53 protein-coding genes and 1 tRNA gene (2 of these 54 cut by a window edge) are annotated in these 56,741 nt (G+C 61.4%); 23 read left to right on the top strand and 31 right to left on the bottom strand.

All coding sequences use genetic code 11. The features are described 5' to 3' along the window. The 7 genes from queG to ACR0NJ_RS16105 form a co-directional block, all read right to left on the bottom strand. A protein-coding gene (gene queG, locus ACR0NJ_RS16135; RefSeq protein ID WP_480818153.1) for a tRNA epoxyqueuosine(34) reductase QueG crosses the window boundary here: on the bottom strand, positions 1–853 show its 5' portion. 185 nt of this gene lie to the left of the window's left edge; 853 of the gene's 1,038 nt are visible here — the first part of the coding sequence; its start codon is at positions 851–853; the stop codon falls past the left edge of the window. A gap of 72 nt (positions 854–925) precedes the next feature. Further along, positions 926–1,591, bottom strand: coding sequence for an FtsZ-binding protein FzlA (gene fzlA / locus ACR0NJ_RS16130; protein ID WP_480818152.1), 666 nt, complete (start codon positions 1,589–1,591; stop codon positions 926–928). Positions 1,592–1,649: 58 nt separating this feature from the next. Further along, positions 1,650–2,384, bottom strand: coding sequence for a monofunctional biosynthetic peptidoglycan transglycosylase (gene mtgA, locus ACR0NJ_RS16125; protein WP_480818151.1), 735 nt, complete (start codon positions 2,382–2,384; stop codon positions 1,650–1,652). Between the two features lie 39 nt (positions 2,385–2,423). Then, positions 2,424–3,386 carry a Hint domain-containing protein gene (locus ACR0NJ_RS16120; protein WP_480818150.1) on the bottom strand — a complete coding sequence of 321 codons (963 nt, stop codon included), beginning with the start codon at positions 3,384–3,386 and terminating at the stop codon, positions 2,424–2,426. Positions 3,387–3,571: 185 nt separating this feature from the next. After that, positions 3,572–8,104, bottom strand: coding sequence for a glutamate synthase large subunit (gene gltB, locus ACR0NJ_RS16115; protein WP_480818149.1), 4,533 nt, complete (start codon positions 8,102–8,104; stop codon positions 3,572–3,574). Beyond that, on the bottom strand, positions 8,101–8,535 hold the full coding sequence (locus ACR0NJ_RS16110; protein ID WP_480818148.1) for a GFA family protein: 435 nt from the start codon (positions 8,533–8,535) through the stop codon (positions 8,101–8,103). The genes gltB and ACR0NJ_RS16110 overlap by 4 nt, the downstream gene beginning before the upstream one ends. A 22-nt stretch (positions 8,536–8,557) precedes the next feature. Beyond that, positions 8,558–9,991 (bottom strand): NAD(P)-dependent oxidoreductase, encoded by a 1,434-nt coding sequence (locus tag ACR0NJ_RS16105; protein WP_480818147.1) that lies wholly within the window; start codon positions 9,989–9,991, stop codon positions 8,558–8,560. Positions 9,992–10,221: 230 nt separating this feature from the next. Between ACR0NJ_RS16105 and ACR0NJ_RS16100 the strand changes: the two genes are divergently transcribed. Next, positions 10,222–11,025, top strand: a complete 804-nt coding sequence (locus ACR0NJ_RS16100; protein ID WP_480818146.1) for an undecaprenyl-diphosphate phosphatase — start codon at positions 10,222–10,224, stop codon at positions 11,023–11,025. Here the strand turns inward: ACR0NJ_RS16100 and ACR0NJ_RS16095 are convergent, their stop codons facing one another. Then, entirely contained in the window at positions 11,026–12,009 is a 984-nt protein-coding gene (locus tag ACR0NJ_RS16095) for a complex I NDUFA9 subunit family protein (protein ID WP_480818145.1), read from the bottom strand. Positions 12,010–12,210: 201 nt separating this feature from the next. Between ACR0NJ_RS16095 and ACR0NJ_RS16090 the strand changes: the two genes are divergently transcribed. Continuing rightward, positions 12,211–12,297: transfer RNA gene (locus ACR0NJ_RS16090), tRNA-Leu, on the top strand. Between the two features lie 71 nt (positions 12,298–12,368). Here the strand turns inward: ACR0NJ_RS16090 and ACR0NJ_RS16085 are convergent. The 11 genes from ACR0NJ_RS16085 to ACR0NJ_RS16035 form a co-directional block, all read right to left on the bottom strand. Next, complete coding sequence (locus ACR0NJ_RS16085; RefSeq protein WP_480818144.1) at positions 12,369–12,821, bottom strand: SRPBCC family protein; 453 nt, start codon at positions 12,819–12,821, stop codon at positions 12,369–12,371. A 107-nt stretch (positions 12,822–12,928) separates the two neighbouring features. Beyond that, complete coding sequence (locus tag ACR0NJ_RS16080) at positions 12,929–13,735, bottom strand: XdhC family protein (RefSeq protein ID WP_480818143.1); 807 nt, start codon at positions 13,733–13,735, stop codon at positions 12,929–12,931. 12 nt (positions 13,736–13,747) lie between these two features. After that, on the bottom strand, positions 13,748–14,938 hold the full coding sequence (locus ACR0NJ_RS16075; protein WP_480818172.1) for a vWA domain-containing protein: 1,191 nt from the start codon (positions 14,936–14,938) through the stop codon (positions 13,748–13,750). Continuing rightward, entirely contained in the window at positions 14,938–15,804 is an 867-nt protein-coding gene (locus ACR0NJ_RS16070) for an AAA family ATPase (protein WP_480818142.1), read from the bottom strand. Before ACR0NJ_RS16070 ends, ACR0NJ_RS16075 begins: the two co-directional genes overlap by 1 nt. A 101-nt stretch (positions 15,805–15,905) precedes the next feature. After that, positions 15,906–18,323, bottom strand: coding sequence for an aerobic carbon-monoxide dehydrogenase large subunit (locus ACR0NJ_RS16065; RefSeq protein WP_480818141.1), 2,418 nt, complete (start codon positions 18,321–18,323; stop codon positions 15,906–15,908). Continuing rightward, positions 18,320–18,814 carry a (2Fe-2S)-binding protein gene (locus ACR0NJ_RS16060; RefSeq protein ID WP_480818140.1) on the bottom strand — a complete coding sequence of 165 codons (495 nt, stop codon included), beginning with the start codon at positions 18,812–18,814 and terminating at the stop codon, positions 18,320–18,322. The genes ACR0NJ_RS16065 and ACR0NJ_RS16060 overlap by 4 nt, the downstream gene beginning before the upstream one ends. A 12-nt stretch (positions 18,815–18,826) precedes the next feature. Then, entirely contained in the window at positions 18,827–19,660 is an 834-nt protein-coding gene (locus tag ACR0NJ_RS16055) for an FAD binding domain-containing protein (protein WP_480818139.1), read from the bottom strand. Positions 19,661–19,799: 139 nt separating this feature from the next. Continuing rightward, positions 19,800–20,888 (bottom strand): MHYT domain-containing protein, encoded by a 1,089-nt coding sequence (locus tag ACR0NJ_RS16050; protein WP_480818138.1) that lies wholly within the window; start codon positions 20,886–20,888, stop codon positions 19,800–19,802. 83 nt (positions 20,889–20,971) lie between these two features. Then, complete coding sequence (locus ACR0NJ_RS16045) at positions 20,972–22,453, bottom strand: heme biosynthesis HemY N-terminal domain-containing protein (protein ID WP_480818137.1); 1,482 nt, start codon at positions 22,451–22,453, stop codon at positions 20,972–20,974. 10 nt (positions 22,454–22,463) lie between these two features. After that, positions 22,464–23,756 carry a COG4223 family protein gene (locus ACR0NJ_RS16040; RefSeq protein WP_480818136.1) on the bottom strand — a complete coding sequence of 431 codons (1,293 nt, stop codon included), beginning with the start codon at positions 23,754–23,756 and terminating at the stop codon, positions 22,464–22,466. A gap of 54 nt (positions 23,757–23,810) precedes the next feature. After that, the gene (locus ACR0NJ_RS16035) at positions 23,811–24,524 is read right to left on the bottom strand and encodes a uroporphyrinogen-III synthase (RefSeq protein WP_480818135.1); all 714 of its coding nucleotides are present in this window, start codon (positions 24,522–24,524) and stop codon (positions 23,811–23,813) included. A 96-nt stretch (positions 24,525–24,620) separates the two neighbouring features. Here ACR0NJ_RS16035 and tsaD point away from each other — a divergent pair, with 96 nt between their 5' ends. From tsaD to ACR0NJ_RS16010, 5 genes are all read left to right on the top strand, one after another. After that, on the top strand, positions 24,621–25,718 hold the full coding sequence (gene tsaD, locus ACR0NJ_RS16030; RefSeq protein WP_480818134.1) for a tRNA (adenosine(37)-N6)-threonylcarbamoyltransferase complex transferase subunit TsaD: 1,098 nt from the start codon (positions 24,621–24,623) through the stop codon (positions 25,716–25,718). Then, entirely contained in the window at positions 25,715–26,674 is a 960-nt protein-coding gene (locus tag ACR0NJ_RS16025; RefSeq protein WP_480818133.1) for an NAD(P)H-dependent glycerol-3-phosphate dehydrogenase, read from the top strand. Before tsaD ends, ACR0NJ_RS16025 begins: the two co-directional genes overlap by 4 nt. Position 26,675: 1 nt before the next feature. After that, the gene (locus ACR0NJ_RS16020) at positions 26,676–26,945 is read left to right on the top strand and encodes a YciI family protein (protein ID WP_480818132.1); all 270 of its coding nucleotides are present in this window, start codon (positions 26,676–26,678) and stop codon (positions 26,943–26,945) included. Beyond that, complete coding sequence (locus ACR0NJ_RS16015) at positions 26,945–27,367, top strand: EVE domain-containing protein (protein ID WP_480818131.1); 423 nt, start codon at positions 26,945–26,947, stop codon at positions 27,365–27,367. The genes ACR0NJ_RS16020 and ACR0NJ_RS16015 overlap by 1 nt, the downstream gene beginning before the upstream one ends. Before the next feature lie 161 nt (positions 27,368–27,528). Further along, a complete protein-coding gene (locus ACR0NJ_RS16010; protein ID WP_480818130.1) occupies positions 27,529–28,827 on the top strand; it encodes a hypothetical protein in 1,299 nt (432 codons plus the stop codon). A 214-nt stretch (positions 28,828–29,041) separates the two neighbouring features. On the opposite strand, the gene ACR0NJ_RS16005 is transcribed toward ACR0NJ_RS16010, so the two are convergent. Next, complete coding sequence (locus ACR0NJ_RS16005; protein WP_480818129.1) at positions 29,042–29,383, bottom strand: DUF2853 family protein; 342 nt, start codon at positions 29,381–29,383, stop codon at positions 29,042–29,044. 212 nt (positions 29,384–29,595) lie between these two features. Here ACR0NJ_RS16005 and ACR0NJ_RS16000 point away from each other — a divergent pair, with 212 nt between their 5' ends. Continuing rightward, positions 29,596–30,243 (top strand): DUF899 family protein, encoded by a 648-nt coding sequence (locus ACR0NJ_RS16000; protein ID WP_480818128.1) that lies wholly within the window; start codon positions 29,596–29,598, stop codon positions 30,241–30,243. 7 nt (positions 30,244–30,250) lie between these two features. Here ACR0NJ_RS16000 and ACR0NJ_RS15995 read toward each other — a convergent pair whose 3' ends face one another. From ACR0NJ_RS15995 to ACR0NJ_RS15985, 3 genes are all read right to left on the bottom strand, one after another. Next, positions 30,251–30,997 carry an extensin-like domain-containing protein gene (locus tag ACR0NJ_RS15995; RefSeq protein WP_480818127.1) on the bottom strand — a complete coding sequence of 249 codons (747 nt, stop codon included), beginning with the start codon at positions 30,995–30,997 and terminating at the stop codon, positions 30,251–30,253. A gap of 13 nt (positions 30,998–31,010) precedes the next feature. Continuing rightward, positions 31,011–32,399, bottom strand: a complete 1,389-nt coding sequence (ahcY, locus tag ACR0NJ_RS15990) for an adenosylhomocysteinase (RefSeq protein ID WP_480818126.1) — start codon at positions 32,397–32,399, stop codon at positions 31,011–31,013. Between the two features lie 104 nt (positions 32,400–32,503). Beyond that, on the bottom strand, positions 32,504–32,818 hold the full coding sequence (locus ACR0NJ_RS15985) for a hypothetical protein (RefSeq protein WP_480818125.1): 315 nt from the start codon (positions 32,816–32,818) through the stop codon (positions 32,504–32,506). 208 nt (positions 32,819–33,026) lie between these two features. Here ACR0NJ_RS15985 and ACR0NJ_RS15980 point away from each other — a divergent pair, with 208 nt between their 5' ends. After that, positions 33,027–33,614 (top strand): HD domain-containing protein, encoded by a 588-nt coding sequence (locus tag ACR0NJ_RS15980; RefSeq protein ID WP_480818124.1) that lies wholly within the window; start codon positions 33,027–33,029, stop codon positions 33,612–33,614. Between the two features lie 109 nt (positions 33,615–33,723). Here the strand turns inward: ACR0NJ_RS15980 and ACR0NJ_RS15975 are convergent, their stop codons facing one another. Then, on the bottom strand, positions 33,724–34,278 hold the full coding sequence (locus ACR0NJ_RS15975) for an ActR/PrrA/RegA family redox response regulator transcription factor (protein WP_050604676.1): 555 nt from the start codon (positions 34,276–34,278) through the stop codon (positions 33,724–33,726). An 87-nt stretch (positions 34,279–34,365) separates the two neighbouring features. Next, positions 34,366–34,983, bottom strand: a complete 618-nt coding sequence (locus ACR0NJ_RS15970; protein ID WP_480818123.1) for an SCO family protein — start codon at positions 34,981–34,983, stop codon at positions 34,366–34,368. Positions 34,984–35,074: 91 nt separating this feature from the next. Here ACR0NJ_RS15970 and regB point away from each other — a divergent pair, with 91 nt between their 5' ends. The 8 genes from regB to trxA all read left to right on the top strand — a co-directional run bounded on the left by regB (position 35,075) and on the right by trxA (position 46,889). Next, positions 35,075–36,472: a sensor histidine kinase RegB gene (gene regB, locus ACR0NJ_RS15965; protein WP_480818122.1), complete on the top strand. Its 1,398-nt coding sequence runs from the start codon at positions 35,075–35,077 to the stop codon at positions 36,470–36,472. Positions 36,473–36,539: 67 nt separating this feature from the next. Beyond that, on the top strand, positions 36,540–38,036 hold the full coding sequence (locus ACR0NJ_RS15960) for a PAS-domain containing protein (protein WP_480818121.1): 1,497 nt from the start codon (positions 36,540–36,542) through the stop codon (positions 38,034–38,036). A gap of 41 nt (positions 38,037–38,077) precedes the next feature. Further along, the gene (tsaE, locus tag ACR0NJ_RS15955) at positions 38,078–38,551 is read left to right on the top strand and encodes a tRNA (adenosine(37)-N6)-threonylcarbamoyltransferase complex ATPase subunit type 1 TsaE (RefSeq protein WP_480818120.1); all 474 of its coding nucleotides are present in this window, start codon (positions 38,078–38,080) and stop codon (positions 38,549–38,551) included. After that, on the top strand, positions 38,548–39,552 hold the full coding sequence (locus ACR0NJ_RS15950) for an aminoglycoside phosphotransferase family protein (RefSeq protein WP_480818119.1): 1,005 nt from the start codon (positions 38,548–38,550) through the stop codon (positions 39,550–39,552). The genes tsaE and ACR0NJ_RS15950 overlap by 4 nt, the downstream gene beginning before the upstream one ends. After that, entirely contained in the window at positions 39,549–40,235 is a 687-nt protein-coding gene (locus ACR0NJ_RS15945) for a nucleotidyltransferase family protein (RefSeq protein ID WP_480818118.1), read from the top strand. Before ACR0NJ_RS15950 ends, ACR0NJ_RS15945 begins: the two co-directional genes overlap by 4 nt. Further along, a complete protein-coding gene (gene addB, locus ACR0NJ_RS15940; protein WP_480818117.1) occupies positions 40,228–43,152 on the top strand; it encodes a double-strand break repair protein AddB in 2,925 nt (974 codons plus the stop codon). The genes ACR0NJ_RS15945 and addB overlap by 8 nt, the downstream gene beginning before the upstream one ends. Beyond that, positions 43,149–46,508, top strand: a complete 3,360-nt coding sequence (gene addA / locus ACR0NJ_RS15935; protein ID WP_480818116.1) for a double-strand break repair helicase AddA — start codon at positions 43,149–43,151, stop codon at positions 46,506–46,508. The genes addB and addA overlap by 4 nt, the downstream gene beginning before the upstream one ends. Positions 46,509–46,568: 60 nt before the next feature. Next, positions 46,569–46,889: a thioredoxin gene (gene trxA, locus ACR0NJ_RS15930; RefSeq protein ID WP_480611835.1), complete on the top strand. Its 321-nt coding sequence runs from the start codon at positions 46,569–46,571 to the stop codon at positions 46,887–46,889. Between the two features lie 129 nt (positions 46,890–47,018). Here trxA and ACR0NJ_RS15925 read toward each other — a convergent pair whose 3' ends face one another. Continuing rightward, positions 47,019–47,213 carry a DUF1127 domain-containing protein gene (locus ACR0NJ_RS15925; protein ID WP_480818115.1) on the bottom strand — a complete coding sequence of 65 codons (195 nt, stop codon included), beginning with the start codon at positions 47,211–47,213 and terminating at the stop codon, positions 47,019–47,021. A 197-nt stretch (positions 47,214–47,410) separates the two neighbouring features. Here ACR0NJ_RS15925 and hslV point away from each other — a divergent pair, with 197 nt between their 5' ends. After that, positions 47,411–47,968: an ATP-dependent protease subunit HslV gene (hslV, locus tag ACR0NJ_RS15920; protein WP_480818114.1), complete on the top strand. Its 558-nt coding sequence runs from the start codon at positions 47,411–47,413 to the stop codon at positions 47,966–47,968. Here the strand turns inward: hslV and ACR0NJ_RS15915 are convergent. Next, complete coding sequence (locus ACR0NJ_RS15915; RefSeq protein ID WP_480818113.1) at positions 47,960–49,201, bottom strand: MFS transporter; 1,242 nt, start codon at positions 49,199–49,201, stop codon at positions 47,960–47,962. The two genes, hslV and ACR0NJ_RS15915, sit on opposite strands and share 9 nt — an antisense overlap. Positions 49,202–49,372: 171 nt before the next feature. Between ACR0NJ_RS15915 and hslU the strand changes: the two genes are divergently transcribed. The 3 genes from hslU to ACR0NJ_RS15900 all read left to right on the top strand — a co-directional run bounded on the left by hslU (position 49,373) and on the right by ACR0NJ_RS15900 (position 53,098). Then, positions 49,373–50,680 (top strand): ATP-dependent protease ATPase subunit HslU, encoded by a 1,308-nt coding sequence (gene hslU, locus ACR0NJ_RS15910; protein WP_480818112.1) that lies wholly within the window; start codon positions 49,373–49,375, stop codon positions 50,678–50,680. A 100-nt stretch (positions 50,681–50,780) separates the two neighbouring features. Further along, the gene (locus ACR0NJ_RS15905) at positions 50,781–51,881 is read left to right on the top strand and encodes an alpha/beta hydrolase (RefSeq protein ID WP_480818111.1); all 1,101 of its coding nucleotides are present in this window, start codon (positions 50,781–50,783) and stop codon (positions 51,879–51,881) included. Continuing rightward, a complete protein-coding gene (locus tag ACR0NJ_RS15900) occupies positions 51,878–53,098 on the top strand; it encodes an MFS transporter (protein ID WP_480818110.1) in 1,221 nt (406 codons plus the stop codon). The genes ACR0NJ_RS15905 and ACR0NJ_RS15900 overlap by 4 nt, the downstream gene beginning before the upstream one ends. Here ACR0NJ_RS15900 and ACR0NJ_RS15895 read toward each other — a convergent pair. From ACR0NJ_RS15895 to ACR0NJ_RS15885, 3 genes are read right to left on the bottom strand one after another with little or no spacing between them, the layout of a single operon-like run. Beyond that, a complete protein-coding gene (locus ACR0NJ_RS15895; protein ID WP_480818109.1) occupies positions 53,095–53,682 on the bottom strand; it encodes a Smr/MutS family protein in 588 nt (195 codons plus the stop codon). The genes ACR0NJ_RS15900 and ACR0NJ_RS15895 overlap by 4 nt on opposite strands. Beyond that, entirely contained in the window at positions 53,682–54,722 is a 1,041-nt protein-coding gene (gene mltA, locus ACR0NJ_RS15890) for a murein transglycosylase A (RefSeq protein WP_480818108.1), read from the bottom strand. Before mltA ends, ACR0NJ_RS15895 begins: the two co-directional genes overlap by 1 nt. Next, entirely contained in the window at positions 54,719–55,378 is a 660-nt protein-coding gene (locus tag ACR0NJ_RS15885; RefSeq protein ID WP_480818107.1) for a Tim44/TimA family putative adaptor protein, read from the bottom strand. Before ACR0NJ_RS15885 ends, mltA begins: the two co-directional genes overlap by 4 nt. A gap of 108 nt (positions 55,379–55,486) precedes the next feature. On the opposite strand from ACR0NJ_RS15885, the gene ACR0NJ_RS15880 reads away from it, so the two are divergent. Both ACR0NJ_RS15880 and secB read left to right on the top strand, forming a co-directional pair. Beyond that, positions 55,487–55,978, top strand: a complete 492-nt coding sequence (locus tag ACR0NJ_RS15880; RefSeq protein WP_480818106.1) for an FxsA family protein — start codon at positions 55,487–55,489, stop codon at positions 55,976–55,978. 64 nt (positions 55,979–56,042) lie between these two features. Beyond that, complete coding sequence (gene secB, locus ACR0NJ_RS15875; protein WP_480818105.1) at positions 56,043–56,543, top strand: protein-export chaperone SecB; 501 nt, start codon at positions 56,043–56,045, stop codon at positions 56,541–56,543. Positions 56,544–56,567: 24 nt separating this feature from the next. On the opposite strand, the gene dnaQ is transcribed toward secB, so the two are convergent. Then, a protein-coding gene (dnaQ, locus tag ACR0NJ_RS15870; protein ID WP_480818104.1) for a DNA polymerase III subunit epsilon crosses the window boundary here: on the bottom strand, positions 56,568–56,741 show its 3' end. The gene runs 549 nt beyond the window's last position; 174 of the gene's 723 nt are visible here — the last part of the coding sequence; its start codon lies beyond the right edge, outside the window; its stop codon occupies positions 56,568–56,570.

The following is a 56,741-nucleotide window of genomic DNA, read 5'->3' as shown; positions in this document are numbered from 1 at the left end:
ACTCTGCATCGCTCAGAACCGCCAGCTCCGCCAGCAACGGTGCTTTCAGGTCATCCCGCGCGACATACCGCATATCACTGGCGGCAACCGCAAACTTGTTCCAGGGACAGGCGGCCAGACAATCGTCGCAGCCGTAAATCCGGTTGCCGAGCTTCGCCCGCAAGTCTTCGTCAACCGGCCCTTTATGTTCAATGGTCAGATACGAAATACAGCGCCTTGCGTCCAACTGATAAGGCGCCGGAAACGCATCCGTCGGGCAACTGTCCAGGCACGCCCGGCACGAGCCGCAATGATCCACCTCAGCCATATCCGTCGGCAAGTCCACAGTGGAAAAAACAGAGCCTATGAAGGCCCAATTACCCCAATCCCGGCTGACAAGATTGGTATGCTTCCCCTGCCAGCCCAGCCCCGCAGCATGACCCAACGCCTTTTCCGGCACCGGCGCGGTATCGACAAACACCTTAACCTCACCCCCGGCTTCCGCAATCAACCACCGCGCAAGCCGCTTCAGCCGTTTTTTGACCAGATCGTGGTAATCCTTGTTCTGCGCATAAACCGAGATCGCCCCCCGCTCCGGATGCGCCAACACCCCGGTCGGATCATGCTCGGGCGTATAACTCTCGGCCAGCATGATCACCGACTGCGCCTCGGGCCACAGCACCGCCGGATCGCCGCGCCAATAGGTCCGCTCTGCCATCCACCCCATCTGCCCATGATAGCCCGCCTGCAAAAACGCCTCCAACCGCGCGGGCACCTCAGGCACATCCCAAGGACGGCATATCCGGCAAGCCACAAACCCCTCGGAAAGGGCCTGTTGCACAAGCCTTTCCTTCAACTCCGATCCGCTCTTCATCTGTCCACAAATATCCTCGGGGGGAAGCGCGCCTGCGCGATGGGGGGCAGACAGCCCCCCCCCTCTAACCTATCAGAAATCCAGATCGGCGTAATGGGGCGGGGGTCGGAACCCCGGCACCTGATCCGCCAGGATCGAGCGGAACGCAGGCCGCGACTTAATCTTGGCGTACCAATCCTTCACCGCCTGCGAGCGGTTCCAGTCCACATCCGAGATGTAATCCAGCGCCGACAGATGCGCGGCTGCCGCGAAATCGGCCAGCGTCATCTGATCCCCCACCAGCCAACGCCGGTGGTCCAGCAGCCAGGCCATGTAATCCAGATGGTACTTAATCGCCCGCGCGCCTTCCTTGACGTTCTTGCTGTCCGGATAGCCCTCACCCGTCACCTTCTTGTTCACCCGCTCATAGAGCAGCTTCGAGGTAACCTCGTGGTGGAACTTGTCGTCGAACCAGCCGACCAACCGGCGCACTTCGAACCGCGCCTCGGGGGTCTTGGGCATCAGGGGCGGCTCCGGGCGGGTTTCCTCGATATACTCACAGATGGCGGTGCTTTCCGACATCGTATGCCCGTCCAGCCGAAGCACCGGCACTTTGCCCGCCGGATTGCGGCGCAGGAAATCGGGGTCCTGCTCCCAGTACCTTTCCTCGACCAGCTCAACCTCGATCTTCTTTTCCGCCAGCGACAGACGGACCTTGCGGCAGTAAGGGGAGAGGGGGACGTGAAACAGACGCGCCATGAGCTTCCAATCGAACCAATGAGTACTCTTCTGCTTTAGCCTTGGCAGGGCGGTGGTTTCAATCCTCGAAACAATCCGCGCGACCATCTGCGCGGATGGTGGCCGCCCCGTCCAGAATCGACGCAGCCCGACGACGGGTCCGAACCGATGGGTCCGTGACCGACCGATTGCGGGGCGAGGGCAAAATGGCCGCGATCCGCGCCGCCTGGACCGAGGTTAATTTTGCCGCGCTCGTGTTGAAGTTCTTGCTGGCCGCTGCTTCGACCCCGAACAGCCCGGTGCCGGTTTCGGCCACGTTCAGATAAACCTCAAGGATACGCTGCTTGCTCCAGAAGATTTCGACAACCGGCGTGATCGAGGTTTCCAGCGCCTTGCGCACCCAACTGCGGCCCTGCCACAGGAACACATTCTTCACCACCTGCTGCGTGAGGGTCGAGGCACCGCGACTGCCGCCATCCTCCAGCGCGTCCCGGATGGCTTCGACGTCAAACCCCCAATGCAGGCAAAAATTGGCATCCTCAGCCGCCACCACCGACCGCGCCATGATCGGAGAGATCTCTTCAATCGGCACCCAATCCCGCTCGACCTTGCCCAGACGCCGCCATTCGGACCAGATTGTATGGGTGATCGGCGGGTTCACAACGGAATACAGCAGCACGAGCGCCACAACAAAGACCACTACGCCAAAAACACCGCGCATCACCCAGCGGCGAACGCGTTTCACCAATGGGATTTTCCTGCTGGATGCCTTACTTTTTTTACCGCGAGATTTGCGGGCTGCCTTCTTTGCCATGGTCCAGCTATACGACGGGCTACGCGGGTTTGAAACGGCTTAAATCGCGATGGCGCGCGCCTCGCGCGGGTGCACGACGGGGCGGGCGGTTTCCGGCAGGACCGGGTCGCGGGCACGCAATTCCGGGAACAGGCGGAATATTTCGGCCTGCACCTCACGCTCGGGCCGCGAAACCGCATGGCCTGGATAGTAGCTTTCGCTTTTTGCCCCGTTGGCGATGATGATTTCGTGCTGGGCAAACAGCAGGTGGATATACTCGACCTCGCCGCCTTCGACCCGCGTGACGGTCTCGCCATTCACCAGGCAATGGGCGGCAATCAGCGCCTCGGCATGGCCAAAATGCAGCGCGGCGCGCCAATCCTCGATCAGCATCCGGTGCTGCGGTGACACGATCAGGGGGCGGTCCAACCCAAGAACCCCGGCCTCGAAGCGCACGGGGGCCAGTTTGCCCTCGGCCACCACAGTTGTTTTGCCGATCCACAACAGGGGCTGCGGCCCGTTATCGGCGGTCAGAACCAGATCGCCGGGTTTCAGCGCCTCAACCGGGCGTTCTCCGTCCGGCGTGGCAATCATGGTGCCCGGTGTAAAGCAGGGCGGCCCAAGGTCACCGCCCGCGATATCCACCGAGCCAAAGGACGCGCCGGTATCGCTGGTATCGGTGATGGACGAGGACACAAACGTACCGTCCTGAAGAACCTGAGTGCCCGAGGGGGTAAACACCTCGCGCCCGTCGGCCAGATAGAAGGTGACGCCCGTATATGTGACCTGCGACCCGTCGCTCAGTTGCACCGTCACCATGTCGTCGAAATAAGTCGCCGTAATGTCAGAGCCGTCGACCGAATCCCCAACGCCTGCGCCGCCAAGCCGGTTGATCAACCCGTCGTCATTCTGATCGACAATGTCAAAGCTCTGCACCGTCAGAGTAGAGCCAACCACCGTCCCGTTCGCCCCCGGATTGGCCGGGTCGAGCACAAAAAACTGGTCCGTATAGGTCGTTGGCATCCGACAACTCCACTTCACTCACATCCGCCGGATTGCAGGCTGCCTGCAATTCCTGAACAAACTATGACCAAAGCTAGGTGTTTTCGGCTACGCCGGGCAAGAATTGGGCAGCTGTTACGCGCCCAAAAGTAAACCTTGCGTGTCATTTCAAACACGCAAGGCTTGGATTTTGCCCGTATCAGAGCCTATTCGGCAGGAACGGCCGCAGCTTCGGCTGTCAGAGGATGGCTCAGTTTGTTCAGCATCTCTTTCGGGCAGACCTGCAGGAAGTTGGATTTTTCAACATCCCAATGCTGCAGAATGTCGGCGGCCTTGCGGCTATGGGTTTCCTGCGCGTGGCGTTCGATCAGAGTTTTCATCTGATCCATCCAATGGTCCACCGTCACCAGACAGGTGACGAGCGTTTCCATGTTCATCAGCGCCTCAGCCTTGCCGTCCGGGTCATAAAGATAGGCCATGCCGCCGGTCATGCCTGCGCCAAAGTTGGCCCCGATATCGCCGAGGATCACCGCCACACCGCCGGTCATGTATTCACACCCGTTCGAACCACAGCCCTCGATCACCACTTTCGCGCCCGAGTTGCGCACCGCAAACCGCTCACCCGCGCGGCCCGCCGCAAACAGGTGGCCGTCGGTGGCACCGTACAGCACGGTGTTGCCGATGATCGTGTTGTCGTCGGCCTTCAGCGGGCTGACCTGCGGCGGGCGCACGACGATCATGCCGCCGGACAGGCCCTTGCCGACATAATCGTTGGCGTCACCCGACACTTCCAGTTTCAGACCGGGTGCCGCAAAGGCCCCCAGCGACTGACCGGCCGAGCCCTGCAGTTTCACATGCAGATGGTCGTCCTGGAAGGTGTTCCGCATCCCGAAATTCTGCACGATATGGCTGGAAACCCGCGTTCCCACCGTCCGGTGCGTGTTCTGCACCGCGTAAGACAGTTGCATCTTCTCGCCGTCTTTCAGGAACCGCGCCGCATCGCGCACGATCTCGGCATCCAGCGTATCGGGCACCGGGTTGCGATCCTTGTCGCGGTTATAGACGATGTCATGCGCGCCATCGACAGTGATCAGCAGCGGGTTCAGATCCAGATCGTCCAGATGCGCCGAGCCGCGGCTAACCTGCGCCAGTAGATCGGCCCGCCCGATGATCTCATCAATCGAGCGCGCACCCAAGCTGGCCAGCAGCTCGCGCACTTCCTGCGCGTAGAAGGTGATCAGGTTGACGACCTTGTCGGCGTTGCCGGTGAACTTGGCGCGCAGGGATTCGTCCTGCGTACACACACCAACCGGGCAGGTGTTCGACTGGCACTGACGTACCATGATGCAGCCCATCGCGATCAGCGCGGCGGTGCCGATGCCATATTCCTCGGCCCCCATCATCGCTGCCATGACGATGTCACGACCGGTCCGCAGGCCGCCATCGGTGCGCAAGGTCACGCGGTCGCGCAGGTTGTTCATCGCCAGAACCTGATGCGCCTCGGTCAGGCCCATTTCCCACGGCAGGCCGGCATATTTGATGCTGGTCGCGGGCGACGCGCCTGTGCCGCCATTGTGACCCGAAATCAGGATAATATCCGCTTTCGCCTTGGCGACCCCGGCAGCAATCGTGCCTACGCCCGAAGACGCCACCAGCTTCACCGTCACCTTACAGCGCGGGTTGATTTGCTTGAGGTCATAGATCAGCTGCGCCAGATCCTCGATCGAGTAGATGTCGTGATGCGGCGGCGGCGAGATCAGCGTCACGCCTTTGGTCGAATGCCGCAGACGCGCGATCAGGTCGGTGACTTTCATGCCGGGCAACTGGCCACCCTCACCGGGTTTTGCACCCTGAGCGACCTTGATCTCAAGCTCTTCACACTGATTCAGATATTCGGCGGTGACACCAAACCGGCCCGAGGCCACCTGCTTGATCTTGGCTGAAGGATTGTCGCCATTGGGCTCCGGCACGAAATGCGCCGGGTCTTCCCCACCCTCGCCACTGTCGGATTTCGCACCGATCCGGTTCATCGCCACGTTCAGCGTCTTATGCGCCTCGGGCGACAGCGCGCCCAGCGACATGCCCGGCGTGACGAACCGTTTGCGGATCGAGGTGATCGATTCGACTTCTTCAATCGGCACCGGCTTGCCCAGCGGTTTGAAATCCATCAGGTCGCGCAGATGGATCGGCGGGTTCGACTGCATCTTGGCCGAGTATTGCTTCCACAGCTCATATGAGGCCCGATTACAGGCCATTTGCATCATATGCATCGAGGTCGCTTCCCACGCGTGGGTCTCACCCGATTTGCGCGCCTTGTAGAAGCCGCCGATGGGCAGCACGTCCAGACCGCTGTCCCAGCCTTTAGCATGAATCTCCTCGGCCTTGGCCTGAATGCCGGTGACGCCGATCCCAGAAATCCGGCTGGTCATGCCGGGGAAATACTCGGCCACCATGGCGCGGCTCAGGCCCACGGCCTCAAAGTTCAGACCGCCGCGATAGGACGAGATCACCGAGATTCCCATCTTGGCCATGATCTTGAGCAAGCCCTGATCAATCGCCTCGCGATAGCGCGCGACGTTTTCGGTCAGCGTCCCATCCAGCAATCCGCGATCAATCCGATCCGCCAGCGAATCCTCGGCCAGATAGGCGTTCACCACGGTCGCGCCACAGCCGATCAGGACCGCGAAATAATGCGGATCGACGCATTCCGCCGAGCGCACGTTCAGCGAACAGAAGGTCCGCAGACCTTGACGCGTCAGGTGCGAATGCACCGCGCTGGTCGCCAGGATCATCGGCATCGCAACCCGACCCGCGCCCGAGTTCGTATCGGACAGCACCAGATGCCCCGCGCCGGAACGCACGGCCTCTTCGGCTTCGGCTCTGATACGGGCCAAAGCAGCGCTCAGCGCGCTACGTCCCGACTCAAAACTGCAGTCGATCTCGACCAGCGGCGCGTCAAAGTTTTCGACCAGCTTGTCCCATTGCGCGTTGCCGACAAAGGGGCTTTCCAGCACTACGATCTCGGTCTGGCTGCTGTCTTCGTCCAGCACGTTTTTAAGGTTGCCGAACCGGGTTTTCAGCGACATCACCCGGTATTCGCGCAAGGAGTCGATCGGCGGGTTGGTCACCTGACTGAAATTCTGCCGGAAGAAATGGCTGAGTGGACGGTATTTCTTGGACAGAACCGCCGAGGGCGTATCGTCGCCCATCGAGGCCAGCGATTCCTTGCCATCCTCGGCCATCGGGGCCAGAATCTGCTCCAGCTCCTCAATCGAATAACCGGCCGCAATCTGGCGTTTGCGCAGTTCTTCACCTGTGTAGATTGGTGCTTCAACCACTCCGGCAAGGGATTCGTCCAGATCGTGAATCTTACCGACCCATTCGCCAAACGGCAGCGCCCGCGCCAGCTTGTCCTTGATCTGCTTGTCGCGGAACAGCTTGCCCTTCTTCATATCCACGGCCAGCATCTGACCCGGCCCAAGGGCACCTTTTTCGGTCACACTGGCCTCGTCAATCGGGACCATTCCGGCCTCGGATCCGGCGATCACCAGACCGTCGCCGGTGACCACATAACGCATCGGGCGCAGGCCGTTGCGGTCAAGACCGGCGCAAACCCAGCGACCATCAGTCATCGCCAAGGCGGCGGGGCCGTCCCATGGCTCCATCACCGAGTTGCAGTAGGAATACATGTCGCGCCACGCCTGCGGCAGCTCGACCGCCTGCTTTGACCAGCTTTCCGGCACCAGCATGGTTTTCGCCATGGGCGCGGACCGGCCCGCGCGCACCAGAACCTCGAAAACCGAGTCTAATGCAGCCGAATCCGACGACCCACCAGCGATGATCGGCTTGATGTCTTCGGCATAGTCACCGAAGCTGGCCGACGCCATGCGGATCTCATGGCTTTTCATCCAGTTGATATTGCCCTTCAGCGTGTTGATCTCACCATTATGCGCCAGCATACGGAAGGGCTGGGCCAGCCACCATTGCGGGAAGGTGTTGGTGGAATAGCGCTGGTGGTAGATCGCAAAGGCCGACTCAAAACGCTCATCCATCAGGTCGGGGTAGAATACGGCCACCTGCTCGGCCAGCATCATGCCCTTGTAGATGATCGACCGGCAGGACAGCGAAGCCAGATAGAGGCCGGAGATTCCGCCCGCCAAAGCGGCCTTTTCGATCCGGCGGCGAATGACATAAAGCTCCCGCTCGAACGTCTCTTCGTCCACGCCTTTGGAGTTCGAGATCAAAATCTGCTCGATCTCGGGCCGGGTCGCATTGGCCTTGTCGCCCAGACAGGTCACATCGACCGGCACATGCCGCCAGCCGTAGATGTAGTAGCCCATGCGCAGAACTTCGGTTTCCACGATGGTCCGGCATTGTTCCTGCGCGCCGAAATCGGTGCGGGGCAAGAAAACCTGACCAACCGCGACCAGCTCATCCATGTTCGGCTCATGGCCGGTGCGACGAATCTGGTCATAGAAGAAGCGGGCCGGGATCTGCACATGGATGCCCGCCCCGTCGCCGGTCTTGCCATCTGCGTCTACCGCTCCGCGGTGCCAGATCGCCTTGAGCGCGTCGATACCTGCGTCCACAACCTTGCGGCTTTTCTTGCCGTCCAGCGAAACCACAAGACCCACACCGCACGAGGAATGCTCTTCCTGCTCGGAATAGAGACCGTTTTCGGCCATCCACTGGCGTTTGGCTTCTTCGGCCCGCACCCAATCGGCATCATATTTGGTCATTGGCTGTCTCCTTCTTGCGGCTCAGCGAACATGGCTTCGAATTCGGCTGTCGTCATCTGCCGATGCTTGCCCGCGAACGCGTACCCGTTGGGCTTTTTGTCGATAAAGAGTTCTAGTTCCAGCGCATGGCCTGTGTCATCAAACAGGCCCGCCGCGATATGTGTCTGCCCGTGCATCTCGCCGGGCAGCGTGAGCCGGTACCACAGCGTCGATCCGCACTCGGCGCAAAAGGCGCGCTCGGCCCAGTCGGACGAGGTGAAGGTTTTCACCGGACCCAGCGCGGCATATCCGGGTTCGGCCTGAAACGCGATAAACATGGAGCTGGTCCAGCGGCGGCACTGATCGCAGTGGCACGCGCCCAGTTCGTCTTGCGCTGGGGTCGCAGTCACGGTGACCGCGCCGCACATGCATTGGCCTTGCAATTCGGGCATCTGCGCCTCCTGATCGCTGGGGTTATTCGGCGGCTATGGTCGCCTTGGCATTGAACCGGTCAATAATCGCATCCGCACAGTCACGGCCGTCGCGGATCGCCCACACGACCAGAGAGGCCCCGCGCACGATGTCACCGATGGCATAGACGCCTTCCATCTCGGTCTCACCAGTTTGGAACGCGGCTTTGACGGTGCCCCAGCGTGTCACGGGCAGGTCGGGCTGACCGAACAGGGTGGGCAGGTCTTCGGGCTCAAAACCCAAAGCCTTGATCACCAGATCGGCGTCCTCGACGTAATCGGCACCTTCGATCACCTCAGGCGCCTGACGGCCCGAAGCGTCGGGCTGACCCAGACGCATCTTTTGCACCATCACGCCCTGCACCTTGTCGTCGCCGGTAAAGCCCTTGGGCGCGCTGAGCCATTCGAAGATCACGCCTTCTTCTTCGGCGTTCTGGGTTTCGCGCTGCGAGCCCGGCATGTTGGCCCGGTCGCGGCGGTACAGACATTTGACCGAAGTCGCGCCCTGACGGACCGATGTCCGCACGCAATCCATCGCGGTGTCGCCACCGCCGATCACCACGACCTTCTTACCTGCGGCATTCAAACGGCCATTGTCGAAATCTTCGACCGCGTCGCCAAAGCTCTTGCGGTTCGAGGCGGTCAGGAAATCAATGGCCTTTTCGATCCCGCCCAGCCCGCTGCCGGGCATGGACAGGTCGCGCGACTTGTAGACGCCGGTCGCGATGATCACCGCGTCATGCTTGGCACGAATGTCTTCGAACTTCGTGGCGTCGACGTCGCAATTCAGCTCGAACGTCACGCCGCCATCGGCCAGCAGGTCATTACGACGCTGCACGATGTCCTTTTCCAGCTTGAAACCGGGGATGCCGTACATCAGCAGACCTCCGGCGCGGTCATAGCGGTCATAAACCGTCACCTGAATGCCAGCGCGGCGCAGCATGTCTGCGGCAGCCAGACCACCGGGACCGCCGCCGATGATACCCACGCTCTCGCTGCGTTCGGCGGTTGGAACCACCGGCTTGACCCAGCCTTTGTCCCATGCGGTGTCGGTGATGTATTTCTCGATCGTACCAATGGTGACCGTGCCGTGGCCGGATTGCTCGATCACGCAATTACCTTCGCACAGGCGGTCCTGCGGGCAGATACGGCCGCAGATTTCCGGGAAGGTGTTGGTGGCCTGACTGGTCTGATAGGCCTCTTCCAACCGGCCCGTCGCGGTCAGGTTCAACCAATCGGGGATATTATTGTGCAGCGGGCAGTGCGACTGACAATAGGGCACACCACACTGGCTGCACCGGCTGGCCTGCTCGGCGGCTTTTTCGGCCGCGAATTCGGCATAGATTTCGTCAAAGTCTTCCTTGCGGTCATCCGCAGCACGCTTTTCCGGCATGACACGGTCGATCTGCACAAATTTCAGCATCGGTTGCTTGGCCACGGGTCAGACTCCATGAATTGGCTTGGTCGGACCTCTTTACGGGATGAGACTTTGGATGAAAAGTAAACTATGTTGACCTAAATGGGAAAAATTCCGCCATGTCGATCAAATATCCGGAAAACCGCCGTGTTTTTAGTTCCGATCCGGACCTATCTACACGCTTTCCTTTTCCCGGCCGCGCTTATACCCATTGAACACAAAGAAAACGGGGCGGCAGCACGGCAGGGCAGATGAGTCTCTTTCACTTGATTCTCGTGGCAATCATACAGGGAATTACCGAATTTTTGCCAATCTCCTCGTCAGGTCATCTGATCCTGCTGCCCACCCTGACCGGGATGCAGGATCAGGGGCAGGCGATCGACGTGGCGGTGCATGTGGGCACTTTGGGCGCGGTGGTCCTGTACTTCTGGTCGGACGTCAAACAGGCCATCGCCGGAACGCCACGCGCGCTGACCGGGCGCACCGATACGCCGCAGGCGCGACTGGCGCTGGGGCTAATCGTCGCCACCATTCCCGCCGTGATCGTTGGGCTTTTACTGCATGTCACCGGGCTGGCCGTGGCCATGCGATCGATCGCGGTGATCGGCTGGACGATGCTGGGCTTTGGCCTGCTGCTGTATTGGATGGACCAGAAGGGCCCCCAGACCAAAGAGGCGAAAGACTGGGGCCTGCGCGATGCCGCCATCATGGGCCTGTGGCAGGTTCTGGCGCTGATCCCCGGCACCTCGCGCTCAGGTATCACGATCACCGGCGCGCGGCAGTTGGGATACGCGCGCGAGGATGGCGCGCGGATTGCCATGCTGATGTCGATCCCGACGATCCTGGCCTCGGGTGCATTACTGACGCTGGATGTGATTGCCCAGGCCGATGCGCAACTGGCCAAAGACGGGGCGATTGCCGCCTGTTTTGCGTTTCTGTCGGCCCTTCTGGCGCTCAGCCTGATGATGCGGCTGTTGCGCAGCGTCAGCTTCACGCCCTATGTGATCTACCGCGTCGTTCTGGGCATCATCCTGCTGGTGATCGCCTATAGCTGATCAGGTCCGCAGGTTCCGGGCCGAGTTCTGGATGTCGTCATACTGACCCGAGGGGCGGAACTTCCACAGATACTCGGGCAGCACCGATTCAAGCGTCGTGGGCTCGATTCCCAGATCGGCAAAGCCTTTCGCACCCTCAGACACCACATTATCCCGACGCAGGTTCTTCAGCTGGTCGCGGGTCAGGATGTGATTTGGGAACAGCTGGAAGCTGACGAACTTCACCATGTCCAGAACACCCGCCATGATCCGGGCCACCCCGAACGGCATACCGATAATGACCCGGCGGCGGTGGATCACATCCAGCATTTGCTGCATCAGTGCGCGGAAGGATTTCACCTCGGGCCCACCCATCTCATACACACCGGGGCTCGCCTGCCCCAGAACGGCCAGTTCGGCCGCCTGAGCCACATCATCCACATAAACCGGCTGGAACTGTGTCCCAGCCCCGACCAGAGGTAGGAACGGCCCCATCCGGGTCATCCCGGCAAAGCGGTTGAAGAACTGATCTTCGGTCCCAAAAATGACCGAGGGGCGCAGGATCACGGCACCCGGCATATGGGTCAGCACACCGGCCTCCCCCAGCGCCTTGGTTCGCGAATACACGCTGTCCGAGTCCGCATCCGCCCCGATGGCAGACACATGGACCATGCGCGCCACGCCATTTTCAGCCGCCAGCCGCGCGATCCGCTCGGCACCTTCGGCCTGTACCGTGTCAAACGCGTTGTTGCCCAGTTCATTGAGGACGCCAACGCAGTTAACAACCGCATCCGCTCCCTGCATCGCCAGAGAAACCGAGGCATCGTCGCGGATATTGCACAGAACCGGCTCGACCTGGCCCACAGCACCATAGGGTTTGACAAACATCGCCTCGTTAGGGCGACGAACGGCCACCCGCACGCGCCACCCCTCATTCGCCATGCGCCGCGCGATATAGCGACCGACAAAACCCGATCCACCGTAGATCGTGACCAGCTTGGACATGAGAAGGCTCCTGCGAACTGAATGCGCCCTAGGATTAGCGCCGGGACCGTCGGCAAACAAGGCGCTAATTCGCCGCGCAACGCCGAGGTCCCGGTGTCGGATCAGAGCGCTGCCCAGCGGGGTTCAAAAAACTTTAAAGATTCTTCCCGAATCCGGTTGACGCCCCCCGTCAGTCGGCTTAAACGCCCCTCCACGACACCTGCCCAGGTGGCGGAATTGGTAGACGCGCTAGCTTCAGGTGCTAGTGTCCGTATGGACGTGGAGGTTCGAGTCCTCTCCTGGGCACCAAATCCCAACACGGCAAACAAACATTCACAGCGGCCGCAGATGTGGTCTCTGCGACCAGCACCTGTTGGCGGTCAGGACACAGACTGCTCTGCCACGACCTCACCAAACCGGGTGAAGAACTTGCCTGAGAGTTTCTTGGCGGTGCCCGCAATCAGGCGGCTGCCCAGCTGGGCGATTTTGCCGCCGACATCGACCTTGGCGGTGTAAGTGAGAACGGTTTCGGCCCCGTCTTCGGTCAGCGTCACCTCGGCACCGCCCTTGGCAAAACCGGCAGCGCCGCCCTTGCCTTCGCCCATCAATGAAAACCCGTCGGGCGCGTTCGAATTATCCAGCGTCACCTGACCGGCGAATTTTGCTTTGACCGGTCCGATTTTCAAGACAACCTTGGCCTCCAATTCGTCGGGTGAATTCTGGGTCAGTTCTTCACATCCCGGAATACACTCGCGCAGCACATCGGGGTTGTTCAGGGCCTGATAGACCACGTCACGCGGCGCGGCGATGCGGATTTCGTCACTCAGTTCCATTCGGATTTTCCTTTGTTCAGCAACATCTTGGGAAGACACGAAGCGCGGTTTCGGTCGCGTCTTCGAGGGTTTGTTCGGGGCGTTGGGACCAGAAGGCCGCCAACCGCTTACGCAAGCTTTTCATCATGGGACACCTCCGTGGACTTATCACTGTTTCGCCACATCACGATCTCGGCCAGAATGGACACCGCGATCTCGTGCGGATCAATGGCGTGGATGTCGAGCCCGGCGGGGGATTTGAGCCGCGCCACCCGAAGCGGGTCCATGCCTGCCGCGATCAGTTTTGCCGTCAGTGTATCGGCCTTACGGCGGCTGGCAACCATTGATACCCGCGCCGCATCGGTCTGCAGCGCCGCTTTCAGGGCCGCGCCATCGCCCTGCCCTTGCGAGGCGACCACAACGAAATCCCGTGCCTCGATCCCCAGATCGGCGATCTGGTCCGGCGCGACCTGAGTATGTGTCGCATTGTCTTCGTCTGTTACGCAGACGCGAAACCCGGCCAGCGCCGCATGATCGGCAAGAGCGGTGGCGATCGGAGACTCTCCGAAAATCACCAGACGCGGCGCCTGCTGGTAGGGCTCGACCAAAAGATCGACGGTTCCGCCCGAAGGGCATCCGCTTTTGAAAGTCTGAACGCCGTCAGGGTCCGTCATATTCACCACCTTTTCCGAAGGTTTAACCCGGATCAGTTGCGGTGCGCCGGTGGCCAGAGCCTCTTGTGCCGAGGCCCGGACCGCCCGCTGCACGCAAGCCCCGCCCAGATGGCCGAGGATTCGACCGTCTCGCGTAACCGCCGCCTTGCCACCCGCCTTGGCCGAGGTCGCATCCGCCGTGCGCAGCACCGTCGCGACACAAAAGGCGTCTCCGGTCTTTCGCAACTGATCTATGGTGTCGAAAATGTCGAAACTGGCCATCTCGGCCTCCTTTCACAGTTTGCGAAATTGCGGCTCAAGCGCCGCCAGTGCATCCAGCGTATTGGCGGGCAGATGTGCGTCTAAGTATGGTTCCGCCGCCTGCATCGCCGCCGCAATAGGCTGGTAGTTCTGCCAGCCTTTCAGCGGATTCAGCCAAACAATGCGCCGCGCCTTGCGCCGGATGCGGGCCAGAACATCGCCCAGCGCGTCCGGATCAGAACTGCAATACCCGTCCGACAGGATCAGCACGATGGTGCGGCCATTCAGGGCGCGCGCGCCATAGCCGTTCAGAAAGCTCTCAAGACTGCCAGAGATATCGGTGCCGCCGCCAAACCCCTCGGCCATCAGAGACAGCCGTCCCGCAGCACGGATCGAATCGTGATCGCGTAGGGCGTCCGTGACCCGCATCAGACGGGTGTGAAACAGGTAGGCATCGGCTTCGGTTCCACTGCCGATCAAGCCTTTGAGAAAGGCCAGAAACACCCGCGAATACACGGTCATCGAACCGCTTACGTCGCACAGGGCCACGATGCGCATCGGACGCGGCGGACGGGCGCGGCGATAGAGGTCTATCGGCTCGCCCCCGCGCGCCAGACTGGCCCGTTGAATACGACGCATGTCCAGCGCAGGACCGCGCAGCGCCTTTTTCCGCCTCCGCGACCGGCGGTCTCGAATGGCGTGGGCCAAGCGTTCAGCCGCCATTTCCGCCTGTTTTAGGGTTTGTTCATCCATCACTTCCCGCAGGTCCCGGCGCGACAGGTTGGCCGTGCGGGTCGCAATCAGCTTCCCGTCCATCCCTTCGGCTTCCCCATCGCCCGGATCAGGAGTGGTGGCTGCCTGATCTGCATCCGCTTGCGTGTTTGTCTGTTCCTGATCCGAACCCTGCCAGATCATCGGTTTGGCGGCTTGCACGCGCACATGAGGTGTCTGGGCCGTGCCCGCGCGCTGCTTGCCCGCGTTGAACCAATACGCGTCGAACAGCTCATCAAACCGCCGCCAGTCCTCGGCATCCCCCGCCAGCAGCGAGCACAATGCCCGCCGCGCCTGATCCGCATCGGTCGCGTCCACAGCGGTCAGGGCCGCAAGCGCATCCCCGGTTTCCCTCGGCCCGACGCGCAGACCATTCAGGCGCAGGTGCGCGATGAACCCTGACATCCGGTCGGCAAGGCCCGTAGCCCGGGATGGAAAGCGCGTCGCCTGCATCACGCGACCTTCCCGATCAGGCGGTCCATGACTTCTGGCGGCGCGGCGTCATAGTCGGCGGCGGTCTTTAACAGACAGACCAGCGTGGCCTGCACCTCATCCCGAGACTGCGCCAGATCGTTGACCCCCAGCCCGGACAAGGCGGCGGCCCAATCCAGCATTTCGGCAATCCCCGGCATCTTCTCAAGGTCTTCCTTGCGCAGTGCCTGAACAACGCCAATGATCTGACGCGCCAACAGCGCCTCAACCTCGGGCATCCGCGCCCGCAGGATCGCCATCTCGGTCTCTTTCGACGGGTAGTCCAGAAAACTGTAAAGACACCGCCGACGCAACGCATCCGACAAGTCCCGCGTCCCATTGGCCGTCAGAATCACAATCGGCCGCGCCTTGGCTTCAACAGTTCCAAGCTCGGGAATGGTGACCTGAAAGTCGGACAGGATTTCCAGCAGATACGCGTCGAACTCCTCATCCGCCCGGTCAATCTCATCAATCAGCAAAACCGGAGGCACATCCTGCGAAATAGCCTCTAACAAGGGCCGTTTCAGCAGATAGGCGTCAGAAAACAACTGCGCCTCTCCAACCCCACCCTGCGCTTCGCTCGCTCGGATCGCCAACAACTGCCGCTGATAGTTCCACTCATAAATCGCGTGGCTGGCATCCAACCCTTCGTAACATTGCAACCGGATCAACCGAGCCTCAAGCCAAGCCGCCATCGCCTTGGCCACCTCGGTCTTGCCAACCCCGGCAGGCCCCTCCAGCAGCAAAGGCCGCCCCAAAGCCTGCGCCAAATGCAACGCCATCGCCAACCGATCATCGGCAACATAGCCCTGCGCGGCCAACCCGTTCTGCACATCACTCAAAGTCAAAACCAGGATCCATTCTTCATCTGGCTGAAAACATCCCGTGGGTCCAAGGGGGCAGAGCCCCCTTGCCTCGGTCGGACCGGCATCAGCCGGTCCGATCCCAATCACCCATGCATCCCCAACCCATTGGCGATCTTCCAGATCCGCCAATGGTCATGCGGCATGTGACTCTGCACCAACCCAAACGGCCGGAACGCATCATGCACCGCGTTCGAGAAACAAGGCACGCCCCCCACATTCGGGCTCTCACCCACACCCTTCGCACCAATCGGATGGTGCGGGGACGGGGTCACCGTATAGTCGGTGATATAGTTCGGCGTCTCCCACGCGGTGGGCAGGAAGAAATCCATCAGCGTACCGGTCTTCACATTGCCCATCTCGTCATAGGCAATCTCTTGCCCCATCGCGATGGCCAAGGCTTCGGTCACGCCGCCATGAACCTGCCCGTCGATGATCATCGGGTTGATCCGCGTGCCACAATCGTCCAGCGCATAGAACTTGCGAACGTCCCATTCGCCGGTATCCACATCGATCTCCATGACGCAGATATAGGCCCCGAACGGATAGGTCATGTTCGGCGGGTCGTAATAGCTGACCGCCTCAAGACCTGGCTCCAAGCCAGGGATCGCCTGATTATAGGCGGCGAAGGCGATTTCCTTCATCGTCTTGAACCGCTCAGGCGCACCTTTGACCGCGAACCGATCCACGTCCCATTCGACATCGTCGTCGTGGACCTCAAGCAGATAAGCCGCGATCATCTGCGCCTTGGCCCGGATTTTACGCGCAGCCATCGCCGTTGCCGCACCCGCCACGGGCGTTGACCGAGACCCGTAGGTTCCCAGACCATAGGGCGCGGTGTCGGTGTCGCCCTCCTCCAGCGTGATGTCATCGGCAGGCAGGCCGATCTCGCTGGCGATGATCTGGGCAAAGGTCGTGGCGTGACCCTGCCCCTGAGAGATCGTCCCCAACCGCGCAATGGCGGACCCCGTCGGGTGAATGCGGATTTCGCAGCTGTCAAACATACCAAGCCCGAGGATATCGCAGTTCTTCACCGGCCCAGCCCCAACGATTTCAGTGAAATGCGTCAGGCCAATCCCAAGCAGCTTGCGAGTCTTACCGGCTTTGAAATCCTCAACCCGCTGCGCCTGTTCGGCCCGCAAACCGTCATAGTCGACCGCCTTCAGCGCCTTGTCCCAAGCGGTGTGATAGTCGCCCGAGTCATACTCCCAGCCCAGCGCCGATTGATACGGGAACTGATCGGCCTTGATGAAGTTGATCCGGCGCAGCTCAGCCGCGTCCATGTTCAGCTTGATGGCCAGAACCTCGATCATGCGTTCGATGAAATACGCCGCCTCAGTCACGCGGAAGGAACAGCGATAGGCCACCCCGCCCGGAGCTTTGTTGGTATAGACCCCATCCACGGCCAGATAGGCCGTCGGGATGTCATAAGACCCGGTGCAGATGTTCATGAACCCCGCTGGGAACTTGGTTGGATCGGCACAAGCGTCAAAGCCACCGTGATCCGCCGTGGTGTGACACCACAAACCGGTGATCTTGCCGTCCTTGGTGGCCGCGATCTTGCCCTGCATCCAGTAGTCACGGGCAAAGGCGGTGGACATCAGATTCTCCATCCGGTCCTCGACCCATTTCACCGGCTGGCCGGTCACGATCGAGGCCACGACCGAGCAGACATAACCCGCATAGGCCCCCACCTTGTTGCCGAACCCGCCACCGATATCGGGACTGATCACGCGGATATTGTGCTCAGCGATGCCCGAGATCAGCGACACAACAGTCCGGATCGCGTGCGGGGCTTGGAACGTACCGTAAAGCGTCAGCTTGCCAGTCACCTTGTCCATGCTGGCCACCGACCCGCAGGTCTCCAGCGGGCAAGGGTGGGTGCGGTGGTAATAGACCATCTCTTCGGCGACCACGTCAGCCTCGGCCAGTACCGCCTCGGTCGCGTCCTTGTCGCCTTGTTCCCAAGTGAAGATATGATTGTGGTGCTTGCGGGGCCCGTGCGCGCCTTCGGTCTGACCCTCAAGGTCTTCACGCAGAACCACATCGGATTTCAGCGCCTCGAAGGGATCAGTCAGAACGGGCAGTTCTTCGTACTCAACCTCGACCAGTTCCGCAGCATCCGCCGCGATATACCGATCCTCGGCCACGACAAAGGCAACTTCCTGTCCTTGGAACAGCACCTTGCCATCGGCCAGCACCATCTGCTTGTCACCGGCCAGCGTCGGCATCCAGTGCAGGCCCAGCGGAGACAGATCTTCGGCTGTCAGAACAGCGATCACACCGGGCATCGCCAAGGCGGCCTCTTTGTTCACGCTGACAACGCGCGCATGTGCGTAGGGCGAACGCACGAAGTCGCCGAACAGCATGCCGTCCAGCTTGATGTCATCGACATAATTGCCCTTGCCTTGGGTAAAGCGCACATCCTCGACGCGTTTGCGCGAGCTGCCCATACCTTTGAGGTTGGCCGCGCGCTGTTCGGGGGTCATGGTTTGATCATTCATTCCGCGGCCTCCTTCTGCGCATTCAACATCTCAGCCGAGGCCGAAATCGCCTTGACGATGTTCTGGTATCCAGTGCAGCGGCACAGGTTCCCGGCCATACCGAAACGAATTTCTTCCTCGGTCGGGTTCGGGTTTTCCTGCAGCAGGCGGTGCGCGCGGGTGATCATGCCCGGTGTGCAAAAGCCGCATTGCAGCCCGTGATGTTCGCGGAACATTTCCTGCAACACACCAAGGCTGCCATCGTCATTGGTCAGCCCTTCGACCGTGGTGACATCGGCCCCGTTCACCTGCGCCACAAAGGTGGTGCAGGATTTGACGGATTTACCATCGATATCCACGGTGCAAGCGCCGCAATGGCTGGTCTCGCACCCGATATGAGGGCCGGTGATTTTCAGGTCTTCCCGCAGGAAGTGGATCAGCAGCGTGCGCGGCTCGGCCAGACCTTCGACCTGTTTGCCGTTCACGGTGAGTTTGACGTGCATTTTCGACATTTTATCCTCCCCTCAACCCGCGCGGCTTAGCGCACGGTCGATGGCACGGCGCAGCATCACGGCGGCCACGTGTTTCTTGAATTCGACAGGGCCACGGTTGTCGGCGACGGGCTCGATGGCGTCCAGCATCGCAGCAACGCAGCCGTCCACATCGCCATCGGCCAGCGCGGCACTTGCCCCTTCGGACCACACAGGCGTATCGGCCAGATTTGTCATCGCGACCGAGGCGGTGCCATTGCCCACCATCACCGCAGCAGCGGCGGTGGCATAGTCGCCGATCTTGCGCTTTTGCTTTTCGTAGGCCTGGCCGATACCGGCACCCGGCACCGGGATCGAAATCCGGGTCAGGATTTCCTCGTCCTCGCGGGCGGTGAAATACGCAGCCTCGTAAAAGTCTCGCGCGGCGACGCTGCGGGACCCATCCGGGCCGGACAGATCGAACGTCGCATTCAGGCATTGCATCAGCCCCGGCATGTCGTTGCCCGGATCGCCATTGGCAACATTGCCGCCAACGGTCCCGACGTAACGCACCTGCGGGTCCGCGATCTGCAACGCCGCCTCGCGGATCAGCGGAATGGCGGCAGCCAGACCTTCATGTGTGATCAACTCGTGCTGGGTGACCATCGCGCCAAGGGTCACGGTATCGGACCCCACCTCGATGCCTTTCAATTCCTCGATGGCCTGCAGATCGACCAGATGACCCATCTCGGCCATGCGCAGCTTCATCATCGGGATCAGGCTATGCCCGCCCGCGATCACGCGCGCCTCGTCTCCGTGTTCCTGCAGAATGCCGATGGCCGAGGCGATATCGCCTGGCCGGTGATACTCAAAACCGGCTGGTATCATATGTTTCCTCCCTTGGTCCGGGCGGTGTGCCTTGGGGGACCTGCAGTCAGCAGAGGATGCGGGGATCAGCCATTCCAGTTAAGGGAAACAGGGCGCGCAGCTTGTTTCACGAAATGCGAATGGGCTGCACGAAATGCGATCAGAGGCCCAGCGCGTCGCGAATATCAGTCAGGCGCGACCGGCTGACCGGCACTTTGGGCAGGGCGTCGGTCCCGTCGAAATAGCAGGTGCCATTGTCCTTGTGACGTTCGAAGCTTGAGACGTGGCGGGGATTGACCAGATAGCTGCGATGGGCGCGCAGGAACCCGTCAGGTTGCAGACGGGTTTCGGCCTCGGTGATCGACCACGGGCAAAAGAGTTTCTCGGGGCCCATGTAGAGGACGGTGTAGTGCCCCTCGGCCCGGATGGCGGCGATGCGGGCGGGTTCGGCAAAGAAGGTCTGACCTTCGCGTTCGAACGGGACACCGGCGCGCAACTGCACTGGGGGAGCGGGTTCCGGTGTATCGGGCTGCGCTTTGCCCTCCGGCTCGATAAAAGTGATCCCGGTCAGCAGGAACGCGCCGCAGATCAGAAAGACCGAGACGGTGACGCCCATCGCCAGCACCCGGTTGTTCAGCGCGGGCCCGGCTCCGCCCGCAGTGTCGGTGGCGACAAAATCGGTCAGCCCGGTGGCCACGAAATGCATGGTGAACACGGCGAGGCCAAAACACGCGGTGCCCAGCAGGATGTTGCGCTGGGTGCGGTTGTCATAGGCGACCCAGATCGCCAACACCGACAATACGACCGACGCCAGCGTCGAGAGTCCCACGTCCCATACGGTATAGACCGGGCGGCACAGCTCCATCCCGGCCATGCCTACATAATGCATCACAACGATGCCAAGGCCCACGATCACACCCGCGCCGACAATGGTCTGCATTGTGCGGGGGCGGAAATGCAGCAGCAGCAGCGCGAGGCCCACCATCAGGATCGCCACCAAGGCCGAGATCAGGGTGATCAGCGCGTCGTAATAAAACAGGATCGGCAATTGCAGGCCAAGCATCGCCACGAAATGCATCGACCAGATGCCGCCGCCCAGAATGACTGCGGCCAGCGCGACCACAAGCTTGCGGCGCTGGTCGTCCAGCCGAGACGCGCCATGAGTCAGGTAAAGGCCCGTAAACCCCGCCATCAGCGCCACGGCCAGCGACGCCGCCACAAGCCAGGCGTTATGTGAGTAATCCAGCATGAAGGTCTGCACGCCCTCCCCGACGCGAGGGAGACCCTAGCAAACGGATTGGAGGGCGACAATCGCCTGTTGGTGTCCGGGGATCAGACCCGTTTCTCGGCCTGCTCCTCAACCGGTTGCGCGTCCAACTCGATCACGTCCGGGTCGTCTTCGGCTTCTGCCGTATCCTCGCCTTCGGACTGATCTTCGAGCGCGCCAACGATCAGGGGCAGCATGTGCACCCCGGTGGCAGTGGCGATTTCCGGCGTCTGTGGGGTTTGCCAGCTAAGCGTATCGAAGCTGCCGCAATTGGGGCAGACTGGGGCCCATTCGGCCTGAATGTCGTGGCAATTGTCACAGACCCATTGCGGACCGCGCGGCGCGTTCAGCGCCTTGGCCAGCCAACCCTGCACCACCGCGTCCGAAGACCCTTCGCCCCGCTCAATTGCCGCCATCAGCGTGTAAGCCCGGGCATCACCCTGTTCTTCCACCACATCGCCCAAGGCGCGGCGCGCTTCGGGAAAATCCTCGGCGACGATATTCAGTTCGGCCAGGATCAGACGGGTTTCCATGTTCTTGGGGTGAATGCGGGTCAGCGCGGTGAAGCGTTTGATCCGGGCAACCGGGGTTTCATCCGGCGCAATCTCGGCAAAGGCATGGGCCAGATCGGGATGGGGCTGAACCTCCCACGCTTTTTTCAGGATCTTGGTCGCGGCGCGGGGCTTGCCCTTTTTGATATACGCCCGTGCTGCCATTGCCGCAGCGGGGACCAGATCGGGGGACAGGCGGTTGGCCTCGATCGCATGTTCCTGCTGCTCGACCGTGGCGTCTTCGTCAAGAATGCCACGTGCTTCGGACAGCGCCAGAACCGCGTCGCGGCGTTTGAACACGTCGCGCGGCAGATGCCCAGCTTTCAGCTTCGAGGTCAGCGTTGACCGCGCCCCGGCCCAGTCCTGTGCCTTGGTCTGGAGGCCCAACAGAACGTCCTGCGTTTCTTCGTGTCGTGGCTTCAGCGCCAGGGCCTTTTCCGCCAACTTGCGCGCGGTTTCGTCATCGCCTTCGGCCAGCTTCTGTTTCATGATACCGCGCACGCCGACAAAGCGAGTGGCGTTGTTCGTCACCAGTTTCTTGTAGGTCTCGGACGCCTTTCGGGTATCGCCGGTCAGTTCCGCCGCCTGCGCCACCAGCAGATTGGTCAGCTCCGGTTTGTTCAGCAGTTTCTCGGCCTTATGCGCCTTGGACATGGCCACGCGCCCCTCGCCCGAGGCCAGCGCCATAATCCCGTCCGCCAGCGCCTGATAGCCGCGCTTCTCGCGGCTGCGGTCGAAATAACGCGACAGGGCGGTTTCGTCGCCGTTGAGGAATTTCAGCGTCGCAACCAGCAGGCTGAGCAGCTTGAAGAACAGCCAGACCGCAAACACCAGCACGCCCAGCGCGATCACGGACTGCAACGGGCCAAGCGTGTATTCGGTGCCCGCCACGGTGATCTGCACGCCACCGCTGGTCTGCATCAGGAACTGTGCGCCCAGGGCCAGCAGGCCAATAATCGCTACAAAAACAAGGATCTTAAACAATGACCACAGCATGGCAGGTCCTTCAGTTCGAGTTCAGGCTTGACGCAAGCGTCGTTGCGGCATCAACGGCAGCGATCCGGGTCTGGGCTGCCTGCACCCAGTCGGCCAGTGCCGTCTGGGCCGCCTCGGGCAGGGATTGCACGTCGCTTAGCGCCTTGGACAGATCGCCCTCGGACAGCGCCGCCTGCGCCCGTGACAGAACCGCATCGGGGTTGTCCCCATCCTGCGGTGTCACCGAACGCGCGCCGGTCTGGCGCTGCAGGAAGGCCACCAGCCCGGTCCCCTTGTCGGCATCCCGCGCATCGGCCAGCGCACTGCGCGCCGCCGGTTCAAAGGACGCCCGCAGTGAGGGTAGGGTTTCGACGCCTTTTTCCGAAGGCCCCGACAGCGCATCCGGCACGTCCACGCCGCCCGCTTTCAACTCGGCCACCAGATCGGCATAGGGCTGGCCCGCATCCAACTGACCCTGCAGCCGCGACAAGGTGGCCGCGTTGGTGGCGGCTTTGGCTTCGGCCGAGGCCTTCGCCTCAAGCGCCTGCGCGTCCGAGACCATCTTTTCCACCTCAGCCCGCTGCGCCGTCAGGGATTCGCGCAGCTTCTCCAGTTCCGCCTCGAAGGCGGCGGTGACTTCGGGTGAGACATTGGCCTCTATCGGTGCTTTCTCCAGCGCCGCGATCCGGTCCGTCAGAGGCGTCACCTGCCCGGTCAGGGCCTCAACGCTGGATTTCACTCCTGCCAGATCGCTTTCCACCGGCGTCAGCTTATCCGAAAGCGCCGTGATCTGGTCCGAAAGGCCCGAGGTATCGCCGCCATCCGCAAGTGTCTGGGTCAGCTTGGCGATCTGGTCCGCCTGATCCGACAGCTTGGTTTCCAGCGCGGCAATTGCCGGGTCGGGGCCTGCGTCGTTGGACGGCAGCAACTCGCCGCGCCCGGCAAAAAACCCGATCGCTGCGGCAACGATGCCGCCGATCAGGGCCGGAATGAACCCGCCGCGTTTTTCGACGGTGCGTTCGATGATTTTCTCTTCGACCGGCGCGGGTTCCTGTTCCGCAGGCTCGTCAGGCTGCTCAGCCAGCGTTTCGGCTTCGGCTTCGGCTTCGGCTTCGGCTTCGGCTTCGGCTTCGGCTTCGGCTTCGGCTTCGGCTTCGGCTTCGGCTTCGGCTTCGGCTTCGAAAATCGCCTCGTCTACAGGCTCTGCCGGGTCAAGAGGGGTCTCTTCGGACTCGAGCCCCGAGGCATCTTTCACATCCTCGGCAACCGCATCGGTCTTGGGGGTTTCATTCGGTTCCTGATCGGTTTTCTTCTTACCAGCCACCGCCACATTCCCCTTATCGATTCTAAAATCACCAGAACTACAGACCTGACTACGTTAATCCGCGCCTGTCTCTCCCTCAACCCGCATCGCGTGTTTCACAAGCTTTTTAACGGCCTTACCCATTTTCTTCGGGGTTGGTGCTTTGGCGATCCTCAGCCGCTCATAGTCCAAGGATTTAAGGGGTTCTGCGGTTGCATGGCTGATTGCGGCCAGCCACAAAGGCGCGGAACCGACCCAGATATCGGCAAATTGTCGCGCCGTGCGAGGGGAGAATATAGGGGCCAGAACGGGCGCATTTCCGGTTGCGGCTTCGACCGCCTCGTCCGTTAGCGGCAACAGGCGCTGCTGGTAAACCGGCAGTTCCTTCGTGGTCAGGCCCGCTTCGGTTAGCCGTTCGGCGACGTCGCCACGGCCATGCTCACCGCGCAGGTGCAACAGCGGGCTTGGGGGTCGGAGTTGCAGAAGCGCGGCCACCAGTTCCTCGGCCGTTCCACCAACCATCTGCGCCTGCCACCCGGCCCCTTTGGCGGTGCCGGTCGTCGCCGGGCCCACGCAATAGGCTGGCAGGCTGCGCGAGACGTCCAGAGACGCAGCAACATTCACCGCATTGGCCGAGGTGAAGATCAGACCCTGCACCCCGTCCGTCTCGACCTGAACATCCAAAGGCCGGATATCCAGCAAGGGCGAATTTATCACCGTCAGCCGGGACCGGGTGCGGTTTGGCAGTTGCGCAACAAACCTCTCCGAGGCGGCGCGAGGACGGGTCATCAACAAATACAACGGGCGGCGCCTCGGCCTTGGTATTGTTTGCGTCTGCGCGGGGTGCTACCCCGCTTGGCAGCGATGATGCAACGGATCAGGTCGATGGTGCAAACACTTACCGTGTTGGGGTTGGAAAGCAGCTGTGACGACACAGCCGCCGCAATCGTGCGCCAGAGCGACGGCGCGCGGGCCGAAATCCTGTCGTCGGTGGTACATGGCCAGACCGAGCTGCACAGCGCCTTTGGCGGTGTGGTGCCCGAGATCGCAGCGCGGGCGCATGCAGAGAAGCTGGATGTCTGCGTGGTTCAGGCGTTGGAGGGCGCTGGTCTGGCGCTTACTGATCTGGACGCCATCGCCGTAACCGCCGGACCGGGTCTGATCGGCGGCGTTATGTCCGGCGTGATGTGCGCCAAGGGGCTAAGTGCGGCGACCGGGATGCCGCTGATCGGGGTGAACCACCTTGCCGGTCATGCCCTGACCCCGCGTCTGACCGACGGGATTGCCTTTCCCTACCTCATGCTGCTGGTCTCGGGCGGGCATTGTCAGTACCTGATCGCCCACGGCCCCGAGCAGTTCACCCGACTGGGCGGCACCATCGACGATGCCCCCGGCGAGGCCTTCGACAAGACCGCGCGCCTGCTGGGGCTGCCGCAACCCGGCGGCCCGTCGGTCGAGGCCGAGGCCCGCGCGGGCGATCCCAAGCGGTTCCGCTTTCCCCGGCCTCTGCTGGATCGGCCCGGCTGCGATCTGTCATTTTCCGGCCTCAAGACCGCGCTGATGCGGATGCGCGATCAGATTGTTGCGGAAAAAGGCGGGCTGACAAGGCAGGACCGCGCTGACCTGTGCGCCGGATTCCAGCAGGCCGTGGTCGACACGCTGGCCGAGAAAACACGGCGTGCGATTGCCCTGTATCTGCAGGAAGAACCCGCCGAGCCGGTGATTGCGGTTGCCGGAGGTGTCGCGGCAAATACGGCGATTCGAAAGGCGTTAGAGTCTGTTTGCACCGAAACAAACACGCGTTTCACCGCCCCGCCGTTGGCCTTGTGCACCGATAACGCGGCCATGATCGCCTATGCGGGGATGGAGCGGTTTCGCACAGGCGCGCAGGACGGTCTGGACCTGACCGCGCGACCCCGCTGGCCCCTGGATCAGACCAGCCCGGCGATGCTGGGTAGCGGTAAGAAAGGGGCCAAGGCATGAGCGTTTCGGTTCTGGGGTCGGGTGCATTTGGCACCGCTTTGGCGATCTCGTTGGCAGGGAACGGGCCTGTTACCCTGTGGGCGCGCAATGCGGATCAGGCCGCGCAGATGGCTGCAACGCGCGAAAACCCGCGCTTGCCGGGTGTGGCTTTGCCGCCCGGTATCTCCGTCACCGCCGATATCACGCTGGCCGCTCAGGCGGACAAGCTGCTGCTGGCGGTTCCAATGCAGCAGTTGCGCCCTGCCCTGTCGCAACACGCGGATAATCTGGTCGGAAAAACGCTTGTCGCCTGCTGCAAGGGGATCGAACTTTCCACCGGCATGGGTCCCGTTGCCGTCATCACTCAAACCATCCCGGACGCGCGGCCCGCCTTGCTGACCGGTCCAAGTTTTGCTGACGATATCGCCCGGGGCCTGCCCACGGCTCTGACTCTGGCCTGCTCTGACCCGGCTTTGAGCGAGGCCCTGCAAGCGGAACTGACCACCGCCAACTTACGCCTCTACCGCACCACCGACACCGTAGGCGCGGAACTGGGCGGGGCGCTGAAGAACGTGATGGCGATCGCCAGCGGTGCCACCATCGGCGCGGGCCTGGGCGACAGTGCCCGCGCGGCGCTGATCACGCGGGGCTTTGCCGAAATGCAGCGCTTTGCCGCCCTACGCGGGGCGCAGCCCGAGACCTTGATGGGCCTGTCCGGCTTGGGCGATCTGGTGTTGACCTGTTCGTCGGAATTGTCGCGCAACTACCGCTACGGCCTGTCACTGGGCCGCCAGCAAAGCTTTGACGCCAGCACCACGGTCGAAGGCGTCGCCACCGCCCGCGCCACGGCAGAGATCGCCGCGGCCGAGGGTCTGGACATGCCCATCTCTACAACAGTGGCGGAACTCAGCCACGGGGCCTACAGTGTGGCTCAGGCGATTCAATCGCTGCTGGGTCGCCCGCTTAAGGAGGAATAACATGCTGATCGCCCTGATCGCCCGTGACAAAGACGGAGCGCTGCAAACCCGGTTGGACAACCGCGCCGCCCACTTGGCCTATATCGAGGAAACCGGCGTTGTCGCGCAGGCGGGTCCGCTGCTGGACGGCGAGACCATGATCGGCTCGCTGATCATTCTGGAGGTCGAAGATCTGGCTGCCGCGCAGGACTGGGCGGCAAATGATCCTTACGCGCTGGCCGGGCTGTTCGCCTCGGTCGAGTTGATCCCGTGGAAACGGGTGATCGGCTGATGGCGTATTGGCTGTTCAAATCCGAACCCTCGACCTGGAGCTGGGATCAGCAGGTCGCCAAGGGGGACGCGGGCGAGGAATGGGATGGCGTGCGCAACTATCAGGCGCGCAATTTCATGCGCCAGATGAAAGTGGGCGAGCGGGGGTTCTTTTACCACTCGCAAAAAGACAAGGCGATTGTCGGCATTGTCGAGGTCTGCGCTGAGGCGCATCCCGACAGCACCACCGATGACGACCGCTGGGAATGCGTGGATATCAAAGCGGTGCGCCCGTTCTCGACCCCGGTGACGCTGGACCAGATCAAGGCGGATGAACGGCTGGCCGAGATGGTGCTGGTCCGCAACTCGCGCCTGTCGGTGCAACCTGTAAGCGAGGCCGAATGGGGGCTGATCTGCGGGTTGGGTAACACCGGTCCTGATTGAACCCGTGTACCCGAGCGGGCACGAATCTTCTCAAATGAATAACTAAATGTTATAAATCCAAGGGCTACGCCGAGTGGGGGCCTGTCCGATGTGTGTTTGGTAATCGGACACCTGTTGGCGTGTTCGAATAAGAAGTTTGTCTTTTTTGGAAGTTCGGGCCCATGTCTGATGGTTCAGGCCGCAATGGGGCGTTCGAAGATACCGTTGCTGCGCAAGACACAAAGAACTGGGAAGCGCGCCTGAAAGAGGCGCGAAAGCAACGCGCCGCTGCTCTGGCCGAGGCCAACGGTCACGCGCCCCGGAAACCTGTGTCAGAAACCCCCTGGGACCAAACCGCGCCTTCGCCGGAAGAGACGACGCTTGAGAAGATCGTTGCAGAAGAACTGCGCCCCGAACCCGAGTTGGAAGCGGAACCGGAGCCGGTTCGCAAAACCCCAATCCGGATCGGATATGCGGCCCTTTTGGCGGCGGTATTCTGCGGCGCGATACTGCACTGGGCGGGTGCGAAAGTTGTAGGCAATTGGAATGCCCCTGAGGATGTCGCGGACAACCCGAAACAGGCGTCACCTGACGCAGCGCCTGCGGACGACTTGCCCGTACCCTTGGCTGTGGTGTCAGCGTCGCTGTCCGACCCCGTGGCCCCGGACGCGGTGGATATGCCGCCAGCCAGCACGCAGGAAACTGCGCTATTGCCCGAAGCGGATGCGACCTCGGAACCCGCGCCCTCATCGGGTGTCTCCGCACCGGCTGACATAGTTTCCACCCCGGCACCCCCCGTTGAGGCCGAACCACAGCCGGACCAGATCGTCGCATTGGCGAACGCCCGGACCCTTGCAGAGCCGGAAACCGCTTTTTCTCGCGAACCGCCCGCGGTTAGTGTTCCGGCATACTTTAGTGTTGTCCCAGCGCCCTACACACAGGACACCGCTGGCTTACCGCCTCTTTCCCCGCAAGGCTCCGTGTCAATGGCAGCCCTCTCACCCGACCTGAACGGCACTTCGCAAACTGCTCTGGCCGCGCTTGACCCGTTTCCCGGCGACAGTATGAAACCGCCCAGCCCGACCTTTTCCGAGGTCAAACCGCTTGCACCCAAAGAGCAGGTCGAAGCCTTGGCGGTTTCGCTCTTCGTGCCAGCCAGAGTCACGGAAGAGGCCAGCAACAAAGCGCTGGCCGTCCTGACTGGCGAACAGGCCAAAGTGGTGGCAACAGCGCGAGTGAATTTCCGGGTCCGGGAAACACAGGTTCGGTTTTATCATCCCGACGACGCCAGAAAAGCCGAACTGGCCGCCGCCGCCCTTGGCGGAATTTCCAGAGATTTCACGAACTCGGGCAGCAAAACGCGCCCCGGACATATCGAGGTCTATCTGGCGGGCAGTGGCGGGGCCGTGCAGACCAAACCGCCCGAGAAACAGACCAGATTCGACCGGTTTCTGGCGCGGCTTCTAAATGATGGCGGATAAGAACTTGGGAAGGCTCCGACGGTGCAGAACCTTCCCTACCCCGCGTGCTCCCTACTCACCACACGCAGATGGAATCTCTTGGTTCTGACCGTCCTGGTCATGGGTAAAAGTTAGCCGCTCAGGCGGGTCACTTCAAACGCCAAGTGCGTAAACTCTGTCTCAAATTAAAATCGCCCGCCGAGGGTTCGGCGGGCGCTGAAATCGTCAGTTGGGTTTAGCTGTAGACGGATTCTTTGCCGAAATGCTTGGTCAGCATGTAATAGACAACCGCACGGTACTTGTTCCGCTCGGACATGCCATAAGTTTCCATGGCTTTGTTGATGCCTTCCATCAGCTCGGGACCATCCGACAGGCCCAGTTTTTTGATCAGGAAGTTGTTCTTGACGGTTTCCAGTTCGCTGTCCTGGCTGGCGGCAACCGTTGCTGCATCCGCGTCGTAGATGGCCGGACCACATCCGATGGTGACACTGGTCAACAAATCCATGTCGGGGTCCATGCCGCATTTGTTTTTCAAATCATCGGCGTATTTTGCGATCAGCTCGTCGCGTTTTCCCATTAACGTCTCTCCCTATAAGCAGTTTTGTCTGCGTTCTCTCAATTCCCTTAAAAAGGTTCGGGCAGGGTAATCAGTGCGGGATTTTTCACAAAGGGAAAAATTCCCCGCATTCCCCGTAAACGAAGACTCGCCGATAGGGAGGTTGATTTTCGGCATTTTTTTATTTAACTTTTATGTTAAATTGATTGTTAAGGCACTGACAGGAGAGCCTCATGCCCGTTTCCTTGCCCAATGAAAGCCCCGAATACCGATCCGCCCGCAATCGCCTGCTGGCCACCGAGGCCGAGCTGCGCGCAAAAGTAGAACAGGTCGCCGCCCTGCGCCGCAGCCTGCCCGATGGCGGGTCTATACCGCAGGATTATGAATTTCACGATCTGGGTGGGCAGGCCGCGCCCCTGTCGTCTCTGTTCGGGTCGCATGACACGCTGGCCGTCTATTCGCTGATGTACGGGCCGGATGCCGAGCAGCCCTGCCCCATGTGTTCCGCCTTTCTGGATGGGCTGAACAGTCAGGTCGCGCATATTACGCAGAATATCGCTGTCTGCGTTGTGGCACAGAACACGCCCGAGAAGCTGCGCGCCTTGAAAACCCGGATGGGGTGGAATGACCTGCCGCTTTGTTCCGCGATGGGCACCACGTATCAGCGCGATTACCTGGCCGAGGGCGAAGACGGCAGCCAGTTGCCCATCCTGAACGTGTTTCGCAAGGACAACGCCGGTATCAGGCATTTCTGGAGTTCCGAACTGTTTTTTGAGCCCAGCGACTGGCACCCCCGCCATGTGGATGCGGCCTGGCCGCTGTGGAACATTCTGGACCTGACCCCAAACGGGCGCGGCGATTTCTTTCCGTCTCTGCGCTAAGCGATGCCTAGCGGCAATAGCCCCAGCCGGGGCCTTGCAGGTGAAAATGGTCCGCATGCAAACGATTGAAATCAGGGCCCAAAACCACGCGAAACCAGTCACAAGCCCCGCGCCAGATCTGGCGCAGGAATTCACCCTCGGGCCCATCTGCGCCCCAATCAGACAGCAGGTTCAGGCTACGCTCATCGGCCAGCTGCACACCTTTGATGTCAATCGAATCCGCCGTGGCGTGGCTGCTCCACCCGTTGTCCTGCCCCTGAGCCGAGCGCATCAGGCGGCAATTGTAGCTACCCACGTGCTGCAATCGGTTAACGGACGTGCCAAGCAAATTTTGCGCTGCGGGCTGAACAACGTGATGATCCCACATGGCCAGCCGCAAGGTGGTCGTGCAGCGTGTTTCCACCGGCTCGATACGCGATGTGACCAGCCCCGATAGCAGCCCCCGGCCCGCGATGCCGCAATTCTCATCCACGATCAGGTCGTCCATCGCCGCAAAGGACACGCCCGCCTCGGCCAATGTGGCCCGGCACTGCGCCTCATCCGCCAGTGCACGGTTCAACTGAAACCGGGTGACTGGCGTGACGGGGGCGGTCACTTTTAACTCGCGCAAGGGGTTCCAATGTGACGGCACAGGCGTTTTGGGGTGTGCCAGCAGCAGATATCCAGCCGAGCCAACAAGACATAGAAATACGATGATCGAAAAGAATGACGCCGCCAGTTGCACGAACCGGCGGCGTCCTGAAGGTTCGGTCATACCCGACCCGCAATCAGTAGCGGTAGTGTTCGGGCTTATAGGGGCCTTCAGGCTTTACGCCGATATAGGCCGCCTGTTCCGCATCCATCTGGGTCAGCTTCACACCGATGCGGTCCAGATGCAGACGCGCAACTTTTTCGTCCAGATGCTTGGGCAGGATGTAGACGTCGTTCTTGTATTCATCGCCCTTGGTAAACAGCTCGATCTGCGCCAGCACCTGATTGGTGAACGAGGCCGACATCACGAACGAAGGATGCCCGGTGGCGTTGCCGAGGTTCAGCAGACGGCCTTCGGACAGCAGGATCAGACGATTGCCCGAGGGCATCTCGATCATATCAACCTGTTCCTTGATGTTGGTCCATTTGTGGTTCTTCAGGCTGGCCACCTGAATTTCGTTGTCGAAATGGCCGATATTGCCGACGATGGCCATGTCCTTCATCGCGCGCATATGCTCGATGCGGATCACGTCCTTGTTGCCGGTGGTGGTGATGAAGATATCCGCGCTGGAAACTTCGTCTTCCAGCAGGGTGACTTCGAACCCGTCCATCGCGGCCTGCAGCGCGCAGATCGGGTCAACTTCGGTGACTTTCACCCGGGCACCTGCGCCGCGCAGCGAGGCCGCCGAGCCTTTGCCCACATCACCATAACCACACACGACGGCGACCTTGCCAGCCATCATGGTGTCGGTGGCGCGGCGGATGCCGTCGACCAGCGATTCCTTACAGCCGTATTTGTTGTCAAATTTCGACTTGGTGACCGAGTCATTCACGTTGATCGCCGGGAACGGCAGGTGGCCGTCTTTGACCAGCTGATACAGGCGGTTCACGCCAGTGGTGGTTTCCTCGGACACGCCCTGAATCTGGTCGCGCATCTTGGTGAACCAGCCGGGCGAGGCCGCCATACGCTTGGCGATCTGTTTCTTGATGACCTCTTCCTCTTCCGAACCCGGAACGGGGATGATGTCTTCGCCCGCCTCAGCCCGCGCGCCCAGAAGAATGTACAGCGTCGCGTCGCCGCCATCGTCGAGGATCATGTTCGGGCCGTCGTCGAACAGGAAGGATTTGTCCAGATAATCCCAATGCTCTTCCAGTGTCTGACCCTTGATGGCAAAGACCGGAATGCCGGCTTCGGCAATCGCGGCTGCGGCATGGTCCTGGGTTGAAAAAATGTTGCACGACGCCCAGCGCACATCCGCGCCCAACGCAACCAGCGTTTCAATCAGAACAGCGGTTTGGATGGTCATGTGCAGCGAACCGACAATGCGCGCGCCCGACAAAGGCTTGCTTTCACCGTATTCCGCACGCAGAGACATCAGCCCCGGCATTTCGGTTTCGGCAATGTCCAGTTCCTTGCGGCCGAACCCGGCCAGCGAAATGTCTTTAACGATATAATCCCCGGCCATCAGGTGCTCCATTCACGGCAAATCACAGTTCGGGCTGCCCCTAGCATTCCTGGGGGCAGGTGGCAATGTGAATGACCGTAAACCGGATGTTTACACAGCCAAAATCAGCTGGGCGTACCCTCGACCTTGATCTTCGGGACCGCTTCGAAAAAATCGGTGCCAACGGCGACAATACAGCTAATGCCGTTCGCGTGGGTCACGAGGACGGTGTAACTTCCCGTTTCCTCTGAGGTCCAGACCTCCATGACCGACTGCGCGCCGCGTGTTTTCTGCAAACCGCCGAATGCCAGCTGTTCCGAATAGCTGTCCTGCAGTTTTGTGATCACATGCTCGCGCTCTGCACAATTCTGGGCAAAGGCGGGCGGGGCGGTTGCGGCCATTCCGAAGGTCATGGCGATTGCAAAGAGACGTTTGAACATAGCATGCTCCTTTCGATCCATAGTTCAGGTTCGAGGAGGGCACACTGGGAGGAGTATGCGCCCCCCTCAGTCCTTTATGTCGGGATCGCAGCCTGCGCATTCAAAGCACGAATGCTCAAGAAAACGTTGGCAGCGAGTGACCCAGACAGGTACATCATAGCATTAAAAATGCGATTTAAATGTGTCCAACTTCACAAGGCATGGCAGAATGGCAACACAACCCCGAGCGTGGCAGAGAATGCTGTCAGGCCGCAGGCTCGATCTGCTGGACCCGACGCCCGTTGATATCGAGATCGAGGATATTGCGCATGGTCTGGCCTTTGTGGCGCGCTGGAACGGTCAAACAGGCGGCGATTTCGCCTATTCCGTGGCCGAACACTCCCTGTTGGTCGAAGAGCTTTTTGGCCGGATCGCACCGAAAGCCCCGGCAAAATGGCGGCTCGCAGCCTTGTTACATGATGCGCCCGAATATGTGATCGGAGACATGATCTCACCGGTAAAATCCGCTGTTGGGCCGGATTATGGCACGCTGGACGACCGTCTGGCGGCGGCGATCCACATCCGGTTTGGCCTGCCCGCGGAGATACCGAAAACCGTGAAACGGCAGATCAAAAAGGCCGACAAGATCAGCGCCTGGATGGAAGCGACGCAGATCGCGGGGTTTTCCGAGGCCGAGGCCACGAAGTTCTTCGGTCGCCCGGATAAGGCGGTGATGGAGGGGTTGGGGATCACCCTAAGGCCGCCGGTGGAGGTGCGGTTGGCCTACACCAAGCGCCATGCTGAATTGTTGGAGTAGATCTGATCTTCCGACACCGACGTAACGATTTCATTAAATGAAATCGGACCGGAAACTTTTAAAGTTTCCGGGTGCCGGAGACCGCCGCAAACAACGGGAGATTTTGAGTTTACCGCGGACTCCGCTTCGCCAGAATCCTCTGCAACGTCCGGCGGTGCATGTTCAGCCGACGTGCGGTCTCCGAGACATTCCGGTCGCACAGCTCATAGACTCGCTGGATGTGCTCCCAGCGCACGCGATCCGCGCTCATGGGGTTTTCCGGGGGCGGGGGCAGTTCATCGCCCTTGGCCAGCAGCGCGTTGGTGATGTCAGTGGCGTCTGCGGGTTTCGAAAGATAGTCGGTCGCGCCGATCTTCACGGCGGCCACAGCGGTGGCGATGGCTCCGTAGCCGGTCAGAACCACGACCCGGCTGTCGGGGCGTTTCTCGCGCAGCACCTCGACCACGTCCAGACCGTTGCCGTCCTCAAGCCGCAGGTCCACCACGGCATAAGCAGGCGGGCGAGCGGTGGAAATGGCGCGGCCTGCGGCGACGGAACCTGCGGTTTCAACCTCGAACCCGCGCTTTTCCATGGCCTTGGCCAGACGTCTCAGAAACGGCTCATCATCATCTACCAGAAGCAGCGACTTATCAGGGCCGATATCAAGCTGGGAACTGTCTGCCATATGTTGGGTCTTTCCGCTATTTCATGCCTTTGGCTTAAACATGAGTAATAGCAGCGCCATTTAAAACGTCAAACAGGCCGTCGCGAATTACATCTGCTCGATAAAGCACCCGACCTTGTCCGCCATCTGCTCGGCGGTGTCGTCGCGCTTGAAGAATTCCAGAAAGCCATCTTCGGGTGTGACGAGGTAGGTGAAGGTGGAATGATCCACCAGATAGTACTCGTCACTTTTGTCGTGGGCCTTGTAATAGGTCTTGTAGGCCTTGCTTGCGGCATCGACCTGCTGGGCCGAGCCGGTCAGGGCGATCATGCGCTCGTGCAGGTTAAAGGCATAGTCGCTCACCACCTCGGACGTGTCGCGATCCGGGTCGACCGAGATGAACAGCGGTGTGACCGACTGGCCGCGTTCGGCCAAAATGTCCACGGCCTCGGCGTTGCGAGACATGTCGAAGGGGCAGACATCAGGGCAGAAGGTGTAGCCGAAGTACACCAGTGTCGGCTCGGTGATCACGTCCTTGTCGGTGACGGTCTCACCCGCGCCGTTCACCAGTTCGAACGGGCCTCCGATAGCGGCTGTGCCGCCTGCGATCTGACCGGTTCGGCACTGCGCATACTTGTCGTCCGCGCCGCCGCCGGTCAGCAGCCACATCGCGCCAAGACCCACGGCCAGAACAACGGTTGCTAGGATGGCGTAAAGGCGGGTCATGGCGCGGGTCCCGGACATAAGGGGTTGTTGAACGTTTCGGCCCGGACACCTATCAAGATGATCAGCCGATGCAACAGGACATAATAGACCGATGGCAGATTCCAACCAGAGCTTTTGGCGCGGCCAGGGACGCAGCAGCTGGATTCGCCTGCGCACCCTGATCCTGCTGCGATGGGTGGCCATTATCGGCCAGTTCACCGCCATCACCGTGGCCCAGCAATATTATCACGTCCAGCTTGAGCTGCTGATGTGCTATACGGTGATCGGCATTTCGGTCATGGGCAACCTGACCGCCATCCTGCTGTTTCCCCAGAACAAACGCCTGACCGAGTTCGAAAACTTCCTGATGGTGTTGTTCGACCTGCTGCAGCTTGCCATTCTGCTGTATCTGACCGGCGGGCTGAACAACCCGTTTGCCCTGCTGCTGCTGGGGCCGGTCACGATCTCGGCCAATGTGATGAGCACCCGGTCCACTCTGATCATTGGCGGCGTCGCCATCATCGTGACCTCATTGCTGTCCGAGTTTCATCTGCCGCTGCGGACCAATGTGGGTCTTGTGCTGGATATCCCCGACATCCTGCTGTTCGGAAACTGGGCCGCGATCATCATCGCCATTGTCTTTATCGGCGCCTATTCGCACCGGGTCAGTTCCGAGGTTCAGTCAATGTCCGAGGCGCTCTCGGCCACCCATATGGCCCTGGCGCGCGAGCAAAAGCTGACCGATCTGGGCGGCGTCGTTGCCGCCGCTGCGCATGAGCTGGGCACGCCGTTGGCAACGATCAAGCTGACCAGTTCCGAATTGATCGAGGAACTGGATGACCGGCCCGACCTGAAGGAAGACGCCGCCCTGATCCGCGAACAGGCCGACCGCTGCCGCGATATTCTGCGCGACATGGGGCGGGCGGGCAAAGACGACCTGCATCTGCGGCAGGCCCCTCTGTCCACGGTTGTTCACGAAGCGGCCGAGCCGCATATCGACCGGGGCAAGATAGTCCACTTTGCCGAGGGCCCGGCGCTGGACGGCGATGTGCAACAACCCTCGATCCTGCGCAAACCCGAGATCATTCACGGTTTGCGCAACCTGATCCAGAACGCGGTGGATTTCGCCCGCGCCAATGTCTGGGTCGAGGCTGAATGGACACCCGAACAGATCACCGTCACCATCATGGATGACGGGCGCGGATATCCCCCGCATCTGATCGGGCGGATCGGCGACCCGTTCGTGCGCCGCAGACGAGCCGAGACCGATCAGCCCACCCGCCCGGAATACGAAGGCATGGGTCTGGGTCTGTTCATCGCCAAAACGCTGCTGGAGCGCAGCGGGGCCGAACTGGATTTTGCCAACGGCGCTGACCCCTATCAGAAACTCTCGGACCACCCGGACCGCAAGGGCGCAATCGTCAAGGTCGCGTGGCCGCGCAATCTGATCGACGCGCAAAAGGGCGATACCCCGGTTCCCTCAGGCCTGAACCAGCAAATCCGGATTTAGGTTAAGAGGCCGTTAACCAATTGAAGGCCATAGTCCCCTCCAATCGAAAACAGGCTAGGAGGATTCTATGGCCGATTGGATCATTCTGGCCACGATCAGCCTGATTTCCTGTAGTTTTGCGGTGCTGTGGCTGATGCCGCACCCGGACCGGCGCGATGATAGCTTTGGTCTGCTGACCGCACCCTTGTCTGACGATGCGGTTTTCCTGTTTGACCGTGACCGGCTGATCAGCCACTCGGACATCGCGCTTGAGGGGTTTGAAACCGTCAACAACTGGGACGATCTAAGGCGTCTGCTGCGCCGCGATTTCCCCGCCTTTCCCGAAACCCCCGAAACGGTGCGCGATCAGGGCCGCCTTACCGTCTCGGCCATCGATTGCACGGTCGCGCGTGAGGTGCTGTGCGAATGGATCGACGGGGTCGTGCGCGTCCGGCTTTGCACGCTGGCCAGTCCCACGGACAACACTCGGCGCGACTGCGACGACCCGATTCGGCTGGCCATGGACCGGGCCCCGTATCCGGTCTGGCTACTGGATGATGGTGGCCAGGTCTGCTGGTGCAACGCAGCCTATGTCGATCTGGTTCGGAAGGTACGCGGTCAGGACGCCGATCTGACGGATCCGCTGTTTCCCGACCTGCGGGACGACGCGCGGCTCAGCGAGAAAACCCGCGTCGCGGCCCAGGTTGCGGGCGGGCCCCAAAAGCTCTGGTTCGATCTGACACAGGTCCATCACGAAGATGGTCGTTTGTTCTATGCCGTCGATGTCAACGCCATTGTCGAGGCGGAAACGGCGCAGCGGAAATTTGTGCAGACCATGACCAAGACCTTTGCGCAACTGTCCATCGGTCTGGCGATATTCGACCGCAACCGCCAATTGGCGCTGTTCAACCCGGCCCTGATCGACTTGACCAGCCTGCCCCCCGATTTTCTAAGCTGCCGCCCCAGCCTGTCGGGTTTTTTCGACCGGCTGCGCGATCAGAACATGATGCCCGAACCCAAGAATTACCGAAGCTGGCGCAACCAGATGAACGACCTGCTGGAAGCGGCAGAGGACGGCAATTATCAAGAAACATGGTCGCTGCCCTCAGGCTCGGTCTATTCCGTCAGCGGCAGACCGCACCCGGATGGAGCTGTGGCGTTTCTGTTCGAGGATATCACTGCCGAAATCACCCTGACCCGCCGCTTCCGGTCCGAGATGGACCTGATGCAGTCCATTCTCGACAAGCTGGCAGATGCGATTGCCGTCTTTGCCGATGACGGCTCGCTGGCGCTGACCAACTACGCTTATCAGCAGCTCTGGGGGGACACGGATGAAACCGGGTTCGCCATGGACTCGGTGATCGAGGTGACGCGGAAGTGGCAGGACCACTGCGTCGCCACCCCCATCCTGGGCGAGATTCGGGATTTTGTGGAAATGCGCGAAGACCGTGCCGAATGGTCTGCTGAAATCCGCATGCGTGGCGGGCAGGCGCTGGACTGCACGGTGACACCGATGCAGAACGGCGCGACCATCGTGCGCTTTTCCGTAGGTGAAAAAACCGGGATACATCAGGTCCCGGCCTGAACCGGGTTGCAGCCGGTCAGGCGCGGGTACATTGTGGCGCCATGACGACGCCACCCCTGCCAATCACCCTGATGTCGCCGGACGAAACCGCCACCTTTGCGGCCCGTCTTGGGGCGTGCCTGAACCCTGGCGACACGCTATTGCTAAGGGGTGCAATCGGCAGCGGCAAAACCCATTTCGCGCGCAGCCTGATCCAATCGCTGATGCCGGTGCCGGAGGATGTCCCCTCGCCCACATTTACCCTGGTTCAGGCCTATGACACCCCCGCCGGAGAGGTCTGGCATTGCGACCTCTATCGCCTGAGCAACGTGGATGAGATCGAGGAACTGGGCCTGACCGAAGCGTTTGATTCAGCCCTGTGCCTTGTGGAATGGCCCAACAAGCTGGGCCCGCTGACGCCAGCAACGGCGCTGACACTGGATTTCGCGACAGACCCCGAAGCTATGGACACCCGCCACCTGACCCTGTCCTGGACCGACCCGAAATGGGCCAAGAAGCTGGAGATGACTTCATGACGGACCGGTCCGCTCTGGCCGAGGCTCTGATCGCGCAGACGCAATGGGCCAACGCCACACGCGCGCCGCTGGCCGGGGATGCCTCGAACCGGCGGTATGAACGGCTGACCGACCCGGCCACGGGCCGGACCGCCGTTCTGATGGACGCCCCGCCGGACCGGGGTGAAGATGTTCGCCCCTTTGTGCGCGTCGCGAATTACCTGCGCGAGATCGGGCTGAACGCGCCTGAAATCTATGCAGAAGACCCTAACAATGGCTTTTTGCTGCTGGAGGACCTGGGCGACGACCTGTTCGCCCGTGTCGTTCAACGCCACCCGGACAAGGAACGCTCGCTGTATGAGGCCGCGACGGATGTTCTGCTGCATCTGCATGAGGCGCCCTCGCTCTCCCTGCCCTCTTACGACCCGGCGATGATGACCGAACTGGCCGGGCTGGCCTTCACCAAATATGCGTGCGGTATCCACGGGCAGTATGATGAGGACGTGCTGAAACGGTTCGGAAACCGGTTTTCCGATGTCCTGCACCGGGAGACCTCCGGCGCGAAAGTGGTGATCCAGCGCGATTATCACGCCGAAAACCTGATCTGGTTGCCAGAGCGCGACGGTGTTCGGCGCGTCGGCCTGCTGGATTTTCAAACCGCCATGCTCGGGCATCCGGCCTATGACCTGATGTCTCTGCTGCAGGACGTCCGCCGTGCGGTCCCGGCGGGGATCGAGATGCAGATGATAAATCGCTACATCGCGGCCTCGGGCATGGATGATCATGAGTTCCGCACCGCCTACAGCGTTCTGGGCGCGCAGCGGAACCTGCGCATCCTTGGCGGATTCGCGCGGCTCGCGACCGAATACGGCAAGCCGGGCTATGTGGACCTGATCCCGATCACATGGTCCCATCTGATGCGCGATCTGGAACATCCCGCGCTGGTGCCGGTGGCCGATATGCTGCGCGACACCCTGCCTGAACCCACGCCCGAGAACCTCGCGAAGCTGAGGGCTAAATGACCACAAAACCCGAAGCCATCATGTTGTTTGCGGCGGGATTCGGCACCCGGATGGGGGCGCTGACCAAGGACCGCCCCAAACCGCTGATCCTGGTCGACGGAAAACCTCTGATCGACCACGCGCTGGCGCTGGTCGACGATGTTGCACCCAAACGCGTGGTGGCCAACCTGCACTATCACGCCGACCAGCTTCAAGCGCATCTGACGCCACAGGGCGTGCTGCTGTCCCACGAACAGCCCGATATTTTGGAAACCGGGGGCGGCCTGCGCGCCGCCCTGCCCCTTTTAGGCTCTAATCCGGTGTTTACGTTGAACACCGACGCGATCTGGGCCGGTCCGAACCCCCTGACCCTGTTGCAAAATGCATGGGACCCAGCGCGTATGGATGCGCTGCTGATGTGCGTTCCGGTGGGCCAAACCATCGGATACAACGGCACCGGCGATTTCACCGCAGATGCCGAGGGGCGGATCACCCGCGGGCCCGGCCTTGTCTATGGCGGTGTTCAGATCCTGAAAACCGATGGTCTGGGTGATTTTACCGAACAGGCGTTCTCGTTGAACCTGCTGTGGAACCGGATGCATGACCGGGGCCGTCTGTTCGCGTTGGAATATCCCTGCCGCTGGTGTGATGTCGGACGCCCCGAGGGGATTGCGTTGGCCGAGGACTTGCTGGCCGATGTTTGACCCCCAAACCCATCCGCGCGTCTTCGGCGTCCCGCCGGGCGCGGATTTTCCCAAAGCGCTGGTGGAAGGGCTGCGGCACCGGTGCACAACCCCGCCCGAAGCGATGGCGCGGGTGCAACTGGTTGTCAACACCCGCCGCATGGCGCGGCGCGTGCGGGACCTGTTCGATCAAGGCCCGCCCGGTCTGCTGCCGCGCCTCTCGCTGGTCACCGATCTTTGGGAAAGCGTCGATCTGGCGCATATCCCTCCGGCCATACCTCCGCTGCGTCGCAGGCTGGAACTGACGCAACTGATCGCAAAACTGCTCGACCAGCAGCCGGATCTGGCGGCGCGGTCGTCGCTGTTCGACCTGTCCGACAGTCTGGCCGCCCTGATTGATGAGATGCAGGGCGAGGGCGTTCACCCCAGCGCGATCCGGGGCCTTGATGTCAGCGACATATCCGGTCACTGGGCGCGGGCACAGGCCTTTATCGGCATCGCGGATCATTTCATTGGCGCTGGAACGCAGGCGATGGACGTGCAGGCCCGCCAGCGGCGCGTTGTGGAAAACCTGATTGCCCGCTGGCAGGACGACCCCCCGAACCATCCGATCATTCTGGCCGGTTCGACCGGATCACGCGGCACCACGTTGATGCTGATGAACGCGGTGGCCCGCTTGCCGCAGGGCTCGCTGGTGCTGCCGGGTTACGACTTCGACCAGCCCGAGGACGTGTGGAACCGCCTGGATGAGGCGCTGAGTTCGGAAGACCATCCGCAATACCGGTTCCGCAAACTGATGCGCGCGCTGGACCTGAACCCGGATCAGATCGCCCCGTGGACTGACGCCCAAGCCCCGTCCCCTACCCGTAACCGATTGGTTTCACTGGCTTTACGACCTGCCCCGATCACCGATGCCTGGATGACCGAAGGCCCGCGACTGACCGATCTGGCCGAGGCGACGCGGGACCTGACGCTGGTCGAGGCGCAATCCCCAAGGACCGAGGCGCTGGCCATCGCCCTGCGCCTGCGGCAAGCGGCAGAAACCGGCCAGACCGCCGCGCTGATCACGCCCGACCGGATGCTGACCCGGCAGGTCAGCGCCGCGCTGGACCGCTGGAATATCCTGCCCGATGACAGCGCGGGCCTGCCACTGCAGCTGTCTCCACCCGGTCGGTTCCTGCGTCACGTCGCCGGTCTGTTCGCCCGTCGTCTGGATGGCGAGGCACTGCTGACGTTGCTCAAACACCCGCTCTGCCATGACGGGGCCGAACGCGGCGACCATCTGTTGCACAGCCGCGATCTGGAACTGGACCTGCGCCGCCACGGCCCGCCTATCCCCGACGCTACCAGCCTGACCGCGTTTGCGACCCGCAAGGAAGTGCCCGAGGGGTGGGTCAACTGGGTCGTCACTCAGTTCTGCGATCAGCAGGTCGCGGGGGAACACCCGCTGACCGAATGGGTGGAGCGACTGTTGTCTCTGGCGCAGGCGATATCGTCCGGCAGCACCGGCACCCAAGGCACGCTGTGGGACCAGAATGCGGGTCAGAAAGCGCTGGCTGTGATGACTGCGCTGCGGGGCGAGGCGCAGCATGGCGGCCCGATGACAGCCCATGATTTCGCCGACCTGCTGGGGGCTCTGCTGGCCGGGGAAGAGGTGCGGGACCGGGACAAACCGCATCCCCACATCATGATCTGGGGCACGCTCGAGGCGCGGGTGCAAGGGGCCGATCTGTTGATCCTCGGCGGGCTGAACGAAGGCAGCTGGCCCGAGGCCGCCGCGCCCGATCCCTGGCTGAACCGTCAGATGCGCGATCAAGCGGGCCTGTTGCTGCCCGAACGGCGCATCGGCTTGTCCGCGCATGATTTTCAGCAGGCCGTCGGCGCGCCCGAGGTCTGGCTGACCCGCGCAACCCGATCCGACGATGCGGAAACAGTGCCGTCGCGCTGGCTGAACCGGATGACGAACCTGTTGCAGGGCTTGCCGGAGCAGGGCGGTCGCGACGCCCTGTCCGATATGCGCGCGCGGGGACAGAAGTGGCTGAACTGGTCCGAGGCGCTGGAACAGGCCCCTCGGATCACGCCCGTGCACCGCCCCTCACCCCGACCTCCGGTTTCGGCCCGCCCGCGCCGCCTGAGCGTGACCGAGATCAAGCGGCTGATCCGCGACCCGTATGCGATCTACGCCAAACATGTGCTGCGCCTTAAACCGCTCGACCCGCTGGTGCAGGCCCCAGATGCGCTGCTGCGCGGGATCGTCATTCACGAGATCCTGGAACATTTCGTCAAGGACAGCGTGCTGGACACCGCCTTGCTGACGCGTGAGAACTTCCTGAAACGCGCGCAGGACTTGCTGGATCAGCATGTTGCGTGGCCCACGGCCCGGCAGCTTTGGTTGGCGCGGCTGGAACGGATCGCTGATGATTTTCTAAGCGCCGAAATTGCCCGCCGCGCCGATGGCGGCCCGGTTGCCTTTGAAGCGGCGATGAAACTTGCGCTGACGCCGCTGGACTTCACCATCGCCGGACGCGCCGACCGGATTGACCGCAACAGCCGGGGCGCTCTGCGGATCATCGACTATAAAACCGGCGCGCCGCCGACGGAAAGCCAGCAAGCCAAATTCGACAAGCAATTGCTGATCGAAGCCGCGATGGCCGAGCAGGGGGCCATTGAAGGAATCGACCCAATGGCCGTGGCCGAGGCCTTCTTTATCGGCATGGGCGGCAGCTACAAAGAGGTACCCGCGCCGCTGGCCAAAGAACCCACGGACAAGGTGCTGGCTGAGTTAAAAGACCTGATTTCCGCCTATTTAGAGCCTGATCAGGGCTTCTCCTCGCGCCGGATGCTGCACAAGGACACCGATATCGGTGACTATGATCACCTCGCCCGGTTTGGCGAATGGGATCGCACCGCCGAAACCAATCCCGAGGATCTGACATGAGCCCCCACAACGACGCCACCGAGCGGCAAGTGCAGGCGGCGCGGCCGGATGCCTCGACCTGGCTGGCGGCGAATGCGGGCTCGGGCAAGACGCGGGTTCTGACCGACCGCGTGGCGCGCTTGCTACTGGGCGGGGTGCAGCCGCAGCACATCCTGTGCCTGACCTACACCAAGGCCGCCGCCAGCGAGATGCAGAACCGGTTGTTCAAACGGCTAGGCGAATGGGCGATGCTGGGGGATGACCCCCTACTGCAGCAATTGACCGACCTTGGTGTTGCGGGTGTCATCGACCCGGCGCAACTGGCACAGGCCCGCACTCTGTTTGCGCGCGCGATTGAAACGCCCGGCGGGCTGAAAATTCAGACCATCCACTCGTTCTGCGCCGCGCTGTTGCGCCGCTTCCCGCTTGAGGCTGGCGTCAGCCCGCAATTTGCCGAGATGGAGGACCGCGCTGCCGCCCTGCTGCGCGAGGAGATTGTCGAGGATTTTGCCGAAGGTCCAAAGGCCGCTCTGATCGAGGATGTGGCGCGGTTCGTCACCGATACCGGGTTCGACAAGCTGACCGCCGCCGTAACGCAAAAGCGGAACCTGTTTGCGCAGGGCTTGCAATGGGCTGACCTGTTGCAGCGTTTTGGCCTGCCTGACGGGTTTGACGAAAACGGCCTGCTGAAAAACGTCTTTCTGGGCGGTGAGGTCGAGCTGGTTCAATCCATGCTGTCAGCCCTGACCGAAAGCGGCGGCAACAATGCCAAGGCCGCAAGCAAACTCGCCGGGTTTACCGAGGCGCGGATGGGGCAACTTCCCGTTCTGGAAAGCGTCCTGCTGACTGGCAAAAGCGCCAAGGAACCGTTCACCGCCAAGGTGAACGGCTTTCCCACCAAAGCGCTGCGCGAGGGGGCACTTGCCGACCGGATGCCACAGCTGGAATCGCTGATGCTGCGGGTCGAGGCCGCGCGGGAACAGCGTCTGGCGCTGGTTGCGGCGCAGAAAACTGCCGTACTACACCGCTTTGCCGCCGCCTTCCTGCCGGAATACGAACGGCGCAAGCAGGTGCGCGGCTGGCTGGATTTCGACGACCTGATCCTGCGCGCGCGGCAGGTGCTGAACGACCCCGCAGTGGCGGAATGGGTGCTCTACCGGCTGGATGGTGGCATCGACCACATTCTGGTGGATGAGGCGCAGGATACCAGCCCCGACCAATGGGATGTGGTCGAAAAACTGGCGCAGGAATTCACCAGCGGCGAGGGCGCCCGGTCCGGGGTTGAGCGCACAATCTTTGTGGTCGGCGACAAGAAACAGTCGATCTATTCCTTTCAAGGGGCCGACCCACAGGCGTTCGATCGGATGCAGGCCGAGTTTGGGAGGAAATTGGCGGAATCAGACTCTAAACTGTGGGATTCGACGCTGGATTACTCGTTCCGATCCTCCAGCGCGATCCTGTCTCTGGTCGATATCCTGTTCGAAAACCACGCCGAGGCCGGGTTCCACAAGGACAGTTTGCACCGCGCTTTCAAGGCCGATCTGCCCGGGCGCGTTGACTTGTGGCCGGTGGTAGAAAAGGTCGAAGAGAATGACGATACCGACTGGACCGACCCCGTCGACCGACCCGGCGCGCGCCATCATACGGTGATTCTGGCCGAACAGGTGGCGCGGTCGATCAAAGAAATGATCGACCGGGGTGAGACCATTCCCGAGGATGGCGAAACGCCCGGTACATTCGTGCGCCGCAAGGTGCAGCCGGGGGATTTTCTGATCCTCGTCCAGCGCCGCTCGGACCTGTTTGCCGAGATCATCCGCGCTTGCAAGGCCGCTGGCCTGCCCATCGCCGGGGCGGACCGTCTGAAGGTGGGGGCGGAACTGGCGGTGAAGGACCTTGCCGCGCTGCTCAGCTTTTTGGCAACGCCGGAAGACAGCCTGTCTTTGGCAACCGTGCTCAAATCGCCCCTGTTCGGATGGACCGAGCAAGCCCTGTTCGATCTGGCCCACCGGCGGCAGGACCAGTTCCTGTGGACAGCCCTGCGCAATCGCAAGGATGACTTCCCTGAAACGCTGAAGGTTCTGAACGATTTGCGCAGCCAGATCGATTTTCTGCGCCCTTATGACCTGATCGAACGCATCCTGACCCGCCATGACGGACGGCGGAAATTACTGGGCCGTTTGGGGGCCGAGGCCGAGGATGGGATCAACGCGCTGCTGTCGCAGGCTTTGGCTTATGAGCGCACGGATATCCCCAGCCTGACCGGCTTTCTGGTCTGGATGCAGACCGACGATCTGGAGATCAAACGGCAGATGAGCGGCGTCGGCAACATGATCCGGGTGATGACCGTGCATGGCTCCAAGGGCTTGGAAGCGCCCATCGTGATCCTGCCCGACACCGGAAAACGCCAGCCCCCACGCGATGCCGAGATCATGACCGCCGATGGAACGCCACTGTGGAAGGTTCCGGCGGACGCATCGCCTCGGCTCCTCGCCCAAGCGCGGGACGAGGCGCGCGACCGGGAGGAAAATGAGCGGCTACGGTTGCTCTATGTGGCTCTAACACGGGCGGAAAAGTGGCTGATCGTGGCCGCTGCGGGGGATGTCGGCAAGGACGGGACCAGTTGGTATCAGATGGTTGAGGCAGCGATGGAACGGGCCGGGGCGACGCAACTGGATGGCTCGGGCGTGCGACGGCTGGCGCATGGCGACTGGGATGCCCTGCCATTGATCGACCACGCCGAACCGGTGCCGTCAAACGACCCGTTGCCGGACCTGTTCCACCAACCCGCGCCACCCGCGCCCGAGGCCACGGAAACGCTCAGCCCATCTGATCTGGGCGGGGCCAAGGCGCTGCCGGGGGATGCCGGGCAGGACGAAGAGGCCGCCAAGCTGCGCGGCACCCGTCTGCATCTGCTGCTGGAACATCTGCCGGATGCCACACAAGACAAATGGCCGCAGCTTTGCGCCCGGCTTCTGCCCGATATGCAAAACGCGGACCGTCAAGAGCTGCTAAACGAGGCGACACAGGTGCTGAGCGCCGAACATCTGAAATCCGTTTTCTCCACGCAAGCACTGGCCGAGGTTCCGGTCTCAGCCGACCTCAATGGGCGGCGGATACACGGGGTGATCGACCGGCTGATCGTTTCGGACATGCAGGTTCAAGTGATTGATCTCAAATCAAACGCGACCGTTCCAGCAACCCCCGAGGTATGCCCCGAAGGCCTGCTGAGGCAGATGGCGGCCTATGTGCACGCGCTGTCGCAAATCTATCCGGACCGGGAGATTAGCTCCGCGATCCTGTGGACCCGCACGGCTGAACTTATGTGGCTGCCACACGATCTTGTGACGGATGCCCTGCCGCGCACCCAGATATCTTGACCTCCCCCCAAAGGGTACCTAGTTTCACTGCCCAAGCGCATTCCATTCAGGAGACATAATATGTCGACCGTAGCCGTCACTGACGAAACCTTTGACGCCGAAGTTAAGAACTCGGACGTTCCCGTTGTTGTGGATTTCTGGGCCGAATGGTGCGGACCCTGTAAGCAGATCGGTCCCGCACTGGAAGAACTGGCCAGTGAATATGGCGGCAAGGTGAAAATCGCCAAGGTTGATGTGGACAGCAACCCGAACGCCGCCGCCGCCATGGGCGTGCGCGGCATCCCGGCGCTGTTCATCTTCAAGGATGGCCAGGTGGTGTCGAACCGCGCGGGTGCAGCCCCGAAGGCCGCCCTGCAAAGCTGGATCGACGAATCAATCTGATCTCGCCGCAGTAGTGAAAACAAGAAGGCGCCCGAACCGGGGCGCCTTTTTTCTTTAGGTCAGTGCCAAAAAAGAAAAAGCCGCTCGGGGTTCCGGGCGGCTGTTTCGGGTCAATGATCTTGGGGCAGATCAGATATTGGCGATGTCCGCGCGGACCAGACCTATATCTTCCAGCTGTGCGTCGCTGAGTTCCGACAGCAGCTTACGGGTTTTGCGGCCTTCATTCCAGTCGGCGATTTTGCCGATGGTTGCGGTGATCGCGTCCACTACGTGCAGGATGGTAGCTGCTCCGAGCGGCGCATGGATATTTGCAGTGGTTGCCATGTGCGCAGTCCTTATATGTGAAACAGCCGACCCGTTGTCGGTTGTGAGGCTGATGTAGGACCAACGGCTGAGTCCTACAATTGCTTGTTCGACAGCCCCGAATTGCGCTCTGTGCATATCTTTTGGGCAGTTTTAGAACGGGTTGCGCCAATCCCGCGCCCGGCCCATATATAACGCCGACAGAAACGGAGGCCCTCATGGCAGACAGCGACTTTCCCGGTTGGCATGGCACAACGATCATTGGCGTCAAAAAGGGCGGGCAGGTGGTCATTGCCGGGGACGGGCAGGTCAGTCTGGGCCAGACCGTGATCAAGGGAACCGCCCGCAAGGTGCGCCGCCTGTCGCCGGGGGGTTTTGAGGTTGTAGCGGGCTTTGCCGGGTCCACTGCGGATGCCTTCACCCTGCTGGAACGGCTGGAGGCCAAGCTGGAAGCGACACCCGGTCAACTGGCGCGCGCCTCGGTCGAGCTGGCCAAGGACTGGCGCACCGACAAGTATCTGCAAAAGCTAGAGGCGATGCTGATCGTCACCGATGGCAAGGACCTGTTGGTGATCACCGGGGCAGGGGACGTGCTGGAGCCCGAGCATAACGTGGCCGCCATCGGATCGGGCGGCAACTTTGCGTTGGCTGCTGCGCGGGCGATGATGGACAGCGACAAACCGGCTGAGGACGTCGCCCGTCAGGCGATGGCAATTGCCGCAGATATCTGTGTCTATACCAACGGCAATCTGACGGTTGAGAGCATATCAGGCTAAAAGCGCCTTAATCTCTTTGCCTTTCCAGCGCAGGTGCATTCCGATCAGGCCCATGATCGCGGTGGCGATCACGATGTAATAGGGCAGGCGGATGTCGATGCTCATCAACCCGCCGCCGATCAGGGACATGATGCCGCCAGCAAGGCAGAAGACGGCTGTGCAAACCCCCATGACCCAGCCCTGATCTGTGTCACTGACGGCAGACGAGAACAGACCCAGCAGCGTCGGGTAGGACACACCGAAGAAGAAGTAGAAGAAGAAAACGGGGATATAGCTGAGCACACCGCTGGGGCTGAAGGCAAAGCCAAAGCCGCAGATGACCATCACCACCAGCGAGAAATAGACGATCTGGTGTTTACTGAATCTCTGCTGCGCCGGTTTCACCAGGAAGGTGCTTGAGAAGGCCAGCGCGAAACCGATCACGACCATCGCCATGCTGCCACCGATCACGCCATAGCCCCAGGCGCTGGTCAGGAAATTGTCGACGAAGACATAGAAGGTGACGTTGGCGATCATGAACAGCGCGTAGACCGGCAAGATTTTCAGGACCATCGGATGCCCGCGCACGGCAATCAGGCTGTCGGTGATGTCGCGGGGGCGAAAGACAAAGGGCGCGCGCTCGGTCCGGGTTTCCTTGAAGAATGTGGTCACAAGGAAGATGGCGATCACGACCAGAACAAAAGCCCCGTAGAACGGGGTTTTCAGCGTCGCCGCGCTGCCCAGCAGCGCCGCATCAGACAGGACCGCGCCGATGATGGGCCCTCCGACCAGACCAAAGCTGACGCCGGTGACGATATAGCCCATGTTGCGGTCCCGGTCGGCCGCATCGGTGCTGCCATCGATCATCGCCGCCTGCGCGATGGGTTGGTTCCCCGCGGTGAACCCAGTGATCGAGCGGCCCACGATCAGCATCAGCAGACTGTTCATGTAAAGCGCGGCGATGGTCAGCGCATAGCCCACCAGCGCCCCACCCAGACAGATCAGCAGGGCATTCTTGCGCCCGATGGAATCCGAGACCTTTGACACATAGACCACCCCCAGAAACCACGACAGAAAGAAGCATCCGATCACCAGCCCGTAATAGAAATGCCGCCGCCCCATGGGGGTGTTTTCCGGCAGGAAGCCCGATTTGGTCTCCATGATCAAAGAGTTGATGATGGGAAAGACCAGCCCCTGTCCGATCAGGTCCACAAACACCACGAACAGCAGGGTGATCTTGGCTATTTTCGTCATCAGCGCGCTCCTGACCCTTAACGTGTTGATATCACTGTAGCAGAGCGCATGGCATTCACCTATGGAAAGCGTTTGCAAACCGGATGGGGCATTGCTAAGCAACGCCGCCGATGTTGTTTTCGCCTGCGCGGTGACTACGTAAGCCAAACCGCTGATCGAAAGGACTGCCCCGTGACCGACCTGACCCCGCGCGAGATTGTCTCGGAACTGGATCGCTTTATCATCGGGCAGAAGGATGCCAAACGCGCCGTCGCCGTCGCACTGCGCAATCGCTGGCGGCGCAAGCAGTTGGCGGATGATATCCGGGACGAGGTTTATCCCAAGAACATCCTGATGATCGGCCCCACCGGCGTCGGCAAGACCGAGATCAGCCGCCGTCTGGCCAAGCTGGCCCGCGCGCCCTTCATCAAGGTCGAGGCCACCAAGTTTACCGAGGTCGGCTATGTCGGGCGCGACGTGGAGCAAATCGTGCGCGATCTGGCGGATGCGGCGATCATCCAGACCCGCGAATACATGCGCGAGGATGTGAAGGCCCGCGCCTATCAAGCCGCCGAGGATCGCGTGATTGCCGCCATCGCCGGGGAAGACGCCCGCGAGGCGACGCGTGAGATGTTCCGCAAGAAGCTGAAAGCCGGGGAACTGGACGATACCGAGATCGAACTGGAGCTGTCCGACAGCTCGAACCCAATGCCGATGTTCGACATTCCCGGCCAGCCCGGCGGTCAGATGGGGATGATGAATCTGGGCGATATCTTCGGCAAGGCTTTTGGCGGGCGCACCGTCAAGAAACGCATGACCGTCGCCGACAGCTATGACGCGCTGATCGGGGAAGAGGCCGACAAGCTGCTGGATGATGAAACCGTCAACCGCGTGGCTTTGGAGTCGGTCGAACAGAACGGCATCGTCTTTCTGGACGAGATCGACAAGGTCTGCGCGCGCGCGGAAGCACGCGGTGGCGATGTCAGCCGGGAAGGGGTGCAGCGCGACCTGCTGCCCCTGATCGAAGGCACCACCGTGTCCACCAAACACGGCCCGGTGAAAACCGACCATATCCTGTTCATCGCAAGCGGCGCGTTCCATATCGCCAAACCCTCGGACCTGTTGCCGGAATTGCAGGGGCGTCTGCCGATCCGTGTAGAGTTGCGGGCGCTGACCGAAGAAGATTTCGTGCGTATCCTGACCGAGACCGATAACGCTCTGACCTTGCAATACACCGCCCTGATGGGCACCGAAGAGGTCACCGTCAGCTTCACCGAGGACGGCATCGCTGCGCTGGCGAAAATCGCGGCAGATGTGAACCAGAGCGTCGAAAACATCGGCGCGCGGCGGCTGTATACAGTGATGGAGCGCGTGTTCGAGGAACTCTCGTTCACCGCGCCCGATCAGGCCGGGGCCGAAATCACCGTGAACGCGGAGTTTGTCGAGGAAAATCTGGGCGAGCTGACCAAATCCACCGATCTCAGCCGCTACGTCCTGTAAGCCCGATAACCTGCCGCTCATTTCGCCTGACCCGCAATGTCCGACTGGACGCGGGGGCAAAATGCGATAGCGTAGCCGCGAACCGCTTCGGGAGCCCGCCGTGTTGCGCTATCTGATCCTTCTGTTTACCTCCCTCTGCCTGTCCGCCTGTGTGGACCGGTCCGTGACCGAAACCGTGCCCGCGGCGTTGACCATCGGCACACCGGAGACCGTCTTCGCCACCACCACCCGCGCCCGCGAAGCGGACGGGACATATGGGTTCCGGCGCGGCGAGAGGTTGCAGTTTCTGGAAACCACCGTCTCGGTCCCGCCGACCCATACGCCGGGCACCCTGAAATTCTCTTACGCCAACCCGAACCCACAAAAACAGTTCGTACTGGCTGGCGTGACCGAGTTCGACGGGCCGCAGGATTTCAGAACCCGCCTGCGCGGGACCGAGGAAGTGACCATTTTTGTACATGGCTACAACTCGACCCAGACCGAAACCCTGTTCCGCGCGGCGCAGCTGACCCATGACATCGGCATTCCGGGCTCGATTCTGGTCTATTCCTGGCCCAGCCGTGCGACGGGTTACGGCTATGCCTATGATCTGGACAGCATGCTGTTTGCCCGCGACGGGTTGGAGCAAACCATTCGCGAGTTGAAATCGATGGGCGTCCGCCGGGTTCTGCTGGTGGCGCATTCCATGGGCGGCGCCCTGTCGATGGAGATGATGCGGCAGGCGGAACTCAGCGAGCCGGGCTGGGCCAAACGGAATCTGGAAGGTGTGGTGCTGATCTCGCCCGATCTGGATATCGACCTGTTCCGCTCGCAAATGTCCCGGATCGACAACCCGCCTGATCCGTTCATCGTGATGGTGTCGCAAAAGGACAAAGTCCTGAACATCTCGGGCCGTTTGCGTGGCACGGCGGATAGTGAGAGGCTGGGCAATATCAGTTCAATTGACGAACTGGCCGAATTTCCGATCAGCGTGATCGACACAACCGCGTTCAGCGGCGATGCGGGCTCGTCGCATTTTGTTGCCGCAACCTCTCCGGCGTTGCTGGCGATCCTCAGTTCGGTGCGCCGGGTCAGCAATACCTTCGGACCCGATGAACGTCCGGGGATCGACATTCTTGTGCCGCCCAGCCAGCGCAACCCCGACGGGGCCACCGAAATCACTCTGACCGGAACAGGGCAGGCCGAGGTCAGCACCCCGTGACGCAGTTCAGCCTGCGCCGGTATCTTCTCCGGAACGCAAGCTGGCTGGGCGCGGGGGTTCTGCTGACATTCCTTTCCAGCTTCGGGCAGACGTTTTTCATCTCGGTCTTCGCCGGTGAAATCCGCGCCGAATTCGGGCTGAGCCATGGGGCCTGGGGTGGGCTGTATACGCTGGGCACCACAGCTGCGGCCATCGTGATGATCTGGGCGGGCGGGCTGACCGATATTTTCCGCGTGCGCGTTCTGGGTCCGGCGGTACTGTCCGGGCTGGCACTGGCTGCACTGGCCATGGCGCTGAACACATGGCTGATCCTGCTGCCGCTGGTGATCTTCCTGCTGCGCCTGTTCGGGCAGGGGATGAGCACCCATCTGGCGCAGGTCGCCATGGCGCGCTGGTTCACCGCGACGCGCGGCAAGGCGCTGTCCATCGCCACGGCCGGGTATGCGGTAGGCGAGGCGCTGTTGCCGCTGATCTTCGTGGCGCTGATGACGCTGCTGGACTGGCGCTGGCTGTGGGTCCTGGCGGCGAGCATTACGGTGCTGGGCATTCCCTTGCTCATGCGCCTGCTGCGTCAGGAAAGAACACCACAGGCCCTGTCGGACGCGTTTTCCGCCACCGGCATGCAAAACCGCCATTGGAGCCGCCGCGACGCCCTGCACAACCCGCTGTTCTGGTTCATGGCCCCGGCGGTTCTGGGGCCCTCGGCCTTTATAACCGCGTTTTTCTTTCATCAGGTCCATCTGGCCGAGGTCAAGGGCTGGCAGCATCTCCAACTGGTCGCCCTGTTCCCGATCTTTACCGGTGTGTCCGTGCTGTCAATGTTCGCTGCTGGCTGGGCGCTGGACAAATGGGGGACGGCGCGGATGATGCCGTTTTACCAGCTTCCCATCGCCCTTGGCTTTGTCATCCTCGGAACCACAGGTTCAATCGGCGGCGCGTTACTGGGCCTTGTGTTTTTGGGCCTGACCGTTGGGGCCAACAGCACCTTGCCCAGCGCCTTTTGGGCCGAATTCTACGGCACGCGGCATATCGGAGCGATCAAGGCGATGGCAACGGCGGTCATGGTTCTGGGCTCAGCCATCGGGCCGGGTCTGACCGGGTTTCTGATCGACCAGGGCGTGTCGCTTAACACCCAGTTTCTGTGGATCGGAGGGTTTTTCGTGATGGTCTGCGCGCTGGTCCGGACCGGCGTCTCCCGCGCCGTGCGCGCGTTTTAACGGGTGCGCCGCAGATAGACGTAGTAGGCCCCGTCGCCGCCATGGCTGATATGGGCGGGCGCGACCTGCATCACCGCCTGCGCCAGCGGTGGGATCGACAGCCAATGCGGCACCTGATTGCGCAACACGCCGCGCGGGGTGGGGATCGGGCCGGGATCGTCCCGGTCCTTGCCCTTGCCGGTGATCACCAGAACCAGCCGCTTACCCTGCGCCTGTGCGGTCAGAATGAACCGGATCAGGGCGGGATGGGCATTGTCCACCCGCATGCCGTGCAGGTCCAGCTTGCCCTCGGGTTTCAGCTTGCCCCGTTTCATGCGCCCAAACGCCTTGGTGTCCATCTGCACCGGCATCGATCGCAGAGTGTCCGTGACCGAGGGTTTCAGGCTGTTTTTGCTTGGCTTTTCAGGGCGGGCCTGGCCCAACTCAAACGCTTCGATCCGCGTTTTGGGCAGTTTTTTTGGCTTGGGTTTGGGCAGCGAGATTGGATGGACCGTCTGTGGGAGTTCCGGGTGCAACCGCTCGGTCTGTTTGGCGACCTTGCGCCAAAGATCGATCTCCTCACTGGTCAGTTTGCGCCGGGTCATCAGAACTCATCCGGCAACAAGGCATAGGCGCGCTGGATCGGCAGCAGGATCACCATCCGGCCCGGGTCCTTGAGTTTTCCGGCGGCCTCTCCGGCCTTGTCCCCGGTGCCAAAAAAGATATCGGCGCGCTGTGCGCCTTTAATGGCGGCCCCGGTGTCTTGCGCGATCATCAACCGGCGTAGCGGAGTTTTGCCGTCCTTTTCCACCCAGACCGGCGCGCCCAGCGGGGTAAACGCCGGGTCGGCGGCAATGCTGCGCATCGTGGTGACGGATCGGTTCATCGCGCCCAGCGGTCCTAGTTCGGGGGCAACCCGCGTCACCTCGCGAAAGAATACGTAGGACGGGTTGTGGAACAGCAGTTCTGTCCCCGCCTCGGGGTTCTTGCGCACCCAGGATCGGATCATCTGGGCGCTGACCTGATGCGCACCCAGCGCGCCTTGCCGGATCAGTTCCGCACCGATCGAGCGATAGGGATGCCCATTGGCCCCGCCATAGCCGACCCGCATGCCGCTGCCATCGGGCAGCCGGATGCGGCCCGAGCCCTGAATTTGCAGAAAGAACAGCTCGACCGGGTCATCGACCCAGGCGATTTCCAGACCCCGGCCTTGCATCGCGTCACCGGTCAGAATTTCGCGTCGGCTAAGCCAGACATCCGCCGCGCGCGCCTCAGGTGGCAATTTGTAGAGCGGGTATTTGAACCGCTCCGTGCGGGTTCTGGACCCGTCCAGTTCAGGCTCGAAATAGCCGGTGAACAGCGCATCCTTGCCGTCTTCGACCAGCACCGGGCGAAAGAACAGTTCAAAGAACGACCGCGCCGCATCCGGTTCATAGGTCCGCGCCACAGCGCACAAAGCGCGCCAGTCCGGGTTATCCAGATCGCCGCAGGTGTTCAGAAAAACCGAAAGGGCCGCGCCGTGATCATCCTCGGCCCAGCCCTGCAAGTCATCGAAAGACAGAATGGATCGCGTCACCTCGGCTCCGGCGGCGCTGGAGGTGGTCATGACGCCCACCAGAAAAAGCGACCGGAGAGCGGCAATCATGCGTCCGTGGCAACAAGCAGCCAGTTCGGATCGTCCTTGCCCATGACACGGGCAAAGGTCCAGCTGTCCTTTTGGCGTTTGACGGTGTTGGGGTTGCCTTCGATGATGTCACCACCGCGATCCCGCACGACCGAGGTCAACTCGCCCACAAAGCGCATGGTGATTTCAGCCTCGTTGGTGTCTTTGTCAAAGCGCACATCGGACAGGGTGGTTTCGCGCACGCCGATGAACTCGGCCTCGATCGTCAGACCCTTGTCTTCGCGGTCGGCGACAACCGAAACGAAAGTGTCAAACACCTCTTCCGACAGGAAAGGCTGGATTTCGTCCAGATTGCCCTTTTCAAAGCCCATCACGATCATTTCATAGGCACCGCGCGCGCCCTGCACGAAATCGCTGACCGAGAATGCGGGCTCGACCCGTTTCATCGCTGCAAGCGTTTGGGCCTGTTCGCTGTCCTCGGGGACATGATCGGTGATGTCGTGATCCGGTCCGCCCTCAATCACCTCGAAATCGCGCCGCGCGGTGCTGGTGTCGGGCTGTTGCGGCAGGGGCGGTTTTTCAAACCCTTCGCGCGTGCCCAACACGCTTTTCAGGCGCAGGATCAGAAAAACAGCTATGCCAAGAAGCACCAAAAGCTGGATCATGGGTGAGTTCATTTCATCCTCTTTTCAGAACCGAGACTTTGTGTACGCGGCCTCATGCCACTATGTAGGTGACAGGGGGCGGCAAGTCCACAGCCCGGCCTTAGGGAAAGGATAGCGCAAATGTATCTGTTCTTGGCATTTTTATTGGTGCCGATCATCGAAATTGCCCTGTTCATTCAGGTCGGTGGCCTGATCGGCCTGTGGCCAACCCTTGCGATTGTCGTTCTGACAGCGGTTTTGGGCACCTTTCTGGTCAGGACACAAGGTCGCATGGCGCTGGGACAACTGCAGCGATCCTTTGCCGAACTGGACGACCCGACCGAACCGCTGGCGCATGGTGCGATGATCCTGCTGTCAGGTGCGCTGCTGCTGACGCCGGGCTTTTTCACCGATGCTGTTGGTTTTGCCCTGCTTATTCCGGCGGTGCGCATGGGCGTGTTCCGCTATCTCAAGTCCAAAGTCACCGTGGCGCAGTTTCAGATGGGGCCGGGGCCGGGCTTTCACAGCAGGGGCGCGCCGCAGGGTCAGGGCGATATCATCGATGGCGAATTCACCGAAGTGCGCCCGCGCAAGGACCCGTCAAAGCCTTCGAAATGGGTCGAAGGTCCGTGACCTGCATTGAGGTGCCGCGCCCAACTTGCTAAGCAGTGGCGAATTTCATTTTTGGAGTAGATCCATGGCCGAAGAAAACGCCGCAGAAAACACCGCGGCCCAAACTGCCCCTCAGGTTCAGATGCGTGTTCTGGGACAGTTCATCCGTGACATGTCGTTTGAAAACGTGATGGCGCAAAAAGGCGTGTCGGGCGAAGTACAGCCCGAAATTCAGGTTCAGGTGAATCTGGATGCCAAGAAACGCTCGCAGGACCATCAGTTCGAGGTATCGATCAAGCTGAACCTGAAATCCAAGGCCAAAGGCCTGGAAGACGTTCTGTTCCTGTGCGAGATCGACTATTGCGGCCTGTTCCACGTGGAAGGCGTTGCCGAGGATCAGCTGCATCCGTTCCTGCTGATCGAATGCCCGCGCATGCTGTTCCCGTTCCTGCGCCGCATCGTCAGCGACATCACCCGCGATGGCGGCTACCCGCCGGTCAATCTGGACAACATTGATTTCGTGGCGCTGTACCGCAACGAATTGATGCGCCGTCAGGCCGAGCAGGCGCAAAAGACCGACGCCTGAGTGTTTGACCCGCGCCTGACTGGATCAGGCGCGGGTCCACAGGGCGCTGTCGCCCAACTTCTCCACAAAAGCCTCATGCGCGGCGCGTTCTTCGTCAGTAATCCGCGACGGCAACGCCGTGTCGCGCGGCATTGGACGCCAGTCCTCACCACCGCCACTGCCCGAGCCCGCCGACGCCGACAGCCCGAAATCCGGCTG

It is taken from the genome of Ruegeria sp. F11 (assembly GCF_056533855.1).
The sequence above is the reverse complement of the archived record's forward strand: the minus strand, read 5'-3'. Positions and strand labels throughout refer to the sequence as shown.

Bases quoted from the DNA above. Each gene is read 5' to 3' on its own strand.
- ACR0NJ_RS16095 (WP_480818145.1), bottom strand. From the start codon at position 12,009: ATGTCCAAGCTGGTCACGATCTACGGTGGATCGGGTTTTGTCGGTCGC.
- ACR0NJ_RS16075 (WP_480818172.1), bottom strand. From the start codon at position 14,938: ATGCAGGCGACGCGCTTTCCATCCCGGGCTACGGGCCTTGCCGACCGG.
- secB (WP_480818105.1), top strand. From the start codon at position 56,043: ATGGCCGAAGAAAACGCCGCAGAAAACACCGCGGCCCAAACTGCCCCT.
- ACR0NJ_RS15980 (WP_480818124.1), top strand. From the start codon at position 33,027: ATGGCAACACAACCCCGAGCGTGGCAGAGAATGCTGTCAGGCCGCAGG.
- ACR0NJ_RS16020 (WP_480818132.1), top strand. From the start codon at position 26,676: ATGCTGATCGCCCTGATCGCCCGTGACAAAGACGGAGCGCTGCAAACC.
- ACR0NJ_RS16060 (WP_480818140.1), bottom strand. From the start codon at position 18,814: ATGTCGAAAATGCACGTCAAACTCACCGTGAACGGCAAACAGGTCGAA.
- ahcY (WP_480818126.1), bottom strand. From the start codon at position 32,399: ATGGCCGGGGATTATATCGTTAAAGACATTTCGCTGGCCGGGTTCGGC.
- ACR0NJ_RS16085 (WP_480818144.1), bottom strand. From the start codon at position 12,821: ATGGAACTGAGTGACGAAATCCGCATCGCCGCGCCGCGTGACGTGGTC.
- trxA (WP_480611835.1), top strand. From the start codon at position 46,569: ATGTCGACCGTAGCCGTCACTGACGAAACCTTTGACGCCGAAGTTAAG.
- ACR0NJ_RS15885 (WP_480818107.1), bottom strand. From the start codon at position 55,378: ATGAACTCACCCATGATCCAGCTTTTGGTGCTTCTTGGCATAGCTGTT.
- addB (WP_480818117.1), top strand. From the start codon at position 40,228: ATGTTTGACCCCCAAACCCATCCGCGCGTCTTCGGCGTCCCGCCGGGC.
- ACR0NJ_RS15960 (WP_480818121.1), top strand. From the start codon at position 36,540: ATGGCCGATTGGATCATTCTGGCCACGATCAGCCTGATTTCCTGTAGT.
- ACR0NJ_RS16050 (WP_480818138.1), bottom strand. From the start codon at position 20,888: ATGCTGGATTACTCACATAACGCCTGGCTTGTGGCGGCGTCGCTGGCC.
- ACR0NJ_RS16010 (WP_480818130.1), top strand. From the start codon at position 27,529: ATGTCTGATGGTTCAGGCCGCAATGGGGCGTTCGAAGATACCGTTGCT.
- ACR0NJ_RS15880 (WP_480818106.1), top strand. From the start codon at position 55,487: ATGTATCTGTTCTTGGCATTTTTATTGGTGCCGATCATCGAAATTGCC.
- ACR0NJ_RS16055 (WP_480818139.1), bottom strand. From the start codon at position 19,660: ATGATACCAGCCGGTTTTGAGTATCACCGGCCAGGCGATATCGCCTCG.
- ACR0NJ_RS15925 (WP_480818115.1), bottom strand. From the start codon at position 47,213: ATGGCAACCACTGCAAATATCCATGCGCCGCTCGGAGCAGCTACCATC.
- ACR0NJ_RS16080 (WP_480818143.1), bottom strand. From the start codon at position 13,735: ATGGCCAGTTTCGACATTTTCGACACCATAGATCAGTTGCGAAAGACC.
- ACR0NJ_RS15915 (WP_480818113.1), bottom strand. From the start codon at position 49,201: ATGACGAAAATAGCCAAGATCACCCTGCTGTTCGTGGTGTTTGTGGAC.
- addA (WP_480818116.1), top strand. From the start codon at position 43,149: ATGAGCCCCCACAACGACGCCACCGAGCGGCAAGTGCAGGCGGCGCGG.
- fzlA (WP_480818152.1), bottom strand. From the start codon at position 1,591: ATGGCGCGTCTGTTTCACGTCCCCCTCTCCCCTTACTGCCGCAAGGTC.
- ACR0NJ_RS15995 (WP_480818127.1), bottom strand. From the start codon at position 30,997: ATGACCGAACCTTCAGGACGCCGCCGGTTCGTGCAACTGGCGGCGTCA.
- ACR0NJ_RS16015 (WP_480818131.1), top strand. From the start codon at position 26,945: ATGGCGTATTGGCTGTTCAAATCCGAACCCTCGACCTGGAGCTGGGAT.
- ACR0NJ_RS16045 (WP_480818137.1), bottom strand. From the start codon at position 22,453: ATGCTGTGGTCATTGTTTAAGATCCTTGTTTTTGTAGCGATTATTGGC.
- tsaE (WP_480818120.1), top strand. From the start codon at position 38,078: ATGACGACGCCACCCCTGCCAATCACCCTGATGTCGCCGGACGAAACC.
- gltB (WP_480818149.1), bottom strand. From the start codon at position 8,104: ATGACCAAATATGATGCCGATTGGGTGCGGGCCGAAGAAGCCAAACGC.
- ACR0NJ_RS15895 (WP_480818109.1), bottom strand. From the start codon at position 53,682: ATGACCCGGCGCAAACTGACCAGTGAGGAGATCGATCTTTGGCGCAAG.
- ACR0NJ_RS15975 (WP_050604676.1), bottom strand. From the start codon at position 34,278: ATGGCAGACAGTTCCCAGCTTGATATCGGCCCTGATAAGTCGCTGCTT.
- ACR0NJ_RS16005 (WP_480818129.1), bottom strand. From the start codon at position 29,383: ATGGGAAAACGCGACGAGCTGATCGCAAAATACGCCGATGATTTGAAA.
- ACR0NJ_RS16035 (WP_480818135.1), bottom strand. From the start codon at position 24,524: ATGACCCGTCCTCGCGCCGCCTCGGAGAGGTTTGTTGCGCAACTGCCA.
- ACR0NJ_RS16120 (WP_480818150.1), bottom strand. From the start codon at position 3,386: ATGCCAACGACCTATACGGACCAGTTTTTTGTGCTCGACCCGGCCAAT.
- ACR0NJ_RS16065 (WP_480818141.1), bottom strand. From the start codon at position 18,323: ATGAATGATCAAACCATGACCCCCGAACAGCGCGCGGCCAACCTCAAA.
- ACR0NJ_RS15945 (WP_480818118.1), top strand. From the start codon at position 39,549: ATGACCACAAAACCCGAAGCCATCATGTTGTTTGCGGCGGGATTCGGC.
- ACR0NJ_RS15950 (WP_480818119.1), top strand. From the start codon at position 38,548: ATGACGGACCGGTCCGCTCTGGCCGAGGCTCTGATCGCGCAGACGCAA.
- hslV (WP_480818114.1), top strand. From the start codon at position 47,411: ATGGCAGACAGCGACTTTCCCGGTTGGCATGGCACAACGATCATTGGC.
- regB (WP_480818122.1), top strand. From the start codon at position 35,075: ATGGCAGATTCCAACCAGAGCTTTTGGCGCGGCCAGGGACGCAGCAGC.
- ACR0NJ_RS16000 (WP_480818128.1), top strand. From the start codon at position 29,596: ATGCCCGTTTCCTTGCCCAATGAAAGCCCCGAATACCGATCCGCCCGC.
- ACR0NJ_RS16025 (WP_480818133.1), top strand. From the start codon at position 25,715: ATGAGCGTTTCGGTTCTGGGGTCGGGTGCATTTGGCACCGCTTTGGCG.
- ACR0NJ_RS16100 (WP_480818146.1), top strand. From the start codon at position 10,222: ATGAGTCTCTTTCACTTGATTCTCGTGGCAATCATACAGGGAATTACC.
- tsaD (WP_480818134.1), top strand. From the start codon at position 24,621: ATGGTGCAAACACTTACCGTGTTGGGGTTGGAAAGCAGCTGTGACGAC.
- ACR0NJ_RS15970 (WP_480818123.1), bottom strand. From the start codon at position 34,983: ATGACCCGCCTTTACGCCATCCTAGCAACCGTTGTTCTGGCCGTGGGT.
- mtgA (WP_480818151.1), bottom strand. From the start codon at position 2,384: ATGGCAAAGAAGGCAGCCCGCAAATCTCGCGGTAAAAAAAGTAAGGCA.
- ACR0NJ_RS15985 (WP_480818125.1), bottom strand. From the start codon at position 32,818: ATGTTCAAACGTCTCTTTGCAATCGCCATGACCTTCGGAATGGCCGCA.
- ACR0NJ_RS16110 (WP_480818148.1), bottom strand. From the start codon at position 8,535: ATGCCCGAATTGCAAGGCCAATGCATGTGCGGCGCGGTCACCGTGACT.
- mltA (WP_480818108.1), bottom strand. From the start codon at position 54,722: ATGATTGCCGCTCTCCGGTCGCTTTTTCTGGTGGGCGTCATGACCACC.